The 57671-nt window shown below is 47.7% G+C and carries 48 protein-coding genes (1 of these 48 running past the window's edge); 7 read left to right on the top strand and 41 right to left on the bottom strand.

The window, feature by feature from the left end; translation table 11 throughout:
* From B5E84_RS04495 to B5E84_RS04455, 9 genes are all read right to left on the bottom strand, one after another.
* Positions 1-4602, bottom strand: partial view of a SpaA isopeptide-forming pilin-related protein gene (locus B5E84_RS04495; protein WP_242963292.1) — the beginning only. Its footprint begins 6546 nt before the window's first position; only the first 4602 of its 11148 coding nucleotides appear in the window; the start codon lies at positions 4600-4602; the stop codon falls past the left edge of the window.
* A gap of 359 nt (positions 4603-4961) precedes the next feature.
* Complete coding sequence (locus B5E84_RS04490) at positions 4962-5861, bottom strand: transglutaminase domain-containing protein (RefSeq protein WP_087219816.1); 900 nt, start codon at positions 5859-5861, stop codon at positions 4962-4964.
* 86 nt (positions 5862-5947) lie between these two features.
* Positions 5948-6211: a Txe/YoeB family addiction module toxin gene (locus tag B5E84_RS04485; RefSeq protein ID WP_087219813.1), complete on the bottom strand. Its 264-nt coding sequence runs from the start codon at positions 6209-6211 to the stop codon at positions 5948-5950.
* Positions 6204-6470 carry a type II toxin-antitoxin system Phd/YefM family antitoxin gene (locus tag B5E84_RS04480; protein ID WP_087219810.1) on the bottom strand — a complete coding sequence of 89 codons (267 nt, stop codon included), beginning with the start codon at positions 6468-6470 and terminating at the stop codon, positions 6204-6206. The genes B5E84_RS04485 and B5E84_RS04480 overlap by 8 nt, the downstream gene beginning before the upstream one ends.
* Before the next feature lie 122 nt (positions 6471-6592).
* Positions 6593-9916 (bottom strand): Ig-like domain-containing protein, encoded by a 3324-nt coding sequence (locus B5E84_RS04475; protein WP_242963290.1) that lies wholly within the window; start codon positions 9914-9916, stop codon positions 6593-6595.
* Positions 9917-10134: 218 nt separating this feature from the next.
* Positions 10135-11376 (bottom strand): DUF6273 domain-containing protein, encoded by a 1242-nt coding sequence (locus tag B5E84_RS04470; protein ID WP_087219802.1) that lies wholly within the window; start codon positions 11374-11376, stop codon positions 10135-10137.
* The gene (locus tag B5E84_RS04465; RefSeq protein WP_015544342.1) at positions 11373-11603 is read right to left on the bottom strand and encodes a cold-shock protein; all 231 of its coding nucleotides are present in this window, start codon (positions 11601-11603) and stop codon (positions 11373-11375) included. Before B5E84_RS04465 ends, B5E84_RS04470 begins: the two co-directional genes overlap by 4 nt.
* A 36-nt stretch (positions 11604-11639) precedes the next feature.
* Positions 11640-12611, bottom strand: coding sequence for a S1 RNA-binding domain-containing protein (locus B5E84_RS04460; protein ID WP_087219799.1), 972 nt, complete (start codon positions 12609-12611; stop codon positions 11640-11642).
* 251 nt (positions 12612-12862) lie between these two features.
* Positions 12863-13837: an AraC family transcriptional regulator gene (locus tag B5E84_RS04455; protein WP_087219796.1), complete on the bottom strand. Its 975-nt coding sequence runs from the start codon at positions 13835-13837 to the stop codon at positions 12863-12865.
* 283 nt (positions 13838-14120) lie between these two features.
* Between B5E84_RS04455 and B5E84_RS04450 the strand changes: the two genes are divergently transcribed.
* Positions 14121-15461 (top strand): MATE family efflux transporter, encoded by a 1341-nt coding sequence (locus tag B5E84_RS04450; protein WP_087219793.1) that lies wholly within the window; start codon positions 14121-14123, stop codon positions 15459-15461.
* 71 nt (positions 15462-15532) lie between these two features.
* Here B5E84_RS04450 and B5E84_RS04445 read toward each other — a convergent pair whose 3' ends face one another.
* The 10 genes from B5E84_RS04445 to B5E84_RS04400 form a co-directional block, all read right to left on the bottom strand.
* Positions 15533-17263 carry an ABC transporter ATP-binding protein gene (locus B5E84_RS04445; protein WP_087219790.1) on the bottom strand — a complete coding sequence of 577 codons (1731 nt, stop codon included), beginning with the start codon at positions 17261-17263 and terminating at the stop codon, positions 15533-15535.
* 5 nt (positions 17264-17268) lie between these two features.
* The gene (locus tag B5E84_RS04440) at positions 17269-19029 is read right to left on the bottom strand and encodes an ABC transporter ATP-binding protein (protein ID WP_087219789.1); all 1761 of its coding nucleotides are present in this window, start codon (positions 19027-19029) and stop codon (positions 17269-17271) included.
* 189 nt (positions 19030-19218) lie between these two features.
* Positions 19219-19833: a TetR/AcrR family transcriptional regulator gene (locus B5E84_RS04435; protein WP_087219786.1), complete on the bottom strand. Its 615-nt coding sequence runs from the start codon at positions 19831-19833 to the stop codon at positions 19219-19221.
* Positions 19834-20008: 175 nt separating this feature from the next.
* Positions 20009-20524 carry a hypothetical protein gene (locus B5E84_RS04430; RefSeq protein ID WP_087219782.1) on the bottom strand — a complete coding sequence of 172 codons (516 nt, stop codon included), beginning with the start codon at positions 20522-20524 and terminating at the stop codon, positions 20009-20011.
* A 41-nt stretch (positions 20525-20565) separates the two neighbouring features.
* Complete coding sequence (locus B5E84_RS04425; RefSeq protein ID WP_242963287.1) at positions 20566-21552, bottom strand: ABC transporter substrate-binding protein; 987 nt, start codon at positions 21550-21552, stop codon at positions 20566-20568.
* Positions 21553-21804: 252 nt separating this feature from the next.
* A complete protein-coding gene (locus B5E84_RS04420; RefSeq protein ID WP_087219776.1) occupies positions 21805-22752 on the bottom strand; it encodes an aldo/keto reductase in 948 nt (315 codons plus the stop codon).
* Positions 22749-23570: an ABC transporter ATP-binding protein gene (locus B5E84_RS04415; RefSeq protein WP_087219774.1), complete on the bottom strand. Its 822-nt coding sequence runs from the start codon at positions 23568-23570 to the stop codon at positions 22749-22751. Before B5E84_RS04415 ends, B5E84_RS04420 begins: the two co-directional genes overlap by 4 nt.
* Positions 23567-24592 (bottom strand): FecCD family ABC transporter permease, encoded by a 1026-nt coding sequence (locus tag B5E84_RS04410; RefSeq protein ID WP_087219771.1) that lies wholly within the window; start codon positions 24590-24592, stop codon positions 23567-23569. The genes B5E84_RS04415 and B5E84_RS04410 overlap by 4 nt, the downstream gene beginning before the upstream one ends.
* A 146-nt stretch (positions 24593-24738) precedes the next feature.
* Positions 24739-25647, bottom strand: a complete 909-nt coding sequence (locus B5E84_RS04405) for a LysR family transcriptional regulator (RefSeq protein ID WP_242963286.1) — start codon at positions 25645-25647, stop codon at positions 24739-24741.
* A gap of 121 nt (positions 25648-25768) precedes the next feature.
* Positions 25769-26770, bottom strand: a complete 1002-nt coding sequence (locus tag B5E84_RS04400) for a M14 family metallopeptidase (RefSeq protein ID WP_242963284.1) — start codon at positions 26768-26770, stop codon at positions 25769-25771.
* Between the two features lie 229 nt (positions 26771-26999).
* Here B5E84_RS04400 and B5E84_RS04395 point away from each other — a divergent pair, with 229 nt between their 5' ends.
* The 3 genes from B5E84_RS04395 to B5E84_RS20570 all read left to right on the top strand — a co-directional run bounded on the left by B5E84_RS04395 (position 27000) and on the right by B5E84_RS20570 (position 27991).
* Positions 27000-27245, top strand: coding sequence for a type II toxin-antitoxin system Phd/YefM family antitoxin (locus tag B5E84_RS04395; RefSeq protein ID WP_015544348.1), 246 nt, complete (start codon positions 27000-27002; stop codon positions 27243-27245).
* Positions 27229-27636: a type II toxin-antitoxin system VapC family toxin gene (locus B5E84_RS04390; protein ID WP_015544349.1), complete on the top strand. Its 408-nt coding sequence runs from the start codon at positions 27229-27231 to the stop codon at positions 27634-27636. The genes B5E84_RS04395 and B5E84_RS04390 overlap by 17 nt, the downstream gene beginning before the upstream one ends.
* A gap of 208 nt (positions 27637-27844) precedes the next feature.
* Positions 27845-27991, top strand: coding sequence for a hypothetical protein (locus B5E84_RS20570; protein ID WP_015544350.1), 147 nt, complete (start codon positions 27845-27847; stop codon positions 27989-27991).
* Between the two features lie 79 nt (positions 27992-28070).
* Here B5E84_RS20570 and B5E84_RS04385 read toward each other — a convergent pair whose 3' ends face one another.
* From B5E84_RS04385 to B5E84_RS04365, 5 genes are all read right to left on the bottom strand, one after another.
* Positions 28071-28328: an RpnC/YadD family protein gene (locus B5E84_RS04385; protein WP_087219761.1), complete on the bottom strand. Its 258-nt coding sequence runs from the start codon at positions 28326-28328 to the stop codon at positions 28071-28073.
* Between the two features lie 186 nt (positions 28329-28514).
* The gene (locus tag B5E84_RS04380; RefSeq protein ID WP_087219759.1) at positions 28515-30152 is read right to left on the bottom strand and encodes an FAD-dependent oxidoreductase; all 1638 of its coding nucleotides are present in this window, start codon (positions 30150-30152) and stop codon (positions 28515-28517) included.
* 11 nt (positions 30153-30163) lie between these two features.
* On the bottom strand, positions 30164-30727 hold the full coding sequence (gene ahpC / locus B5E84_RS04375) for an alkyl hydroperoxide reductase subunit C (protein WP_087219755.1): 564 nt from the start codon (positions 30725-30727) through the stop codon (positions 30164-30166).
* Between the two features lie 116 nt (positions 30728-30843).
* Complete coding sequence (locus B5E84_RS04370) at positions 30844-31101, bottom strand: helix-turn-helix domain-containing protein (protein WP_015544351.1); 258 nt, start codon at positions 31099-31101, stop codon at positions 30844-30846.
* Entirely contained in the window at positions 31091-31522 is a 432-nt protein-coding gene (locus B5E84_RS04365; protein WP_087219753.1) for an RNA polymerase sigma factor sigma-70 region 4 domain-containing protein, read from the bottom strand. The genes B5E84_RS04370 and B5E84_RS04365 overlap by 11 nt, the downstream gene beginning before the upstream one ends.
* Before the next feature lie 299 nt (positions 31523-31821).
* Here B5E84_RS04365 and B5E84_RS04360 point away from each other — a divergent pair, with 299 nt between their 5' ends.
* On the top strand, positions 31822-32145 hold the full coding sequence (locus B5E84_RS04360; RefSeq protein ID WP_015544353.1) for a helix-turn-helix domain-containing protein: 324 nt from the start codon (positions 31822-31824) through the stop codon (positions 32143-32145).
* Between the two features lie 74 nt (positions 32146-32219).
* On the opposite strand, the gene B5E84_RS21210 is transcribed toward B5E84_RS04360, so the two are convergent.
* The 17 genes from B5E84_RS21210 to B5E84_RS04275 form a co-directional block, all read right to left on the bottom strand.
* A complete protein-coding gene (locus tag B5E84_RS21210) occupies positions 32220-32579 on the bottom strand; it encodes a metal-dependent transcriptional regulator (RefSeq protein ID WP_087219750.1) in 360 nt (119 codons plus the stop codon).
* An 18-nt stretch (positions 32580-32597) separates the two neighbouring features.
* Positions 32598-33494, bottom strand: a complete 897-nt coding sequence (locus B5E84_RS04350) for a hypothetical protein (RefSeq protein ID WP_143469171.1) — start codon at positions 33492-33494, stop codon at positions 32598-32600.
* 337 nt (positions 33495-33831) lie between these two features.
* Positions 33832-35499, bottom strand: a complete 1668-nt coding sequence (locus B5E84_RS04345) for an amino acid ABC transporter ATP-binding/permease protein (protein WP_087219745.1) — start codon at positions 35497-35499, stop codon at positions 33832-33834.
* Positions 35492-37240, bottom strand: coding sequence for an ABC transporter ATP-binding protein/permease (locus B5E84_RS04340; RefSeq protein WP_087219743.1), 1749 nt, complete (start codon positions 37238-37240; stop codon positions 35492-35494). Before B5E84_RS04340 ends, B5E84_RS04345 begins: the two co-directional genes overlap by 8 nt.
* A 9-nt stretch (positions 37241-37249) precedes the next feature.
* On the bottom strand, positions 37250-37660 hold the full coding sequence (locus tag B5E84_RS04335) for a YbaN family protein (RefSeq protein ID WP_087219740.1): 411 nt from the start codon (positions 37658-37660) through the stop codon (positions 37250-37252).
* 175 nt (positions 37661-37835) lie between these two features.
* Entirely contained in the window at positions 37836-43274 is a 5439-nt protein-coding gene (locus B5E84_RS04330) for an NEAT domain-containing protein (RefSeq protein WP_143469170.1), read from the bottom strand.
* Between the two features lie 119 nt (positions 43275-43393).
* Positions 43394-44524: a hypothetical protein gene (locus tag B5E84_RS04325; RefSeq protein ID WP_087219734.1), complete on the bottom strand. Its 1131-nt coding sequence runs from the start codon at positions 44522-44524 to the stop codon at positions 43394-43396.
* 238 nt (positions 44525-44762) lie between these two features.
* Complete coding sequence (locus B5E84_RS04320) at positions 44763-45215, bottom strand: hypothetical protein (RefSeq protein ID WP_087219731.1); 453 nt, start codon at positions 45213-45215, stop codon at positions 44763-44765.
* A 283-nt stretch (positions 45216-45498) separates the two neighbouring features.
* Positions 45499-45990 (bottom strand): hypothetical protein, encoded by a 492-nt coding sequence (locus B5E84_RS04315; RefSeq protein ID WP_087219728.1) that lies wholly within the window; start codon positions 45988-45990, stop codon positions 45499-45501.
* A 20-nt stretch (positions 45991-46010) separates the two neighbouring features.
* Entirely contained in the window at positions 46011-46799 is a 789-nt protein-coding gene (locus tag B5E84_RS04310; RefSeq protein WP_087219725.1) for an ABC transporter ATP-binding protein, read from the bottom strand.
* Positions 46789-47787, bottom strand: coding sequence for a FecCD family ABC transporter permease (locus B5E84_RS04305; protein ID WP_087220040.1), 999 nt, complete (start codon positions 47785-47787; stop codon positions 46789-46791). Before B5E84_RS04305 ends, B5E84_RS04310 begins: the two co-directional genes overlap by 11 nt.
* A 46-nt stretch (positions 47788-47833) precedes the next feature.
* The gene (isdE, locus tag B5E84_RS04300; RefSeq protein WP_087219722.1) at positions 47834-48721 is read right to left on the bottom strand and encodes a heme ABC transporter substrate-binding protein IsdE; all 888 of its coding nucleotides are present in this window, start codon (positions 48719-48721) and stop codon (positions 47834-47836) included.
* Complete coding sequence (locus B5E84_RS04295) at positions 48718-49857, bottom strand: heme-binding Shp domain-containing protein (RefSeq protein WP_087219719.1); 1140 nt, start codon at positions 49855-49857, stop codon at positions 48718-48720. Before B5E84_RS04295 ends, isdE begins: the two co-directional genes overlap by 4 nt.
* A gap of 14 nt (positions 49858-49871) precedes the next feature.
* Positions 49872-50663, bottom strand: coding sequence for a class B sortase (locus tag B5E84_RS04290; protein ID WP_015545076.1), 792 nt, complete (start codon positions 50661-50663; stop codon positions 49872-49874).
* Between the two features lie 370 nt (positions 50664-51033).
* Positions 51034-51912, bottom strand: coding sequence for a helix-turn-helix domain-containing protein (locus B5E84_RS04285; RefSeq protein ID WP_087219716.1), 879 nt, complete (start codon positions 51910-51912; stop codon positions 51034-51036).
* Entirely contained in the window at positions 51909-52775 is an 867-nt protein-coding gene (locus B5E84_RS04280; protein ID WP_087219713.1) for a helix-turn-helix domain-containing protein, read from the bottom strand. The genes B5E84_RS04285 and B5E84_RS04280 overlap by 4 nt, the downstream gene beginning before the upstream one ends.
* Before the next feature lie 289 nt (positions 52776-53064).
* Positions 53065-54033, bottom strand: a complete 969-nt coding sequence (locus tag B5E84_RS04275; protein WP_015545078.1) for an AraC family transcriptional regulator — start codon at positions 54031-54033, stop codon at positions 53065-53067.
* Positions 54034-54218: 185 nt separating this feature from the next.
* Here B5E84_RS04275 and B5E84_RS04270 point away from each other — a divergent pair, with 185 nt between their 5' ends.
* Together B5E84_RS04270 and B5E84_RS04265 are read left to right on the top strand one after the other, a co-directional pair.
* Positions 54219-56027 (top strand): ABC transporter ATP-binding protein, encoded by a 1809-nt coding sequence (locus tag B5E84_RS04270; RefSeq protein WP_087219711.1) that lies wholly within the window; start codon positions 54219-54221, stop codon positions 56025-56027.
* Positions 56020-57671: ABC transporter ATP-binding protein (locus B5E84_RS04265; RefSeq protein WP_087219708.1), on the top strand; the 1652-nt coding region annotated here is incomplete at its 3' end. The genes B5E84_RS04270 and B5E84_RS04265, both read left to right, overlap by 8 nt.

Here is a 57671-nt window from a genome sequence, read left to right as displayed (position 1 = left end):
GATAAAATTGAAACTTCCATCCTCTTCCAGGCCCGGTTCCCGATTTCCAATATCTCCGTCATCATTAATGACCTTGCCATAGCGGGGATCCAGTACACTCCAGGGAATCAGGGCTTTGGCAAACTTTCGGTCAATGGCAGTGGATTTGCCTGTCATGGTTGCCACATTATCTAGGGTAACCCCATAGTCGGAAATCGTTCCGTCCCGGTCATAATAGGTTTCATAGTACACATCGTCCATGGTTCCTGCATTTTCGCTGATAGAACCATAGTGGTAATAGGCCGCTACTGCGTCATTTTGGCAGTCTTTTGCGCTGTCCGGTTCCAGACCGTACTTGAATACCTCAAAATCCCCGTCATCGTTATGGGCCTGGATCACATGGTTTTCCTCGTTAAACCGGATCAGGTAGCGCTCCGCCAGTTCTTCCGGCGTCAGTTCGGAATCGTAAAGGTATTCGGGTGACGGAATCTTATCGTGAACCGTTCCATCCTCATCCACCTGGGGGATAAAGGGCAGTTCCACTTCTTTTGGAGAATCAATCTGGTAATGCTTCTGAGGAATCTCCGTAGGCTGCTGCTCCACCAGCACATAGGTACCATAAGGCAGCATCCGACTCTCACCCCAGTAATCGTCCCTGCCGCCGCCCTGGTTCGCATGAACAGTCGTCATATCCCCGTCCGCATCATGCTCTGCCGTGTCCCACTCCAGAGCCAGGGTTGCTGCATACTCCAGATTTTCTTTAAAGAAACTCTCATAGTCGTAGCTGCCGTCCTCTTTTGTCTCCAGCTTCCCGGTTGCAATCAGGTCTGAGCGCAGATATAGCTTAAAGAAGAAGCCCGGAAGGGTCTTTGTTTCTTCCTTTCCATTATATCCGCCAAACAGGACTGTAAAGGGGTCGCGGTGAATCTCATAGGAGTTATACTCATAGGAATCTAGCGCAATGTCCTTTGTCACCTTGATAGCCTGTTTGATGACCCGTTCTTCCACAATCACCGGTTCCAGCCTGGTCCCGTCATCCTGATAGACGGCATACTGGCCGGGATACAAAAGCAGGGCGTATTTCACATAGGAACCCTCCTCCAGTTCAGGTTTCTGTGTTGTCACGCTCACGGCGGCGTCCCGCTGCTCTTCGATTTGTCCGGAGATGACAACCCGGAATCTGCGGGTATGGGTTGCTTCATCGGAAAAATCCTCATCGGAAGTGTCAACGGAAACTAAAATTCTTCCATTTTCTTCTGCTGAATCCATAAGGGTCAGCGTCTCTTTTGTCTCCATTACTTCCCGTTCTTCGTAGATCGGAATGGTTTCCATCTCCGGGATGGGATTCCCTTCCCCGTCCAGTAAAAGCTCCCCAGCAGTATAGGTTTCATAAACCGGCTTGTAGGACGGCTTCAGACGTAGCTTTCCCTGAGCAAGAGCTCCCGTATCCAGTTCCTGTTCTTTTACAGTGAAGGAATAGCCACTCTGTTCATACTCTCCGTCTTCATAGATCACATAATAGTAGCCAGCCTCATAGGTTTTGCGCACCACCAATCGGCCGCTTCCGCGCTCATAGACAGCCGGCACCTCGCCCAGCGCCTTGTAGGCATAGCGGATTTTGGCATACCAGCTTCCATCGGATTCATAGACCTCTTCCACATCGTAGGCATCCCAAAAGCTGTCGGATGCGCAGTACTCCAGGATTTCCTCGATCATCTCTCCGTTGGTATCGCCGGAGAGCGGCAGGATGGCCCAGGGCGCATCCGTCAGTCCATTTTTGTAGCCGGACATAGCCAGTGCGGAGTATGCCTCCCACAAGATGTAATCCGGGTCGATATCCGTGGATTCCTCCAGGTCCGGGTCAGAAGGCTCCTCCCGCTCAATGGAAGACACATAAACATTCAGCCGGTTCACAGCCGTTACGGTCTGCTCAGCTTGAATGTCGGAATAAACAATCTCTCCCTGCTCATCCTGCTTTAGAATCTTATTGCCGTCCGCATCCAGCTTATATTCTCCGCCCTCCGCCGTCTGATAGACGGGATTTCCCTGGCTGTCTTTCTTCTCGACCCGTTCGGTCCCGACCACCACCGGTTCGGTTGTCGTGGTGTCCTCCATTGCTACCTCATAGACCTTTGCGTTTGACGGTAAACCAGAGAGATGGATTTCAAATCCGTCCGTATCATAATAGTCCACATCAAAGTCGTAAGAAGAACCGTCCCACTCATTGATCTCATGATAAAATCCGTCCGTGGAAGCACTGCCCGCTGCAGCCAGCACCACCGGTGTTCCGGTACGGTTGCTTTCCGAGAGATTTTTTCCGGTTCGGGAAAGCTCGTAGCCCTCAGAGCGGGAAATCTCCTCGACATAGTAACTTCCAAGGATTAACGGCCGCCCAATCCAGCCGTTTCCGTTGTTGGCTGCATTATCCTCATAGAGATTGGGGACATTTTTCGAAGTTGCGGATTCCTCTGTAATGACCAGGAAAGAGGCATCTCCGTTTTTATCTGTTGTGGCAATGGCGACCAGTTCTCCCGCGGAAAAGACTTTTCCCGTCTTCCCATCCGGGTGGATGATATCCTCGGCTGCGTAAAGTCCGTAAACGGCCCCTTCCAGCGTTGCATCACCCTGGCTCTTGCCGTAACTGTCTTCCGCATCCTGTTCATAAAGTTCCATGTCCCGCTTATTGATGTGCAGCTCTCCTTCTGTCCGATGGTCCCGGACAACAAAGGTGTGGCCGGTGGGGTCAGAATCGTAGGAATCCTGGTCAATCGGCTCCACTTCACTCTCCTCCTGTACGCCGTCCCAGGTCCAGTCTCCATCCCCCTCCTCATCATCCTTTGAAAGCAGGGAGGGCACAGAAAGAGAAAAGGTCTGTGCATTGGACGGAGTTGCCAGCTCTTCTGCCTCGGAAGGCGTTGCCTCTGCAGGATCCGCTTCTTTCTTTGAAGGCTCTTCTTCGCTGTAGGTTGGGGTGCTCTCTTTTGTGGGCTCATCCTCTGCTTTTTCCTGCTTTGCCTCCCCATCTGAATCTGCCTCTGCATTGGATGGGGTTGCTGCTGCCTGCACCATCGGAACCTCATTGGAAGAAATACTGGCCTCGGAAGCGGTTGCCGTCTGAACCTGCAGCAATGTATTTCCTTCCTGCTGATTCCCAGGATAGCTTCCGATCACGGTGCTGTCTCCGCCGGCCTGGGAAGAAGTAAATTCCACAATTTCCACAGGAATATCATCGTTATGAAGGTCATGGAGAATATAGCCAACCCTGGCTTTGATTTCCCGCACGGTGTAGATGCGTTTCAGATGGATAAAGGTATCCCAGGCCTCGTCCCGGTCCGCTTCCATGGCGTCTCTTGCAATTCCTTCGTCAATGGAATGGAAATCACAGTTTTCCTCACACCAGTCCACACAGGCCTGCCAGGCGGCCCATGCTTCTTCTTCCAGGCGGGCATTTTCTTCCTCTGCTGCTGCGCTTTCCTCTTCGGATGCATCATCGGAAGTTTCCACGTAGTGGATGATGGGCTCCGGATGGCCGCCGCAATAGGTTTTCTCATAATCATAGGTCTTCCGGTCGGAATGTTCAAAGTGTCCGTTTTCATCGGTTGTAATGGAATCCTGGCAGATGCTTAAATCTTCAAACTTTCCCTCAGAAGTGGAAGTATTTTCCCGGAATTGTTCTTCTTCCAGGTTCGTCCCATTTAACTGGGAAAAGTCAAACTGCTCCAGGATTTCAAACTCCGCTCCCTCCAGAGTCTTACCGGTTTCATCACACAGCTTTTCCAGCTCAATCTTATAATCACGGTTGAATGTTTCTTCATGCAGATACTGGGTATATGGGATTTCGTAGCCTCCTTTATCCGTCTCAAAATGCGTACCGCCTTTTCCGAACGCAAGCCAGACTTCCCATTCCACCTGTTCTCCGGCCATCGTAATCATGGCCTGCTGGCCGGCTGAATCACTGCTTTCGTCCCAGCCATCGGGAAACCAGATTTTAAATGTATTTGGTTTTACCCAATATTTTGCAGCCGTCGAACCTTCAGGAAAATGTCCGCGAATCAACCCTACATCCGGATTTCCCGTGCTGCAAGTAAAGGTTACTCCGCCGTCAACTTTTGTTGCTGTCCATCCTTCCGGAACATCATAAATCAGCTCCGACTGCCGCCAGTCATACCCTTCACTGTATTCCAGGGTAATGCTATATGTGCCGTCCTCATTTTTCTGCATTTGATGTACCGGGGCGGTACTCTGGTATTTGGATGCAAAGGGCGGCACCGCGTTCTCCTCCACAGCACCATTCGTCTGGTTAAAGAACTGTTCCAAAGCCGCTCTGGTTTGATTAGCAAGCGTCTGACTTTTTAAATTTGCCAGTAGAACCTCCATTTGTTCCCGAAAATCTTCCAGTCCTGCCCAACGCCCTGACATGATGGCCCAGGTGGCCGCCTGACCTAAGATATAATGGCCCTGCCCCATCTTTCCGACCTCATCCTGATATCCTTCAAAATTTCCCGAGGAAGAGAGGGCATACCAAAGAATTTCTGCTTCCTCTCTGGATATTCCAAGAGGCAGGTTATCTCCTTCCGTATCCAGATCGTAGCTGACAATGGTGCCCTGCGTCCCAGTACGCATGGACTTATTAGGCTCCAAACAAAAACCGGCTGCCGGTTCTCCGTCTTCTACATTGGTAATTCCATAGGGCCATAAACCTACACGGTTATGGTCCTTCCCATAAAAGGGAAAACTGGCTCCTGGCCTTAAGAGATTACTGGAATCATAATAAGCAAACGTGGAGCCTCTCCCTTCTATTGCCGCCTGAACAGGTATGATTCCCAATCCGGAACTAAAAAAAGACTGAAACACAAAAATCATCGCCATTAGAAAGGCAATCTTGCGTTTCAGTCGGATATAAATGCGATTGCATTGCATAGTATCCTCCCTGCAAAAGGTAAGGCACACCCGAACGGATGTGCCTCAATCAAATCTTGTATTTAGTTATCGTATAACCGGAAACCAGGGTTCTCTAATTGCTCCTTACACCCTGCGCAAGGATGAGCTGTTTCCCGTACATGAAATATATTTAAATATCCGCAGTATGGGCATTCGATTCTTGTCAAATCCAGATAACTTTCTGCATAGGAACCGAATGCGGAGGCATCAATGGGTTTCCACTCATTATTCACGTATACGCGATTCCATTGATGCCCGTTTCCTCTCATAATTGCACAGCGTACACCTACTGCATTGGCCAATAGCTTATACGCTCCGGAAAAACCGACGCAGTTACCTTCTCCGTTTATCAAAACGCCATATGTAGAATTGCGTCCGTCACTGCCATTAGAAAGTGAATATGTCGCAATACTCTGAAGATACTCAAAAATCATTTTCGCTTTGTCGTATTCACTTGTCTCGTAAGGAAAACCCACCAGATATTCATTTACTTTTTGATAAAGCTGCAGTTGCTGACTGTCCAGTAACTCTACCGGGTAAATTCCACGAATTGCTGCAAGAATATAACTATTGGTTCCCCACAGTTCATCTGTTTCCTCATCGAAAATATATGCCATGGTGTCCTCACGGTATCGATAAGGCTGATTATCATAGGGGGTTCGCACATATCCACCCAATGCCTGCGTATCCTGTACCCAGCTTCCATCTCCTGCTACCAGATAGCCATCCGGCGTTGTGGTATTCGACCACATGGTTCCGTCTGCTCCCAGGTAATAATAATTTCCCTGGTCCATTACCCACTGAGAAACTGCATAGGTTCCATCCTCATTTCGATAGCGGTAATCCTCTCCTTGTTTCTCCCATCCGGCAAAAGCAGAAAATGCTCCCGCAAAACACAGCAATCCAGATAAAATGCAAGTCACTACATACTTTCTCTTCATCGTATCACTCCCCTCTCTTCCAGCTTATCAAATAAATGGTTCCTATGTCTAGGGGAGCATAAAAATTTCATAAGGTACCGGCTTCCCTATTTATCTGCATAATGATATCTGCAGGCCAGGATATAAACGCAGTCCTCATCAATTTTATAAATCAGTCGGTCCTTATCGTTGATCCTCCTGCTCCAATATCCAGACAGGTTTCCGACCAGAGGCTCTGGCTTTCCAATCCCTGTATTTCCGTTCCTGCAGATATCTTCAATCAGCTGATTGATCTTTTTTAAAGTTTTTCGATCCTCTGTCTGCCAGTATATATAATCCTGCCATCCATTATCTGTAAATAGCTTATTCATTGGATTCTGCCTCAATCAGCGGGTGTGCGGATACCTTACCTGTTTCCAACTGCTGCTTCGATTCCATCAGCCATTCATAATTGGCCTGGCTCTCCCGGACATAAAGGTTTTCCATCAGATTATTATAAGCCTCTTCAGACATCATGACAACGTTGCGTCTGTCCTTTCTTGTAACAATCAATGTCTCGCAGTCATCGTTGACGCAATCCATGTAATGTTTCATATTATCACGAAGATTTGTGTAATTCACAGCTAACATACAATCCACTCCTTTCCAAAATATACCTTATATCTATAGTATAACGTACAGTTTTCTGTACTTCAAGTATTATTTTTAGTGTATGCACAAATCTTCTATTTTATCTGTCCTACTATGTGCAGTTATGGAATCCAAATCCCATTTGCATCCACTGTATACCCATCCGGCGTCTGACCATTCACAAAAAGCGCACCGCGAGTTCCATCGGATACTGGGTTAAAGTAATACCATTTTCCTTCAATCTGATTCCACCCCGTATACATCCGCCCTCTGGTTCCATCTCCTATCGGATGCAGATAGTAAACATGTCCATCCACGTCGGTAAACCATCCGGTCTGCATGTAACCGCGCTCATCAAAGTGGTACCATTCCGTTGTGCCGTTATAGGAAAGCTGCTGCCAGCAGGACTTCGGGTAGGTCCTGTCGCTGTACTGATACCACCAGCCCACTTCATCCATAATCCAATTTCCAGATGCACCGGGGCCGCTGCTGCTTCCTGCAGAAGACCTGGAGGAGCTGCCGCCGGAAGAACTTCCGCCCCCGCCGCCTCCGGAGGAACCTCCACTGGAGCTGCTGGTGGTATTGTTGGTGGTCTTAAAGGAAACTGTCACCTTGCACTGGGCCTGCTTTCCGCCATCTGCCGTTGTGACCGTAACCAATGCTGTTTTCTCTCCAGCCGCGCCATAAAGATTGGCAGCCTCCAAATCCTTAATCCACTGCCCGTCTGTTCTCGCTGTCACCATACCAGACTCTGATACTGTGAGCACGTCCCCATCATCCACGCTCCAGGCAACTATACGGTTCTCCGCTTCCGCTGGATATACCGCTGCATTCAGCTGGACCGGTGACGTGACTTTATATTCCACCGTAGGATTGCTCCTGCGCCCGGTCATGACCTTTTCAATGTTAAAGGTAAGTTCCTGCTGGTCCAGAGATACGGATTCCACATGGGCAACCGTATTGTCAACAGTCCGGAACGAGACATTCACCGCGCATACCGCCTGTTTGCCGCCGTCTGTTGTAGTTACCGTCACGTAGGAGGACCGGTTTCCGGCAGCTTCAGATTTGGCATAAGGAGAATTGCTGTTTGCCGTCTTTTCTGCCTGGATCAGGTCTGCAATCCAACGGGCATCTTCCCGCACGCTTACCATGCCTTCGCCATCCACCCGGATTATGTCCGAATCGCCGACGGACCAGGTCACTTCTTTATTATCTGCATATTCTGGAGAAATGGTTTCATACAGACGCTTCGCCGGCGTCACCGAATAGGTTTCTGTCGGATTCAGTCGGCCGCCTTCCAGCGTACGCACTACTTCAAAAGCAAGTTCTGCCTGATCCAGTTCCACGCCGGATACCGGAACTACCGTCTGGTCCGTAATCTTAAAGTTAACGGTTACAAAGGCGCTGGCCCGTTTCTGACCAGCTTCTGTGGTCACTGTGACGGTCGCATAATCGGTTGCTTCCGTCGTAATCGGCTTGGCCGGGTAGAGCTCCTGATTGGCTACCGCTGCCCGGATTAAATCCGTAATCCATTTGGCGGAGGTATTCACGGTCACTTCCCCGTCATCGGATACGGTAAAGACATCCGTGGAGGCCCCGTCTGTGTCTTTGGCGCTCCAGTAGACAGTTTTATTGGCAGCAGAATCCGGAATGACTGTGGCCGTCAGTTTCTGCGGATCGGTCACCTTCCAGCCAATCTGGGGATTCCACCGGGAACCGCTTCGAATCTGCTCTACCTCAAAAGTCAGTTCCGTCCGGTCCAGCACCACGCCATTGGTCATGGCCCGGTAGGTGGCGGATAAGGTGATATTGGAATCCGGCATGGTGAATGCTGTTTCCACGCCTCCGGTCTGGATGACCTCCTGCTCCTCCAAATCATCGGATATCCAAAACAGGGAATCCGGCTCCAGTTCATAATATACAGGCGGTTCGGAAGCAGTCTCATTCACCGGACTGGTGTAGACTAAAACTTTCGTCCCTGCCGCGATGGCTCCGGGGTTGGCCCAGTCAATCTCTTTTGCATAGTTATTCTGAGATTCCATGGCAGACAGGGTTCCGTGGTCAATGGCCGGAATCGACACCAGATATCCTCTCACCGGGTCCCCCGTCTTGCTTGGAGCATAGTGATGGACATTTTCCTCTCCGATGGAAAGAACGCCGTCCTCCAGCTCTTCATAGAAATATCTGTTGGTCTGCTTCGTAAATTCGTCCATTTGATAAAGGCTGAAATCCCGCTGATTGGAGTAATAAGCCCCGATATGATGCTCTAGCCGAATCTGCGGAGTCAGTTTGTTACCGAACGGATTTAAGGAGTATTTATCCTCGCTGTCCGTAAAGAGATAGGCCAGGTCATCCCCTAATTCAATGGTCCCACCTTCAATATAGCCGACAAAGAGTCCCGCTGTCTTTAGGGTACTGGAAGTGGAAGCGCCAATGGTTCCGGCAAAACGTCCATTTTTTACCTGACCGCTCTGCATCCGGCCAATCAGGCCGCCGATATAATCGGCAGAAGTGCTTCCTACTTTTCCTTCCACGTAAGAATTGTAAACTTCCGTCTCATAAATATTTCCGGCAATTCCGCCCACATAGCCCTCTGAGTACAAGGCGCTGTAGCTATCCGTAGTATCACTGGTACAGTCACTGATGAAAGAAGTGTGGGCCGACCCGCAGACTCCTCCGGCAAAAGCCTCCTCCTCTGCTCCCGCATCGGTTCCTCCCAGAACCCCTGCCGTGTTGGTACACTCCAAAATGACGCTGTCATAGGCCTCGCCGGCAATACCGCCAATGGCTCCCACTCCCCGTACCTGACCTAAGCTAGTGCATTTTTCAATTATACTGTCATTGATCTCACCCGCCAAGATGGCTGCTTTGCTGTTAGCATTTACCTGGCCGTCTACGGTCAGATTTTTGATGGTAGCTCCATGCAGACTGCCAAACAGGCCGGCATAGTCCTGTGTGGTATCGCTGATTTTCAGGTTATAAATCCGGTACCCCTGTCCATCAAAGTTTCCCTTAAAAGGCATTGGCTCCGAATCGCCGGTTTCCGCAAAATAGCCGATGGGAAGCCAGGAGGCCGTATCACTCAGAGAAATGTCCCTGGTCAGGACAAAATAGCAGCCGGCATAACCGTCCACCTCTTCGTTTGCTACATTGTAGGCCAGAAGACGCAGGTCATTGGCCGAGTTAATCTCATAGGGCTCTTCCTCCGTCCCTTCTCCGTCCAGGTGGTCGCTCATCTCCATCCCGCCCCAGAGGCTGGAATTCGCAAGCAGCATAATGGCGTTGGAAGGCGTTGCCACAGTTTCAGAACCTATGGTCTGAATGGCGTCTCCCAGCAAATTCAGTTCTTCCTCTTCTGTGCCGGAAACTTCATCTGGTACCTGATCCAACTGTGTCTTCTCATCACTCCCCTTTTCTGCTTCTGACGGGGTTGCCAGTTCAGTCATGCTCTCCGCATACGGTTCCTGTTTTTCTGACTCTTCTGTTTCCTCTGTATCATCTGTCTGCAATTCTTTTGCATACACAACAGCACTTGCAGAAGGGTACGCAACAGATAAAACGGGGGTCAGTCCCATTGCCGTAATTAAAGACCAGGCAGATAATACCGCCCGGCCCTTCTTTAAATTTTTCTTCATACGTTCTCCTTTACATCAATTATAACTTCCTACTCCTGCACTGCGACAAAAGCAGGCCGGATTCCAATTCGATCATTATCCACTTCCTGCGGCGATACCAGCCCATCATAAGTAACCGCATAGGCCAGATGATCTCCCCTAGCGGCCGGCGTACGAAGCCAATATCCCATGGCATGGCTTCCTGCAAGGGTAAAATTATCAGTAGCGGCGCCATCTAACTTCCATAAATAATTTGCATAGCGCAGCGCCTCATCCAAAGAAAGGCAGAACAGCTGGTCTTCGATTTTCTGTCCCTGTCGATTTCTTTTTGTGAATTTTTTCTCTGAAATCTGATAGTTGCTGCTTTTCCCTGCATAAGTACTGTTAATGGTAGTCTCTGCCAGTACCATGCCTTCGGTATTCTCAACCTCTTCATTCAGCCAGGTTCGCAGATCCGCCGCTTCCCAGGCGTTTAAGCTTTCATCAAACTGGCATACATCACCACCGATAATGGAATCACACAAAAATAATGCGCCAACCCGGTTGCTCCCGGAATCGCAGTAATTGGGGTCGATACAGCGAAACACATAGGTTTTTCCGTCTATTGTCCGCTCCTGGGTGTCTCCCTCATACCAGATACGGCCCTGACCGGTGTCCGGCGCCTCATGGCCGATGACAAAAGCCGGCCGGATTCCCGCTTCTGTCAAGGATACCCGGCTGGATGCGACCTGGCCGTTATACTGCACCAGATATGCCTGATTGGAAGTGTTCTCTCTGGCTGTCCGGGTCCAGTAATATCGCATTCCCCGCTGGGGCGTCCATTTCTTTCTGGTCCATTCTTTGTAAGCCGCATGTTTTACTTCGTCTTCAGACAGACAAAAAACCCTATCAGAAACAGAATCATCCGTTTCCTCCAGCTTGATTGGTAAAAGCTCATCTGCCACAGAGAGGGTATCTGCATAATACTGGTTCAGCCAGGTTCTGACATCCGATGTCCCATAAGCGTTATCGGAAGCCGCGTAGCGGGTACTGAGTGAATAGGGAATCACATCCTCTGCGATAAACAGATATCCCCCTCGGTAATCCGTATCCAGACAGATAAAGTTCATGGTGGAAAACCCATCCGAAAGACCGGTTTCGACGGCCAGAGATTCCCCCTCCTGAAACCGCTCCCAGGAATCCTGCTCCGCTGCCTGAACACTAAACCCCAAAAGAAAACTGAATACAGAGCAGGCCACCACGATTGCCGCTGCAGCGTGTGAACGCTTCACATAAATTCCTCTTCTTCTCATAATTCCTCCACAGGTGCCTGCTCTTCCGGTATGACCTCAAGAGCCACACTTCTTCCCTTCTCATCTTCTCCTATCTCAAAAGTCACACTCTGACCTTCTCCCAGCCTTTTAAAGCCCTCCATCTGGATCTGGGAATAATGGACGAAATGTTCCAGCCCGTCTTCATCGCAGACAAATCCAAATCCTCTGCGGGCATTAAACCATTTTACCGTTCCTTTTACTCTCATTGTCTTTTCCTCCTGATTCTGTTCTTAAAATATGTCTTATATGCTGCTTCGGCGTTTGATGATCCTCGTAATGATTCCTTCCGCCACCTCCCGTTCTTCGTTCACGCGAGTTACTAAAAATCCCACCTCATCCCCCTGTCCCGGCAGACTTGCCGTATTGCAGGAGTGGGCTACTGCATTGACTTTACAGTCAAGACAAAGGAAATAGGTTCCCCGATAGACATCGGTAACGGTGCCAACGTATTTTCCCTGACGCCTTAACTGCATCAAGTTCGTCTTATTGGAATTGGGGACAGCCTCCTTTGCACTGACTTCAACCCGCAGGTCTTCCGCTGTATCACCAGTTACTTTCTTTACCAGCACATTTACCACATCTCCGATGGCAAAGTGTTCATTGGCATCTCGCATCCACTCCCAGGACATATCTCTGGCTTTTAAAGAGCACTCCACACCAAACACCTCCAGCCGAACTGCCTTTTGTGCTACAGCAATGACACGTGCCTCCACAATTCGCCCTGGAGTAATCATGGGCAGTTCATCTCCTGTATGCTCCAGATAAAACTGTGCCCGTTTACGGAGCATCGCCTCTTTTCTGGAGGCCGCAATACTCCCGGACTCCGGGTCCAAATCCCGGATGATAAAGTCCAGTTCTGCCCCAAGCATGTTGTTGGCCAGACGGGTCTGGCGATTCAAACGGTCTGAATTTTCTCTGCCGTCTCCCTCCAGATTAATCATCATTTCTTCCATAGGAATCAGGATTCGGTATCCCTTATAATAGATAACGGCTACTACCCATCCTCCGTCCAAGCGCTCAATTCCGCTGAGATTTCCGCATAATATTTTTCGGGTCCTCTGCGCATTGGTTAATTCATGCCACACTAAGTCCTCCTGCTTTTGGACCTGAGCAGCAGATGCATCGACCGTAAGGATTCCTCTGGGAGGACCTACTCTCACGGCAGGCTTTGCCACCTGTTCTTCCGAAACAAGGGACTTCGATTCATTTGCCATCTGCCATACCACCTCTCCTTTTCACTATTTTTCATGATTTTGCAGGCAACAAAAAAAGCAACCAGTTTCCCAGCTGCTTTTCCTGCTCAGACCTTTCAAAAATCTGATGTTACCATTATAAAAGATGGTAAATTGCAAGTCAATTCATGAACAGTCTTAAATCGGTTCAATTGTGTCTCATTATGATTTTCCATATTTGTGTCTATTCTATAACATACCTAATGAAAACTATAAAGGGACCGTTTCGGTCATTACTTGATCCCTTGCATTCTTCTATATTCTCTGGGGCCAAGTCCATATGCGTTTTTAAACAATTTTGCAAAATATCCAGAGGTATGATATCCAACCTTTGCAGCTATCTCCGTAATACTATAATCGGAGTTCTTCAGAAGAAATAATGCCTGATTAAGGCGCAGCTCTTTCAAGTATTCATAAGGTGTTGTTCCATAATGTTTTTTAAAGGCCAGTTGATAACGGGTAGGACTCATTCCAGCAATTTGAGCCAGTTTTTCGCCGGATGGATATGCAGCAAGGTCATTTCGCATAAGGGTTACTGTCTTTTTTAAATTGCGGATGTCTTTGTAATCCAGTTTCACCGGGATATGTCTTTGCGGCTGTGACATTCCTTTTATAATGAGAGACAGCATTTCCAGCACCTTGCCCTCTAAATACATCCGCAAAATTTGACTATCTGCCTGGCAGTCACGGATCTGCTGAAATACGAAATTTAATTCTGGCTGATTGGGATGTCTTAAAATATAATCCTGCGTGGAAATTGATTCTTGATAATTCCTTCCGTAATGGGACTGAAAATATGTATCAAAATACGTTCTCGTCAGAAAAACCTTTGTGAATCGTACGGGCTGTCCTTTTTCACAGTAAACATACGTGGTTTTTTGTGTATTGACATAACAAAAAATCCCCTTGTGGACCTGTTGGAGTTTTTTTCCGCCTACTTTAAAAGAACTGCTGTCCGTTTCGAACTGACTGATTTCTATATACTCCTCTGAAACTTCCGCGACCTTCTCAAAGGTACAGTTTGGCGTGTAATCTGCGGTTAATATTAAAAGCTGATTATTTTCAAAACGTATCATTTTGAAATAGCCTGTTCCATAGTCAGTCAGCATACGGTAGATGAACATATTGACAGTAGATAATTCCGGAACCTTAATAAAATGAAGCATTTCAGGCAGAGCTAATAAGTAATCTACAACGGACAGTCCCATACAGTCATTCCTCCCTTATGGTTTCAGTATATCATAAAAGGATTGTCTGTCATCATCAAAAAATAGTTAGGATTTCATTTTTTTTCGTTAGGATTTTACAAAATTTATTTTCATAAATGTCTTTAAAACCCAGCAAATACTTTATCTTTTGTGCTATCACAAAATGTATGATTAAAAAAACGTATCTATTGTTTTTTCCGGCAGGATTTGTAGAATAAATCTCAGGTTAGTTAGAAGCCTCTAACCCATCCGGAATCAAATCTATCGTGAGAGGAGTACAGACATGAAAACAAATCGTATGCAGCTAATGAGCGAAGGAGATGTTTCTAAATCTCTCTTCAAACTGGGAATCCCAATGGTTGTCAGTATGCTTGTTACCGCACTTTATAATGTGGTGGACACTTATTTCGTATCCGGTCTCGGTACACAGCAGGTAGCCGCGGTATCCGTAGCCTTCCCAATTTCATTCATTTTTTCAGGAATCGGGCTGACTTTTGGTGTGGGGGCCGGTTCGTATATTTCGCGTCTTTTAGGAAAACAGGACATGGAAAAAGCTCATCAGGTCGCTTCTACTGCTATGTTTAGCAGCGTTCTTACATCCATCATCGCTGCCGGCATTATTTATGCCATGTTGACGCCGGTATTAACCTTCATGGGTGCCACTGAAACGATTATGCCCTTTGCGAAAAAGTACGCTGTTATTTTTATCATCAGCACCGTGTTCAGCGCGGTCAATGTAACTTCCGGCAATTTGGCCGTCTCTCAGGGAGCTTCCAACATTTCTCTCACTGCCATGTTGACAGGAGCAATTTTAAATATGGTTCTTGATCCCATTTTAATCTATCCCTTTCATCTGGGAGTTGAGGGGGCGGCGATTGCAACCTTGATTTCGCAAATTGTTACTTTGGGAATCTATATCCGATTTTTCGCTGCCGGCAAGACGGCTATAAAAATTGGAATGTCATATTTTAAGCCAAGCAGAGAAACCTATTCTGAAATGATAAAGATTGGAATTTCAACTTTGCTGTTGCAGCTTTTTCAATCTTTATCGATGAGTTTAATCTCAAATACTGCCAGTCATTATGGTGATGAAGCCGTCGCTGCCATGGGAATTGTTCTGCGGATCGTAACCATAGGGGCAAATGTTGTATTTGGTTATATGAAAGGTTTTCAGCCAATGGCTGGTTTTAACTACGGCGCGAAAAACTACCCGCGCTTATTAACTGCCATCAAAAGCTGCATAAAATGGACAACTGGATTTTGCATTATATTCACAATGATCATTTTCCTATTCGCATCCCCGCTCTTGTCACTATTCAGCAATGATGTGCGGGTGCTTGAAATTGCTGTTCCTGCTCTTAGAGCGAATACCATTATGTTTTTTACGTTTGGCCTGCAGTTTACTTATTCCACATTGTATTTAGCGATGGGGAAAGCTCTGGTCGGCGGTATATTAAATGTATGCCGTCAGGGTATTTTGTTTATTCCCGTCATTATGGTCTTGCCAACGATATGGGGAATGAATGGCGTCATATATTCTCAGGCGGTGGCAGATTTATTGACAACATTTGTTACCATCTATTTTGCTTTTAAAATACATAATCAACTAAAGCAGGCAATATAAAGCGCAAAATATTCTGCCCCTGCCAGACCAAGAAAGAAAAAGTACTGGCAGAGGCAGATAGTTTCACTCTTTTATCGATTCAGCGTCCATCCCGCCGCTGTTTCCCGCTGCTTCCAGAACGTCTGGTAAATGCCGTCTTCCTGTATCAATTCCTCGTGAGTTCCTTTCTGGCTGACCCGGCCATGGTCAATCACCAGAATCTGATCGGCATTTCTTACAGTAGTCAGTCGATGGGCAATGGAAATCAAGGTTTTTCCTCTGGTCAGTTCCCCGATGGCTGCCAAAAGTTCTCTCTCGTTTTCTGGATCCACGCTGCTGGTGGCTTCATCTAAAATGACAATAGGCGCATTCTTTAAAATTGCTCTGGCAATGGAAATCCTCTGTTTTTCTCCTCCCGACAAAGTGGAGCCACCCTCTCCCACCATTGTCCGATATCCATCCGGAAGGGCACAGATGAACTCATGACACTGAGCCCGTTTTGCCGCTTCTATCACTTCCTCTTCCGTGGCGGATGGATTGCCGAAACGAATATTATTTTCAATGGTGTCATGGAACAAAAATACATTCTGAAATACCATGCTGATATAAGACATCAGGCTGTCCGCCGTAAATTCCTTTACATCTTGTCCACCCAGCAAAACCTTTCCTTCCTGTACATCCCAAAATCTGGCAATCAGGTTGCACAGAGTGGTCTTTCCGGAACCGGATGGCCCCACAATAGCGCAGGAAGTTCCTTCCGGAACCGTCAGGGAGACATGTTCAATCACAGTTCGGCTGCCATATCCAAAGGAAATATCACGCAGCTCAATGTCAAAGCATTCCGGCTCCAACTTCCACTCACTGGTATCCATCCGGGGCATATCTGTTACTGCTTCCAGGCGGTTTAATTCTGTTGTGATTTTTCTTGCCATAAATGCTCCGTCTCCCATTTGTTCCATTTCTGAATAAACGATGAAAGAGCTGATGATAAACAGCAGGCAGTAGGAAAGGGAAATAGAACCTGCTACATACAAAGCGGCCGCAGCAAACATCATCACACAGCCGGTCAGCTTATAGACCGCTGAATAGATTTTTAGCAGTGGAAGGGAAGCATACTCCTGATCCAAATCCGCCTGCCGTTTCCGGTCAAAAGCGGCGTAGACTGCGCCTTCACTCCCGTCTGCCTGAGAAAATGCCCGAAGCACAGAAATTCCACGAATGTATTCCAACGCCTGAATGGTCATATTCTCCTGCGCAGCCAACACATTGGGCGTGTGTTTCACCGCTTCCCATTGAATGATATGAAGTATCAGCATCCCCAGGCCCAGGCCAACCAGAGTGATCAGCGCAAACAGCGGCTGAACGATCAGAAAAAATGCCGTCACTGCCAGAGCCATCAGCACGCCGCCGGTGAGATCCATAATGGCCATCATGGAATACTGCTCCAACTCCGTGACGGTGGAAGTGAGGACCGTCTGAATGCTACCCAGCTTTTGCTCAGAAAAGTAGCCCATGGGAGCAGCTCTCATCCGATCTCCGATGGTCAGCCGGTAATCCCGGAACATATCAAATCCCCTGGCACTCATGGTAATATCCATCAGCCACTGAAAGAGGATTCGCAGCAATATACTGACAATCACAATTCCAAGGGCAGACCAGACTGTATTCATAGTAAGATGGTTCAGATTTTCCGCAACTACATAGACAGCTATCAGAATCAGAGACATGGAAATAGTCTTCATCAGATTAAAGAAGATTCCCAGTTTAATTTTCCCGCTGTACGCTCCGGAAATCTTTAAAATTCTTTTGATCATCATCAGCATAGGGCTCACTCCTCCTTTCGATTCCTTCCCTGACTCTGCGCTCCCAGATGATTTTCCCACATTCTGCGATAAAGAGGGCAGCTGTCTAATAGTTCTTTCTGTGTTCCGGAAGCAGCGATATATCCCTTATCCACCACCAGGATCTGATCCGCGTTCTGAATGGTGGATAGACGGTGAGCCACTACAATCAAGGTTTTTCCCTGCACCAGCCTTCCTACCGCTTCCTGTATCTGGGCCTCGCTCTGTGGATCCGCGTAGGCGGTGGCCTCATCCAGAATCACCGCACGGGAAGGTTTTAACATTGCTCTGGCAATGGTGATCCGCTGCCGCTCACCTCCGGATAATCGGTCTCCCGCCTCTCCTGCCGGTGTATCGTAACCATTGGGAAGCTGCATAATAAATTCATGACAGTTCGCCGCTTTCGCCGCCTCTTCCACTTCATGGTCTGTTGCTTCCGGACGCCCCATGCGGATATTTTCCCGGATGGAGCGGTCAAAGAGGAAATTATCCTGGGCCACATAGCTGATTTCGCCCATGAGCTGATCAAAGGGAATCTGTTTCAAATCAACGCCTCCATACCGGACAATTCCCTTCCCTGCATCCCAAAAGCCGGCCATCAGTTTGGCAATGGTGGATTTTCCGGAGCCTGAAGGTCCTACAATGGCAGTCATCTTTCCGGGTTCTGCGGAAAAACTCACATTGTGAAGGACTTCCCGGGAGTGGTTATAGGAGAAGCTGACGTTTTCAAAAGAAAATCCGCTGGATTTTAGAAGAACCGGCTGGGTGGGCCGCACCTGTTCCGGAATAGCGAGGAATTCCCGGATTGGCCTTAAATTGGCGGCAATTACCGTCAACTGCTCACTGCCAAAGGCCAGTTTCATCAATGGAGCCATAAATCCAAAGGGAATCACTATGCAGGCGATCAGAATCGGCAGGGAGATTTCGCCATTCATATAGAGCCAGGTTCCCACCGGCAGGCTTCCCACCATGGTAGATGGAATGATTGCCTTTACTGCTGCCATCCAAAACCAGCACTGACGCCACCAGGCAAGGGTACTGTCATGGAAAAATTTCACCGCGTTGGAATATTTTCCAAAAGAAACTCCCGTCTGTCCAAAGGCCTTAATGACCTGAATGCCATTTACATATTCCACCAGGGCGGCGTTCATCTCATTTCCGGCCTTTAAGTAGGTTGCCATCTTCTCCCCGTACCCCCGCATCATGCCGATGATGAATGGAACAGAGAGAGGAATGGTCACCAGAGAAGCAAGGCCCATCCTCCAGTCCAGAAGAAAGATCAAAACCAGGCAGGCAGCAGGCGCTCCTAATTGCGAGGGCGCTTCTGGAATTACATGGGCGATGGAATCCTCCAGTTTTCCCACATTGTCTACGATTAACGTTTTATATACTCCGGACGGTGTCTCCAACATCACGCCTAAGGGAACGCGCCGCATATGGTCGGCAATGGCCCGCCGGATGTTCCTTAAAATGGTAAAAGCTATCTTATGACTTCTGGCTGAGGAAATCGTACAAAAAAGTGTTCGCAGCAGAACTCCCGCAGCTGCCAGGCCAGCCCATTGACCGGCACTTATGATGGTCGCCCTTCCTGCATATGCTTCATTCGCCAGCATTGCCGCCGCCAGAAAGGGGAGCATCCCACAGAGTTCGCCCAAAAGCGCCAGTGCAATGGAGAGAGGCATTTTCCCCTTTTGGTCTCCGGCAAAACGGAACAAAACCTTGATCGGATGCTCGGTTCTTTCATTCATATTCCAATCGCTCCTTTCCAGTTTGGGTATGGTTCATCACACATAGGGTTAGTTTTTGCTAACTTATGGTGTAAAAGAATTGCCTGGGTCATACCAGACGTGTTTTTTATTTGTGAATATTGTTAGCTAACATTGTTTACAAGATAGGCTAACAAAAACGGATGTTGCATCCGTTTCTGCTCTCTGTCTTTAAAATCCCAGTACGGTTCTCCATGCCGGATAAAAGAATTCATGGAATGTCCGAAGATAATGCCTTGCGTCCTCCAGTGGAAAATCATGCACCACCACTTCAAACAAAGCGGTAACATAGGCGCTCATCAGCAGGTGCATCTCCTCTGGCCGAATCTCCTTTACGGAAATTCCTCTTTTTTTGGCTTCCTCCATAAAATTCAGCGTTTCCTTCTGCTCCATTTCCACCAGCTCATGAATAAAATGGGCATAGCGGGTACCTTCCGCCTTGCAGATAATCAATTTAAATAAATCAAAGTTGGGATACACAACCTGCAGGATCATCTCCACATCCGCCCCGCTGTTCCACACTTCATCAAGACGTTCTTCGCGTAGAAAACCATAATCGACTTCCCGGTATCGATTATACCAGGACATCAGTGCATCTATGGCAGGCTGTACCACCCGGGCAAATAATTCTTCTTTGTCTTTAAAATGGCGATAGATTCCAGCCGCACTAATATCGGCTCTGGAAGCAATTTCCCTCATGGAGGCCTGCTCAAAGCCCTTCTCCAAAAACTCTTCCTTTGCTGCCGGCAGAATTTTCTCATAGGTCTCCGTTCCGTCTCTGGGCACAAACACTCCTCCTTTCCATCGTTCATATGTAAACACTGTTTGCTAACATCGTTTATATATTACTATAAAGAACGGCCATTGTCAAACGTTGAAAGCGTCAAAAAAGCAACCAGTTTCCCAGTTGCTTTCGTTAATTAGATTTTTTAATAAGAGATATAACGCTACGGAAGACTTTTTAGCCAGCAATTACCGCATCATAAACTTCTTCCGGCCCGGCTTTTAAAAGCCGATCCGCCATATCCCGCTTCATCCGTGCCAGGATTTCCTCTTCTGCCTCTGTCCGATTTTCTTTCCTTGCCATGTCAATAAAATCCTGACGCACGAAACCAGGGCGGATTGTGACAACTACTGTTTTCCCTCTGTAACTGAAACGGAAATAATATCTTCCGTGAGGACTCTCCAGAACCTCTTTGGCTTCCGGCATGTCCTTGTCTACATGAATCCGGCCATCGGAAACGCAGCGTGTCACGAGTTCAAAAGCATCTCTCCCTCCGGGTCCAGGAAACGCAGTTACCAGTTCGATTTCCCTGCGCTCCAAAAGTTTTCCGTCATCCAAAAGCGGAAAAGCTCTTCTCATTACCTGAAAGGCATGCGCCACGCCGCCCGGATAACCAACTCCGTGATAATTCAGCATATCCTCAAAACTGAAAGAAAATTCTTTTCCCTTTTCAAGTACCTTAATTGTTTCCATTGTCTTACTTCTCCTTTCTGCTGATTCCAAATCATTTTATACTACTGTTGTCTGTTGTCCAAAATTTCCGAAACCTGTTCATCCGTCAACTCATATTGATAAACAATTTCAAAGAAATCCTTGACCTCCTGCTCCATATCCATATCCGCGAAAATCTCCGGGTACTGGATTTTCGCAGCCCACTTGACCATAAGAGGCGTCTCCACTCCGGCCGGATCCCAACGGTAAGCGCCAATGGGGATTTTGTAGACCTGCTTATTCGCCACCGCGCTGACAACAGACCAGTCCCTGCCTTCCTGTTTATTTTCCAGGAGGTCGGAAGGCATCAGATCGGAATGGTTGCCAATATAAATAATCTCCGGGTTCCAGAGAAGGATCTGCTCCATGTCTACCTCGGTCTTCTTTCCCGTCAGCCCCGAAGCAGGGTTATGCGCTCCGCTTGGAACCATCCAGTGGTCATATTGGCTGACTGAAACATTCATATCGCTGTAAAATTCAATGACCGAGGGCTTGTCCTCCTCAGCAACGCCGTCCAGGCGGGATGTCACTTCCGCTATCTGCTCATCAATCAGCCGTACCAGTTCTTCCCCCCTCTCTTCTTCTTGGCAAACCGCAGCCATAATCTGCAGATTTTCCTTTACACTGTCCAGTTCCGCGCTCCGCAGGGCCACTACTTTAAGCCCGGCACTCTCCATCTTCTCAATCTCCTGTTCATCGGTAGAATAGATAAACACCACATCCGGCTGAAGCTTCAGGAGCTCTTCAAGATTTACCGTGGAATCCGTATTGCACCAGTCTGTAGCAGCATTTTCCAGCTGCGGGTACATAAAGCGCAGGACGCTCTCCTCATAAGCCTTAATGGAAGACGGATTGCACCCGACAATATTGTCTGTCGCCCCTTCAATGGCATAATAGATGGACGGAAGTGGCTTTTCCACCGTAACTACCCGTTGGGGCTCCGCATCAAATGTGATTTTCTCTCCCCTCACATCTGTGACCGTATAGCTTCCAGCTGTGTCCCCGACCACAGAGACCTCCTGTGTTTCTGCTGCAGATGCCTCCTGCGTTTCTGCTGCAGATGCCTCCTGCGTTTCTGCTGCAGATGCCTCCTGCGTTTCTGCCGTTTCTTGAGTTCCCGCGCCTCCGGCGCACGCTGTCAGGGACACAGCCGCAATTCCTGCAAACATTAAATTCCTTATCTTTCGCAAGTTTCTATTCCTCCTACGTATATAAATTTATTTTGATGCCATAATCATCTGCTTACGCACAGCTTATGCAGCTTAAACACTCAGCGGATAGACCTCCATCAGGGCTGCTACCTCCTCTCTTAAAATATACGGCCGCTGCCGCAATGCCTTTCCGGTTTCAATCCGTTCCCTTAACGGGCAGCTCCGTATCCGCTCCTTTAAGCATCTGTCGGCCCTCTCCAACTCTTCGCTGCAGTAAGGCGTCTCATCAAGGACAGCCACCGCCTCATCAATCTGCTCCTCTGAATTAAAGGTTCCAAGGGCGGAATGTACCCACGGCACTGAAAGCACATAGGCGTAAGCTGCCTGCGCCAGGCTTTGCTTATCCCGGATGCGGATTGCATCGAAAATATGCGCATATTTCAAGATGTCCCCTGTTGCCAGGGGATTCATAGCTATGGTTCCCGCGCCGCTTTCCCAAGCGGTGCGCAGGCCGTCTATGCGATAAGCGCTGTTGACTGCGTTGAATCCCTGCACATTGTAGTCAAATGGGTAATCTTCCATAACCGCCTTAAGCTCCCGGTTTCTCATATGGGTGGAGATAGCAATATGCCTGATCAGTCCCTCCTCCCTGGCTTTCTCCATCTCTTTGATAGCCCCGTAGGCCTTTGCCCCATCCCATTCTCCGCTGCTTTTCACTCCCCAAAGGCAGGTGAAGGCATCGATACATTCCACCCCCAGCCGTTTTAAGGAATTTTCCAGATCCCTGCGAAAAGTCTCATGATCTCCCGCATGGGTCTTCGACATGATAAAAAAAGGCAGCGTTCCCTTTTTCATCTCTTTTATGGCCTCGCCCAGTATCAGTTCCGAATACCCGTCTCCATAAGTAACAGAGGTTTCAAAAAAATTGATCCCTTTCTTGTAGGCATACAAAAAATGCTTCACATGCCTGTCAATGTCCGACGGACTATCCAAATGATGGGTGCCCATGGAGATTCTGGACACCATAATGCCCGAACGGCCTAAAACAACATATTTCATCTTGCTTCCTCCTCGTGTATTTTTTCCGGCGCGGCCGCTATCCTGTAAGGCGCAATGATCCGGTACGTTTTCCCTTCAGCAGCAAAATCGACAATTTTTGCCCTTGTGCGGAAAAACTCCTCTACATTCTCCTCTGTAATAATTTCCTTCGTAGAGCCAAATTTTTGCTTAAAGCCCCGTCCCAGAAGCAGCGTCTGATCGGACAGCCTCAGCGCATGGCTGGGGAAATGCGTATTAATCACACATGCGGTATTTTTTTCTTTGCTGGCATATTCAATCGCATCCAGAATCCGCAATTGATTTCTCATATCCAGATTCGATTCCGGCTCATCTAAAATCAAAAGCTCCGGCCCTGAAACCATAGCTCTTGCCAGCATCACCATCTGCAGCTCTCCGCCTGACAGTTCGTTACAATATCGGTCTGCAAGCCTGCCGATCCCTAATTCCTTCAGCATTTCACCGGCTCTTTCAAATTGTTCCTTTTTAGGGGAATAAAAGAAGCCGTTTTCCTTGTCCAGTCCCATAACGACCATTTCCAGCACGCCGTAGGAAAATACGCTCTGTTTCGCCTGGGGCACGTAGCTGATCTTGCTCCAGAGTTCCTTATCGGAATACTCCGTCAATCTCTTTCCTGAAATCAAGGTTCCGCCTCTGTTCCACCGGAGAAAGCCCATAATACATTTAAGAAGGGTCGTCTTTCCCACCCCATTCGGCCCCAGGATCGTCATAATTTTCCTTTCCTCCAAATGGAAGGAGATATCTTTGAGCACCTCTCTGCTCCCATAGGAAAAGCTTCCGTTTTTTACCTCCAATATCATGCTCTTCCTCCCAGTGTTTTTCTAAGGAGCGCCGCAAAAAACGGGGCGCCGATCATCGCAGTCAATATAGACAATGGGATCTCGTTTGCTGTGACTGCACGGGCCACCGTATCGATCAACAGCAGGTAAATCGCTCCCATGAGAGCGCTGGCCGGGATCAGTGTCCGGTGGTCGTTTCCTATAAAAAGCCTGGCGATATGTGGAATTACCAAGCCAATCCAACCGATGATCCCGCAGACTGATACGGTGACCGCTGTCATAAGCGTGGATAGCAGGATCGCCGCCAGACGAAGCTTCTTTACATTAATACCCAAAGATCTGGCTTCTTCCTGATCCAGCGATAAAAGATTCATCTTCCAGCGGAGTACCATTGCAATAATCAGACAAGGTAGCACGATGACCGAACAGAGCGCCACATCCCGGTAGGAGACATTGGCCAGGCTTCCCATAAGCCACATAGTAATGGCAGGCAGCTTATCCTCCGGATCAGCTATGTACTTGATAAAAGAAACCATCGCGTCAAACATAGATTTTACAATGACGCCCGACAGTACCAGCACAAATAATTCACTGTGTTTTTTAATCCGCGACAGGTTCAGTACAACTGCCACAGCCAGAAGCCCAAACAAAAGGGCGGTTCCCTGGGTCGCCGCCATGCCTGCAGACAGCAAAAGGGCCAGGGCCGCGCCAAAACCGGCCCCTGATGAAACCCCAAGAATGTCCGGGCTTACAAGCGGATTTCCAAAGATCGCCTGGTAAACCGCGCCAGAAACAGAAAGTCCTGCACCAACCAAAATCCCCATGAGAATCCGCGGAAGGCGTATGCTCAATATGACGCTGGATTCATAAATATCCATTCCTTCCTGGTTCCCAAGCAACGCATTCCCTATAATCTCAAATGCTCGTAACGGACTGATCGGATAACGCCCGACGCAGATCAGCACAAAAAATAAAACGATCAAAAGAACCGCCATAGCTGCCACAGCCAGTCTTTTCTCATGCTCTATGATTCCTCGGTTCATGCTCTCTCCTCTTTCCTGCTTTTCATCAAGTTAACCATGACTAACTTTAAACTATTTTCGCTGATTTGTAAAATCAATTAAATTTTCCATTCATAAATAAAAATAATGGAACATTTTAGATTGTCCACATCGAAAAAGGCAGTCCGTCACTGGGCCGCCTCATAAAACTTTACGATTCCTTTTATAAATTGCTGCACATGTTCCTGCTTCCATGCATCTTTTGTCCAAACTGCGCAAATTGGGATGGGTTTGTCGCCTTCCAGCAGTTTACCTACAATTCCATCATATTGGCGGATTCCATCTGCCGGAAAATAGCCGGTCGCCAGATTGAAGGCTACCATTTTCATAGCCGTACTCTGCTGATCAAACTGCCAGATAACCTGCGGCCCCGCTTCACAGCCATATTGTAAAAACAACTGCTTCAGCGCCTCTGTCTTGCAGTCGTCATGCTTTGTGGAGACCATCTTCTCATTCGCAATCATCGGCACTGTAAGCCGATTTGCCCGTGCCAGAGGATGGATGGCTGAAACGCAGTAGAGCATTTCTGTTGTCCTTAGCTCGGCCCATTCAAAATTATCGATGGAAACATTTCCATGGTTTAAAATCAGGGCCGCATCCAATTTTCTTTCCCAGAGACCTTCCAAAAGCTCCGATGTAGAACCCACTGTCAGCTTAAACTCCATATCCGAATACTCCTCCGATCTGCCCGAAAGATACTCCATGTACACCGAGGAACCGGCTGATTTTGTGAGGCCGAGCCGCAGGCTCCTGGAATGGCTCACCATGTCCTGCACCTGATCATCAAATTCCTGCGCGTGCGTTAACATCTGGGACGCATATTCATAAAATCTATCTCCGGCTCTGGTAATCCGGATATACTTCCCGTCCTTATCAATGAGGCGCACCGCGTATTCTTTTTCCAATTCCCGGATAGCCGCAGTGACGGCCGGCTGTGTCACAAAGTTTTTTCTGGCCGCTTTTGTGATGCTGCGGCACTCATAAACCGCACAATAATACTTAAGCTGCTGTAGTGTCATCTTTCTGTCTCCTCCCAAGCTGTTTTATGAAATGATAAAATGGAATCTTCGCAAAAAGTTAGTCATTGCTAACCAGTGTTTTCAATTATATCACCCTTCAACCATTTACGATATATCTTAAGCAAAACTTCTTCTGTTATTATATCCGGCCATATGCTACCAAAAGTTCTCCCCTCTGTATTCCTAAAGCGGTGTTGTGATACAGGACAATCCCGTCAAAATCGGCTATTACCTTCTGAATGATTTTACCAGAGGAATTCTCCATTCTCCCCAAAAGCTGACCCTTCGAAATCCGATCATCCGGATGAATCTCTGGATACCAAAAACCAGTATGCTGCGCTTCCTGATAAACCACTGCGGTCACCTCCTGCTGTTTCTCATTTTCCTGAGGTATATCATTTCGGTCTTCTAGAATATTCAAAAAACGCATCAATGCATAAACATCTGCTTCACAGTCCCGCACCTCTGCTTCTGACCATAACCCCATACCTCCCCGCTCAATGAGTACAGCAGGAATCCCCTGCTGTACCGCCCAGCTGTAAAGGCCATTTTTCGCAGAGGACCGAACCCGGTAGGGTACTGTCAATACCTTTGCTGCAGACAGTGACTGCTGATTTACCTTTTCTTCTCCTGCTACAGGAAAGAATACCAGCGGGCGCAGCGCTTCGTCCCCGTCTCCGCTGTGAAGATCTGCCAGAAAGTCTGCTGCCGGATACAAGGCATGTTCAATAACCCAGGCAATCCGAGAAGAAAGGCTTCCCTCCTTTCTTCCCGGGAAAGCCCGGTTCAGATTGATCTTGTCCTCCGGCACCACGCGTTTCGCTGCTTCAAAAAAGCCACTGGGATTGGCAATCGGAAGCAGCACGACATTGCCGGTAAGTTTCTTTGGCTCCAACGTATTGGAAAGGCGCTTGAGCGTTTCGACTCCTACATATTCACAGCCATGAACGCCAGAGGTTAGAACCAATGTTTTCCCCGGGCGTTCCCCACAGCAGCAGATTACTTCCAAAGAAATATCATTCGACACAGGAAGTATAACTGTTTTCCGTTCTCCTCGTTTGATTTCATGACCATATAAATGCATTTCTCTTTCACCTGTCGTTTCTGGGATTAATCTGATTTTATATTTGAAGTTAATCAAAACTAACTATCTATATTATACCAAACAATTTCCACGGATTCCAGATGCTTTCATCGGATTTTTACACAATCTTTTGTCATTTGCCGTGCAATTTAAAGTTCAATAACCTGGTAAGTAGTACTATCATTATACGATAGGATATGAACGCATATTTTTTTACTTTCGTGTTGCCCTTGCCTAAATAGCTAAAATATGATACTATTGAATTAGCTAAAGGAGGCATTTTATCATGAGCATTATTACAACTGCAACCGCCACAGAAATGCAGAATAATTTTGGCCGCTATTTAAACCTTGTCCTTTCCGGTCAGGAGATTATTGTGACAAAAAACGGAAAGGAAGTCGGCCGGTTTATTCCAAAGGATTCAGCGATTTCCTATCTCACGGATTCCCTGACCGGTATTTTAAAGGGAGATTATGACCTTGACAAAGAAAAAGCGGAAAGGCTGAAAGAAAAATATGAGATTACTGATTGACGCAAATGTGATTCTGGATGTCCTGCAGAACCGTGAGCCTCACGTAAAGGATTCATCCATCATCTGGAAGCTGTGTGAAACCCGCCAAGCTGAAGGATTTATTTCCGCTCTGACCTTCGCCAATCTTGTCTATGTTATGCGCAAAGAACTAAATCCAGAGCAGATTGAGGAAGTCTTACAAAAACTCTCCCTCATTTTCACCTTTACGGAATTATCTCCTTCTGATCTTACCTCAGCTGCACATCTGAAGTGGGATGATTTTGAAGATGCCCTGCAAAGCGTGACGGCAGAACGGATTCATGTGGATTATATCGTAACGCGGAATATACGGGATTTTCTGAAAAGCAAGGTTGTTGCCTTTACTCCGTCTGAGTTATTTGGACGGATGTAGATTTTTCATTCAATCAATGAAATGACTGGATTTATACAGGTAGACAGTATCCATATGAAAAACAGGGCAGGTATCCTTCCAAAAGGGAGAGGCCGCCCATCTGGAATTTCCGGATGAATCCTTTGATGCGTTGTCAGTAACTTTGTGTTCCACGAGGTGCGCTCCGAAAAGGACAAACGCCGCGTGGTACAGGAAGCTCTACAGCAATATGGAAGAATTTGCCGATGAACTGCGCCGGGAAGGCTTTCAGGAAGTCCACTACATCCCTTTTATAGAGCGGGAACGCTGGATTCCCAAGTATGTCCAGGCTCCCTGGATGCTTTACGGGGTAGGGCTGCTTTATGGGAAAAAGTAGGGATTCCCGTCCCACTAAAAACGCTGCGTGAGCATTGGTAGAGCGCTCCGCAGCGTTTTTCTTTCCTATTTTTTCCTTCCTATTTTGCCAAATCCGTCTTCCCCATCAGCCATTCCTGAACCAACTGGACGCTGACTTTGGCTGCCTCCGCGATTTTCTCCGCCGACAGCCCCATACCCGCAAGGGACATCGCCATATTTTTTTTGGCAGTCATCTCGCCTTCTATTCGCCCCTCTACTCGTCCCTCTGCTCTTCCTTCCGCTCTTCCTTCTGCTCTTCCTTCTTTCCTTCCCTGTACCGCACCTTCCTGGTAGATCTGGTCCATCTCCTTGCACATATGCTCCACTCCTTCCTGGGTTTCCTTCAATTCCCGGACTCTCTTAGCTAAAACGTCATTGCGGATATCTGCCGCCGACTTACAATGGAATTTGGCCCTATTCTAGCACGAAAAAAGCCGGACTGCAAGGCGGCAATACCTCCTAAACAATCCGGCTCGTAGCCGTCCGCATCTGTTTTCCTATTCCTACGAAGAATACCCGGAAAGTAGCTCCAAGAGCTGCCCAATCTGCTTCTTTCCAAAGGCAACCGTCTCTCCGTCATTCACCACCAGACACGGGACGCTCATCACATGATATCGATCCTTCAAGTCCGGGAAATGATTCAGGTCGTAAACCTCCGCCGTTACATTTGGATTTTCCGCCGCGATCCGCTGGGCGGCCGTCACCAGGTCCGGGCACATGGTGCAGGACAGGGAAACCAGGATCTTCATATACACAGGGCGTGTAATCCGACCGATGGCCAGGCGCGTTTCTTCCTCCAGGGACTGCCCAGGCCCGGATGCATTGTACAGGCCTAAAATGAAGGAAGTAAACTCATGGCCGCCCGGCACCCCGTGGAAAGCCAGGCCCGTCCAGCTGCCGTCCTCCCGGCAAACCTTCACGCAGGGCCGATGATCCCCCGGTTTCTTCTCCTTCTTAACCGTCAGCTTATCCGTCAGGGCGCACAGCCCCTCCATGTAAGCTTTTAGCTCAGAAGAGAGGGCGCCGCCGTCCAGGTCAAGGGTCAGCACGAGAGGCGATTCCATCCTAGAAAATACGGCCCGCAGCTGGGCAAGCATATCTTCCGTAAAGAGTCCCTGCTCTGCTTCCTTTTTTGGGGCGTTTCCGCTATCCGAAGCGGGGACGGAGGGCTTCGCCTGGGGCTGTTTCGGGAACAGCCCGGTCTTTTTCTGCATGGCAGCGGCGTAGCGCTCCAGCTCTGTTGCCGCCAGGGCTCCGTCTCCCACCGCCGTCACCACCTGGCGCAGCGGCTTGATGCACACGTCTCCGGCGGCATACAGCCCCTCGCAGGTCGTCTTCTGGCTCCGATCCGTCACCACATAGCCCTGTTCGCTGCACTCTGCCAGCCCTTTTACCAGCCCGGTCGCCGGTTCATACCCGGCGAAGACAAACACGCCGAAGGTTTCCCCTTCCGGCGGCCGGTACTCCGTCACCTCCCCCGTCTGCGTATCGCGGTAGGTCAGACTGCGCAGCCGGTCGTCCCCGGCAACTTCTAAAACCTCCTTGTGGGTCAGCACCGTAATCTTCTCATGGTTCAGGGCTGGCTCCGCGCTGGCCGGGGCGCAGGTAAAGCCGTCCCCTCGGATGAGGATGGTCACATGGCTGGCATATTTGGTCAGAAATACGCTTTCTTCCGCCGCCGCGAACCCGCCTCCGACCACAAAAACCTCTCTCCCGGTAAAAAATTCGCCGTCGCAGGTGGCGCAGTAGGCCACGCCTCTCCCCTTAAACGCATCCTCCCCGGCGAAGCCAACCCTGCGGGGGTGCGCCCCTGTGGCTAAAAGAACGCCAAAGCAAGCGCGCTCGCCCCGGCTCGTCTTTACCACCTTCACATCGCCGCTCATATCCAGGCTCGTAACCTCAGCAAGCAGGAATTCCGCCCCGAAACTCTCCGCCTGCCGGCGCATGGTTTCTGTCAGCGCCTCCCCTGAGGTACGCTCTACCCCAGGGAAATTGACCACCTCATGGGTAATGGTGATCTGCCCGCCGAACCGTTCCTTTTCCACCACAAGTACACGGTATCTGGCGCGCGCCAGGTAGAGGGCGGCCGTAAGGCCTGCCGGGCCGCCCCCAATGATTACGACATCATAGAGTTCTTTCATCGTCCCATTCCTCACAGCTGTCCCACCAAATCCAGGCTGGGCTTTAAGGTCTCCGCCCCGGGCTGCCACTTGGCCGGGCACACCTCGTCCCCATGTTCATGGACAAACTGGCAGGCCAGAAGCTTGCGCAGAAGCTCATCCGCGTTTCTTCCCACATTTCCGGCATTCACCTCGTAGGCCACGATCTGTCCCTCTGGGTTTACGATAAAGGTTCCCCGCTCCGCGACGCCGTCCGCCTCGATGTAAACTTCAAAATCCTTCGCCAAGGCGTGGGTGGGGTCTGCCAGCATGGGGTATCCGATTTTCTTAATACGCTCGGAGGCGTCATGCCAGGCTTTGTGGACGTAATGGGTATCGCAGGAAACGGAATAAACCTCGCAGCCCGCAGCCTTAAACTCCGCGTATTTATTTGCCAGATCCTCCAGCTCCGTAGGGCAAACAAAGGTAAAGTCCGCCGGGTAGAAGAAAAAGACAGCCCACTTGCCCAGCACATCCGCTTTTGAAACGGTATGGAAGGCCCCTTCGTGGTACGCCTGAACCGTAAAATCACTGATTTCCTTATTGATGAGAGACATGAATCTTCCTCCTTTTTATTTTTTAGTTAGTTTATCCTAACTTAATAAGCAGTATAGCAACTTTTCAAATGAACTGTCAAGCGTCTTGTTGAAAATTTTTCCCTTTCCATATGCATTTAAAAGCTCTCCATTCCTTTATTCTTACTCTTCTTTTGCCGGTTTTCGTTGTCTTTTATTAAACGGAGCGCCTTTTCAATTTTAAAAGAATCTATGCAAAATAAAAAGGTCAGAGACAATTCCTGGTATAGATCCTCGGAAAATCTCCCGGAAATCATCGCCTGATGAATTAAAAGCGGCCGGAACATCTCATACAACTGCTCTTTCGCCTCTGGATCCTTATTCTTTGCTCTTTTAAGCAACTGTTCAAAATTCATTTTCAATCCCCTTTCTTAGTTTTTTTCTAGCATATGTATATGAGGAAGCCGTCTTTTGCCAATCTTCACCGAGTTTCTCCCCGATTTCTGCAAAAGTGAGCTTTTCAAATACTTTTAAGTACACAATCACCACCTCACGATCATTTAGACGCTGGAAAGCATGGGCCAAATTCCATTGGGTCTGGCCGCAAATCCAAGAGCGAATCTGGGAAGCCTCAGTCCCAACCGGCAAACGCTGTATATCTGCTTCCTCTTCCAGAAAACGGTAAAAATCATAGGGCAATTCTTCCTCTGGCAATGCAATTTCGTATTTCCCCTGTCTTTCCATCTGTTTTACAAATCTATCTTTTGTCCGGTTTAAAGCAGTATCTAAATATTTGATAAAAATATTTTTTAATGGATCATTTGCTGTCTCATTCATAAATCATTCCTCCTGAGTATCATTTGCTTCTTGATATTCAGAAAGAATGGCGGCCCTCGAATCTTTAGCCCATTTATTCCCATATAAAAAGGGGTGTATAGCGAATATAGAACGTAAAAAGAGGAACAGTTAAAAACCATTCCTCTCAATAAAATCCGTATGCCACACGTTTTTATAGCTGGATCCATTAGAGAATCCAACTTGGATCTATATTCGCTATACACCCTAATAATATGGTGTTTATAACCTATGTATTAAATTTGAGTTTCCATTTAAACTAACAAAGAGGTGAACGAGAAATGAAAAGCCCAGACCATGAATTAGGATACCGATTAAAAGCGGCTCGTGAAAATCGTCATCTAACTCAGGAGCGATTAGCAGAAATGGTAGGCATTGCCGCCAGTTATCTGTCAGAAATAGAGAACAAACGTACAGTCCCCAGTTTTAACGTATTATCTTCTCTGTGCCAGACCCTAAATGTTTCCTTAGATGATTTGATTTTTCACACAGAATCTGATCAAATTGAATCTATCACACGGCTTCTGTCTCAGTGCAATGACAAGCAGCTGCTGATCATAAAGGCTGTAATCGAAACGCTGCTGCAATTTAACAATGAACTATAAGCCTGTTTTTAGGCGCAAAAAGGCAGCCCTCCCTCATCCTCCAGGATTTTGGGATAAGGCTGCCCGTTTTCTTTTTACCGTCCCAATTTGTTTTTCATTTTCACATACGTATCATAGCTGATGCTGTGTTCAATTTCACAGGCTTCCCTTTTCGCCGTATCCAAATCCACGCCGCAGTTTTTCAACAGTTCAACCAGGAAATCATATTTATCCAGCAGACAGATCGAAGCCTGCGTCCCTTTTTCTGTCAAATGAAGTACCCCGTCCCTGGAATTAACCAATCCCTGCTTCATAAGTTTGTCCACCGCATTGGAAATACTCGGTCTGGAATATCCCATATAGTCTGCCAGATCCGACCGTCTGAATTCTCCCCGCGTATTCTGTAGGATAAAAATTGCCTTTAAGTAATTCTCTCCGCTTTCATTATGAAACACCCAATCACCCCTGTCCGATCAACTCTCCGGCCATGCCAGGCTGCCGTCCGCCTGGACATTTCTCCCATCCGGAGCCTTTCCTTCCACAAGCATTCTTCCATCTTCCGCCACATAAAACGTCTGATCTCCCCACGAGATATACGCGTTCACGCACATATATCCTGCCCGGTCAAAAAAATACCAGGCGCCGTCAATGCTGCTCCAGCTGTTTTGAGGATAGGAACCATCTGTTTCCCGATACCAGAATCTGCCGTCCCCGCCATCCTGCCAGCCGGTATTTTCATAGCCCACAATCTGGACTGGCCCTGTCTGCTCCGTCTCCTCTGCCAAAATCGGAATGACCTCATATGCCGTCTGATACTGCCTGGCCAGCTCATCGCTGATGGAAATACGCTCCGATTCCACCCAGTCCCCCTTCGTTCCATCTACGGAAACCGTTCGGATCTGATAGTGGTACTCGCCTGCCTTCTGCATGAGGGGCTGGAAATCATAAGACGGGCCGCCTGTCTCTTTTATTCCGCCCACTGGTTTTCCATCCAGATACAGCCGCAGGTGATATGCTTTCGGATTGCCGCTGCAGTTCCATAAAGCCCGTCCAGGTTCCTGCCATCTCGCTTCGGAAAGCTCCCCTGGCAGATAGTCCAGTTCTGCGAACCGGACAAACAAAACCAGGGTATGTTTGTCATTGATCCGCTCTGCCCGCACACATTCCGCTCCCAGCCCGGATACCTGAATCCGATCCAGTGAGGAAGAAAAGTAATATTCTTCTTCAGCATCAATGATCACCGCGTAGACCACCTGGGAATAATCCTGCAGTACTTGATACGTTTCATTATAAGCCAGCAGATCGCTGTTATCCTTCCGGTCATTCTCTTCTTCGTCTTCTTCCTCATCAATATCTTCCCACTGGGACATATATTCTTCCAGGGTTGTCACTTCACTCAGACTGTATTTATTGCTGTTTGTTTCTCCCTCTATTTCCGGAAGCCCGTTTTCATATGTGTTTCCGGCCTCGGAAAACTCCACCTTTACCGTACCGATCAGATCTGATGCCCAAACCGGTTCTGCCGGAACAGAAATTGCCAGTAATACGGCAGCGAATGCTCCTATTTTTTTCCGGCTTACTGTTTTAAAATATCGGGAGAAATTCTTATCGGAACGCTCACCTCTTTTGGAGGAACTGCCCGTTTTGTATTTTCCTCTTTCGATTCTACCTGTAGATTTCCAGCCTTTCATGTGTACCCCCCCCCCTTTACGACACACGGATTTCATCCATTTCATAAACCTGATCCGCGATATTCATGGTGGACTGACGATGCGATACTAAAAGCACGGTTCTCTCTTCCTTTTCTTCTTTTAAGGCCTTTAAAATGATTCCCTCATTTAAGCTGTCCAGATTGCTGGTGGGCTCATCTAAAAGAAGGAAAGGACCGTCATGAAGAAATGCTCTGGCAATGCCGATGCGCTGCTTCTCCCCTCCGGACAGGCTGTCCCCCAGTTCTTCCACCAGCGTGTCATAACCTTTGGGCAGTGTCTGAATAAAGTCGTGAATGGATGCTTTCTTAGCGGCACGGATCACTTCTTTCCTGGTTGCCCCGGGTTTTCCCACCGCTATATTGGCCTCGATGGAATCGTGAAAAATGACCGTTTCCTGGGTGACAAAGCTTTCCATCTGGCGAAGATTGGAAGTATTGATGTTTCTCACATCCCGCCTGGAAATTTGGACACTTCCGGCCTGTACATCCCAAAAACGCATGAACAGTTTCAGCAGCGTGGATTTCCCGGAACCACTGCGGCCATGAATCCCGAGAATACAGCCCTTTGGGATATCCAGGCCGACCTGATTTAGGATTTTTTCTTCTCCATAGGAAAACTCCACATCCTGACAGCCCGCCCCGGAAAAAATCACCGGTTCCATTCCCTGGATTTCCTCGATCTGAGGAGTTTCCTCCAGAATAGAAAGGACCCGTTCTCCGCAGGCCAGCGTCTGATTCAGGTTGTTGGATAAATTAGACAGGGCCGTAACCGGTCCGAAGGAACTCATCATGGATACTGTAACCAGGACAATACCGGAAAAATTTAAGCTGCCGCGGGTATTCAGCCATAAACTGAGAAAAAGCATGGCAAAGGAAAACAGGGAAATGCAGGCGCCGCAGGCTGCAGCTGAATCTCCTTCATGACGTTTCAGCTGCGCATTTTCTTTTGCAAGGGTCCCTGACTCCCGCTTCAGTTCCTCCAGCCGTTCCTTCTGACGCCCATACTGGAGAATCTCCTGAAGACCTCTGAGGCTGTCCAGGATAAAACTGTTCATCCGGCCAAACTGCTGGCGATACGCCATGCCCGCTGCCGCTCCACGCTTTCCATTCCATAGGGGAAGAAGAATCCCCACCGTGCTGTAACCTGCCAAAGCCAGTACCCCGCACAAAGGATGGAAGCTTCCGATCCAGCAGACCATAATCAGACTGGTCAGAAAGGCAATGGCAATGGGAGAAACGGTGTGGGCATAGAAGACCTCCAGCAGCTCGATGTCACTGGTAATCAATGAAATCAGATTTCCCCGGTCTTTTCCCTCCAGCTTTGCCGGACAGAGCCGGCGCAGAGCCGCAAATACCTGATGCCGGATGATGGCCAGAAGCTTAAACGCGATATAATGATTGCATTCCTGCTCAAAGTAGTGGAGAACTCCCCGAAGAACTCCCAGGCAGACTAACAGCAGGAAGATACCGCGAAATGTGTGCGGAAAAATGGCCGGCAAAGGCTGTCCCAATGCCATCAACGCCCCGGCGGCGCCCGCTATAGTAAGGAACGACGCACACAGATACCCTGCCGTTCCCATCATCACGGCAATCACCATAAAAAAGACCAGCGGCCGGATTAATCCGATTAGCTTTCCCATAATGACGATTCCCGGCCTACGCATATGCTTCCACCTTCTTTCCGCTTCCATAGGATTCCAGTATATTCTGCTCCGAATAAAGGGCTGCATAGATTCCCTTTTTCCCCATCAGTTCGTTATGGGTTCCCTCCTCCGTGAGCCGACCACCGGAAAGCACGTAAATGTTCCGGGAGTCCACCACATTCGCCAGACGGTGGGAAATAAGGAGAACACAGTGGTTTTGGGACAACTCCCGAATCACTTCCATAATTTGTTCTTCACTTTCTGCATCAATATTGGAAGTAGCCTCATCAAAAATGTATATGGGCGTATCGTGCAGCAGAGCTCTGGCCAGAGCCAGCCGCTGACACTGGCCGCCAGAAAAGTTGCTGCCCCGCTCCATCAGTTCGGTATCCAGACCTCGCTGGCTTTTCAGAAATTCGTACAGGTTTACTTTTTTCAGTACGGTCTCCATCTCTATTTCGGTCGCCATGGGAGCTGCCATCAGAAGATTTTCTCGGACCGTTCCCTTAAACAAATAACTATTGTGAGATATCATTGTCACGTGGGACAGCAGGCTGTCCTCCCGAATCCGTGACAATTCCTTTCCTCCAATCCAAACCGTTCCGCGATAGTCCCGATTTCGGCCGGTGAGCAGACCGGCAATGGTACTCTTTCCGCAGCCGGAGGTTCCCACCAGGGAAATGAGTCCATTCTCCGGAAGCTGAAAAGACACCTGATCCAGAATCTGCCTCTCCCCGTCGTAGGAAAAGCATACATCACGGAATATGACAGACGCAGGGCCATTCCCAAGACATTCCTCCCCTGCCTGTCCCTCCTCTAAATCAAGGATAGCAAAGAGGCGGTCGGATGCCGCCATGCCATTCATGGCAATATGGAAAAAAGAGCCCAACAGCCGCATGGGGATAAAGAATTCCGCGGAAAGCAAAATCATGGTAACGGTGCCGCCTAAAGAAACCGTGCCGGAGGCAAATTCGCGCAAAACCGCGATCATACCCAGAGCCGCTCCGCCGTAAGCCACCACATCCATCACAATGATGGAGTTTAACTGCATCATCAGAACCTTCATGGTGATTTTTCGGAAATGCTCCGCCTCCTGATCCATTTCCTTTGCCTTTTTCCCATCCGCCTGATAGATTTTTAATGTAGTCAGCCCCTGAAGATTTTCCAGGAAACTGTCTCCCAGCTCTGTATAGATTCCCCAGTACCGGCCCAAAAGCCGCTTTGCCAGTTTCTGTACTCCCATGATGGTCAGAGGAATCAGCGGGACACAGATGAGAAGAACAAGGCTGGCTTTCAGGCTGACGAATGCGAGAACGACAAATAAGGTAATGGGCGCCAGAATACTGTAAAACAGCTGAGGAATATATTTTCCAAAATATACTTCCAGCTGCTCTACTCCTTCTACAGCCACCTGGACCGCCTCGGCCGTGGGAACCTTTTCGTGATAGGAAGAACCTAAACGAGTCAGCTTTTCATAAAGGCGCTGGCGAAGTTCCTGTTTTACATCGTTTCCCGCATTGGCAGAAGCTGCCGATGCCCGGCGGGAACAGTAAGCCCGCAGGCCGATGCAAAGAACGATGACAATGGCCGCTGGCAGGCAATCAGACAAGGATATGAAGCCGTCCCAAACGGTTTGAAAGAGCCAACCTGCCGTCCCCATGGTTATGATGGAGGACAAAAGCCCCAGCCATTGCCAGAAAATATTTTGAATGATATATGTTTTTGATTCCGCCATAAGCGCGAGCAGTCGTTTTTTTATCATAGCAGAACCTCATTCGACCCGGATTTCCCGGTTCTTTACCTTATCTGCCTTTTCATCAATGGTCTTAATTCCAAAGAGAAAATAGGCATAGTGAAACAGCAGCACAGCTGCCAGGATGACCTTTGCAAAAACCGGAGAGAACCAGAATCCAATGGCAATCAGCACGGTCACAAAGGCCAGAATCCGAATCTTTGTCCGTTTCGTCATGGAACGGGTGGCCACAAAGTCGGCCAGATATTTCTGATAGAGACCGGTGGATAAAAACCAACGGTGAAACCGTTTGGAACCTTTTGCAAACAAAACGACTGCAAGCAGAAACAGCGGTGTCGTTGGCAGAATCGGAAGGACAATACCGATGCAGCCCAGTCCAATGCAGATAAACGCCAGCACAACACAAACTCCATTGATTATTCGTTTCATAAATATCATTTCTCCTCTCTCATCTTGCTCGTTCGTTCTGAGGCTCCGGCAACAACTGCATTTGGGGCAACATTCCTGTCTTATGCGGTTTTTGCCGGAATACCAGAAGGATTCCGGGACGGGATCTGCTGCCCTCTTATAGAGGGCAGCGTCCGTCAACCTTGTAATTCCGTTCTTATTCTTCCTGCTGCTTTCTGGATTCCAGCTTCCTTCTAAGATCCGGAAGCACCGTTCCCAGACATATCACAGCTGCCAGGAATCCAACTCCGGCTAACTCTTTCACCGGCATGGGATCGCCCGTATAGGGAATCTCCCGCCCAGCAGCTACATGATTTCCAGACGTGTCTGAGCTGTTGCTCTGTACAGAACTGGTTCTGCTGCTTGTCCGTGAAGAAGTCGTTCTGGTACGGCTGGAACTGCCGCCGCTGCTGCTTCCGCTTGAAGAGGAATCATTTCCCGATGAAGCAGCGGTCTCTGTTACCTGATTGCTCTCCGCCAATGCGTAAAGGCTGAAGTGATCCACGGTCGCCTCATAGTAGCTTCCATTCACTTTTCCACTTATGGTCGTATAGCTTCCATCCTCTCCGATCCGGTAAAGCACCAGCTTGCTGGTATCATAACCGGTAGGAATAGGGATTTGCATGGTTACAGAGCTTGTGGGTTGCACATAACCAGTTCCGGATTTTAATTTGACATCATAAAGGACAAATTGATTAACAAGGGAACTGATAGAACCGTGGGTCATATCATATTCTGCGCCATTTTCCTTTTTGACAACCTCCAGAACGATTCCGGGACCTCCCACATTTCCATAGATGCGGATTCCAGTTTCACCGCTTTGAAGAGTGGGGTTACTGGAGGTACTGGAGGTAGTTGAAGACGTTGTATCATCATCGTCGTCATCTACATCTCCCTCCAGGTCATCCCAGTCGTCTTCATCCACCTCATCCAAAGAATCCCAGTCCACTTTCAATCTGGCTTTTACCGGATCATCGCCCATTACGTCTACTCTGGGGTCCACTTTGCACTTATAATATTTGTCGTTATCATTTGGCAACGGGAATTCGAAAATCCATTTACTATTCTCAGATGAGATTAACTCAGCTTCCTCATAGTCCCCATCTTCATAATAATAGAAATCATACAGGTGGGTGGTAATACCGCTGGTGGTCATTTTTTTGGTAACTAACCGCATAGTGATATCGCCGTCTTCGTCGATATGGACATATGCAGTTTTGTTGACTGCGGGGTCTCCCATGGATGCTTTGTTCAATGTTGCATGCCAGAGGTCCACATCCACCTCATAATAGCCTTCATCTTCATTGCTGCCGGAATCATCCGTATCGTCATCTTCTGCATCAGACGTGTCGTCTACAGTGCTTGTTCCTGAAGCAGCTACCAGCGAATTAATGGCCGAACGGAGATTTTCCTTCTGTTCGTCCACATCTTCCTGTGTAACGTCTTCATCGTCCAGCATAACGAGTGCCAGATCATACTCTGTCTGCAGATTTCTCAGTGAAGCCTCCGTATAGGAACTGGTCATAGAAAGCAGTGTTTTAGCTCTTGAAATCAATGAATTCAAATATTTGAAATTCACCAGATTTTCATTCGAGTTTCCGCCTCCGGAAGTTAATACCAATTCCGAACGGGCATCTTTCAAAAGCTGTACCTGGTCATCAACCTCATCCTGAGTTGCCTGTCCGTCTTTGGCTGACTCCAGCACCTCTTTCGCACTTTCCAATGCCGTCTGCAGATTTTTCCAGCTGGAGGCCGTATATTGGCTGCTGTCATACCCTTCCAGAAGCTGAATCAAGCTCTGGAGAGTGGTATAACGAACAGATGAGCTGTCATCCGGGTCATTTGAATCCTCTCCGCTTCCCGTTCCGCTTCTTGACAGGGCCTCTTCCAACTCCCGGATTGCAGTCTCAATCATAGGAGCCGTTACATCATCGGCATTTTCCAGTGCTTCTGCTGCTTCTCTTGCTCTTCCTATTTCCAGGAGGGCATTGCTGCTGTAATCGGCCTCGTCAATGATATAAGCTTCCAGCAATGCATCGCTTAACTTCAGCTTGTCGCTGCTTCCAGCTACCGGAACCAGTGCATCGATCGCTGCTTCCAATGCCTCCGCTCTTGTGTCAATCATTGCCTGGGTTGCCCATTCATTTCGGATCATCTGTTCAGCAGCATTCAGGCTGTCCTCTACTACCTGCCAGGACCAGCTTGTATAGTCCGCTTCCTTCAGGCGCTCCGCTTCATCCATCGCGTCTTCAATCTTGCTCAAATCCATGGAAGAATTGATGTCCGTAGAGCCGTTGATATAATCCAGGCTGTCCCAGTCTACAATCAGGCGGGCTACCTGAATCGGGCCGGCCGTCATGAGAGGCACATTGACCTCAACGGGAATATATTCTTCGCTTTGGCTTGTGGTAAATCCGAGAACCGATGGATAATCTTCAATGATTTCCGGATATTCCGCATCCCTGGTGTCATAATCTAAGCCATCACTGGTCTGCTTAATATTTACCATCCGCTTCATTTCCTTCAGCTCACCCACGATTCCATCATACTGGAGCTGATTGAAATGAATATATAAGGTCCAGGTTCCATCGTCCAGGATCATCCGTCCCAACTGGTCGCCATAGTCAAGAGCTGCATTTCCCATGGACAGGCTGTCGTCATCCCACTTCCACAGGTCATAATCCACATAATAGGTTCCATCCTCGTAATCGCTGGAACGGCTCGCTGCGGCAGTTACCCGGTATGTAATATGCGGGGATATGGTGGCTACGGTCAGAGCCTGCGACGATTCATCGGACTTGTCTGCTTTTTCTTCCTTCTCTGTTACCTCCTCTTCTTCACTGCTATTATCCTCTTCATCCGAATCGGATGCGGAAACATCTTCGGACTCTTCGGCGCTGTCAAGGCTGTCTTCTGAAATATTTTCTTCCTCCTGAGCGGGTTCTTTCTCTTCCCGATTCTCTTCCGGGGACGGCGCAGAATCTTCCTTATCTGGGGACGCCGTCTCCTCATCGGCACTGGAATCCGCTTCCGTTTCACCGGTACTCTCTTCTGCAGAACCGGAAGTCTCCTTCTCCGCGTCGGAACTTTCTTCCGCTGCACTGGTACTCTCTTCAGCTGTGCTGGAACTCTCTTCTACTGCCTCGGTGCTCTCTTCTGTTGCGCTGGAGCTCTCTTCAGCCGCATCAGTGCTCTCCTCCGCACTAGTGCTTTCTTCGGCAGCTGTAGTACTTTCCTCCGCCGCCCCGGTACTCTCTTCGGCTGCACTGGAGCTTTCTTCTGTCACGCTGGAACTCTCAGATTCTTCTGCCGCGCTTTCTTTTTCAGCGTCAAGCTCCTCCGGAACTTCTTCCGCTTCCACCAGTTCCTCATCTAAGATGACTTCCGGAATATAGTTCTCAAGCAGCATAATGGAATTAGCAGCTTCCTCTTCTATATTATCTTCTTCCAGCAGGGCATCGTAATGGAATGTTACGGAATCCTTCAATGCCAATATCTGGTTTTCAGATAAATAGAAGTTTCTTGCAACGCCATAATCTGCCGCGGCTATCGCGGAAACCAGAGAATCATAGCCAATGTAGCCCGGGAATCCCTGACTTTCCACATCCGCTTCCACTTCATCCAGATAAGCGGCCAGTTCTTCAATCTGGTCTTCATAATTCGTCTGATAGATTAATCCATTTCTGGCTTCCAGAATTTTATCAATTTCTTCCTGTATTTCTGTCTCTGTCAGCTCGTTTTGGGAAAGAGCCTCCGCCGCATCCAGTACTTCTGAAAACGCAGCCCAACTGTCAGCTGTAAAGTCAGACTCATCCAGCCAGGAACGGTAATCCTCCACCAGAGAAAGCACTTGATTATCGGAACTATGGTCCGGATCATCATCCGGGTCGTCGGTCGCTTCCTCCAGTGCTGCCATTGCGGCTTCAATGGAGAGAACATATTGTTCGTAGTCTTCCGTACTGATATTGTCCGTATCAGCGGTAGACTCGGTCAGCTCATCGTAGAATTCTTTTAGTTCGGCGCGGCTGGCGGAAGTATACGTTTCATCGTTAATAGCGGCAGCGATTTCACGCTTTAACTGGCTTAACTCTGTCAGCTGGTCGTCAGATGCCTTTTCTTTGAGGCCGTCTATGGATTGTCTCAATAAATTGACTTGAGAATCCACCGCTACTTGTTCAGCATCTAAATCAGTTAACAAAGTTTCTGCTTTTCGAATTTCTATTTCTAAAGTTTCAACTGTATTAACCGTATACTTATCTTTATTTTCGAGTTTTTCATTGGCTTCCTCCAGCAAATTTTTCAGCGCAGACATATCTGCACTGAGAAGTACAGCATTTTCAAAGTCCATTGCCATATCACAAATTTCTTCGCCAAGTATCAAAACTAAAGACCGTTCTGTATACGGGAAAGTAAATGTGACCGTTGTTTCATCATCGGAATATATCACATCACTATATGGTTCTCCATACTCTAAGCAATATTTTATTTCAGGCAATCTACTGCTATCTGTTCTTCTTAAAGATATTGTCATCATGCCGTCTTCTATTACTGCTACCGCATTTTCGAAATCCTTTAAATCTGACTCTTCCAAAAATGGTATTTGATAGCGTCCTTCATTTAGCGCTATAGAATTCATCGCGGTTTGAAGAGAATGGCAAACATTTAAAATTTCGTCTTCTTCTACATCATCTTCCCACTTTGTAATTTCCTCTTCTGCTTGCTTAATTGCATTATTAACATATAATGATTTTTCTTCTGACAATTTCTCCGTTTTTTGATAATATATTGCATTGTCAAGTGATACTTTAGCCACAGAACGATCATATGTATTTAAAGGATTAACTCCATCGGAAGCAGGTTCTATATCACTTACTCGTAAATATGCCGGTTGCGCACCAGTGCCGCTTCCGGGTGTACCACCTGTCATACCATCCATAATAGGGACATAAAACCCGACTTGATAAGCATAAGGATAATTGGAATCCTCCGGCAAGGGATTTGTCAATTCTACACAAACACGCTTAATATTATGTGCAGAATAAGTCTGTAAATCAGTTTCCCAAATAGGCTCTCCATTTTCCGTTTGATAAGCTAAGTAAGTTACTTCCTGCTTGTCATCCTGGTCAATATTTCCAGTAAACATATTGCTTACGTAACCGAACTGACCGCCTAAATTTACCCCTCCCACCTCGGCGTATAAAGAAATTTTTCCATTTTCTCCAATTTCAAGATATGCTGGCGTTGAAGAAAATGCTTCATTAGCCATGGATGTCTGTAATGGATCTGATTTATTGGCAATTGTTACCTTACATTGATAAATTCCCTTCTGTAGTTTTGATAAATCTTCTGCTTCACCAGCGTCATATAGCAACAAGCTTCCATTTAAAGTATTTTTCGATACTGATGATAATGTAAAGGTTCTGTTTTCTCTATCTAGTCGGTCTCCTGGCCTTGCAGGTGCAATATTAACTCCATCTGTGGTAATAGCATATACTCGGTCTAAATTCCACTCCTCTGGGATTGGTACTTCTATATTAACTAACTGAGATGCATCTTTTTCTTCTCCATTTTCATCCAAAACAGAGAATGCATACACTCTATAATCTTTTGCAAATGTCGTGTAACTTTTGAACTGTGTATCTCTAAAATCTCGATTTACTTCATCAGCAGTAAATTGACTTCCCTCTGGGAAATCGTTGTCCCAGTATGTAAATTTTACATCTCCATCTGTAACTGTAATTTGTTGATTTTCATTTTTTTAGGTGTAATATACAGGGATGAAAACCAATATTCTTGTGATGCTTCATCCATTCCGATATTTGCCTCTTCTGTTTCTGCTGTTGTGACTCTTAAAGCAATTCCCATAGCCATATCTTCAAAAGAAGTATATGTTAATGTTATACTTCCATTTTGAATAGGCACTTCTTCATATTCTGCCCAATAATCATTCAAAATGTCTCCAAAATCAAGAAATAAAGTATCATCTTTTGATTCAGTAGGATGTTTTTTATCAATTTCGATTTTTTGAATTTTATTGTTTCCTTCTAAAGTATTAACTTTAATATTTACCTGTATAGAACCATCCGCAGTTCTTTTTACAGTCACATCTTTATCAAAACCTATATCAAATAGATTACTTCCATTGGTCACCGTCCCGTTTCTACTTGCTAATTCTGCATTCACTGTTGGAGTATTTCCTGTATATCCCATCCATAGTGCATTAAAAGAATCTTCTGTTTCCGTTATTTCATTAAATTGGAAAATATCATTTTCAGATATTTGCAGGACTTGATTAATTGCAAAATAATCACCTTCCGCTGAATATGTACGCAATATCAGGGGTGTATTCAAATCCGGTATATGAAAGCTTATTAAGCCTGTATCTTTCTCGTGATTATATGATTCGATGGTTACTTCTTCTTCCGGTAAATAATATTCGTTTACAGTCTCGTCAAATGTTAAAATATCTTCGAATTCTTCTTTTTTATTATATGAACCTAATGGAAATTTATTTAATCCAATGTCTAATACTTCGTTAGATTTTTCGGGTTTTATAATTTGTATTAAATCCAAACAGCTATAAGTTCCAATTTTTATTGAGATACGATAGCCATCATCTTCCTCTTGCAGTTTAGCCATCTCACCAATTTGGTTACGGTAGTGAGAATACGCACTAAACCCTACATTATCCAATTTTCCATTACTTATTTTTATTGGAACATATGATTCCAGACTTGTCTCTGATGTATTTTGAATATTATTCGCATTTTTTGTTGTTGCAAATGAATACATAGGGACCAACAACAGTACCACAAAAATAAAGATAAACCATTGCTTGTTTTTCATATCACACCCTACCAATCAAGTAAACTTTTTATAATTTAACGCTTATTCTTCCAAAATGATAGCAAACTTAATTTTTAACAAGGCGATTCTAAACATACATAATTAGTTAAAAATTTTGTGCCAATAAATGCAATTCAAAAAAATATTTGAAGTACTATACAATATTCAGGAATGGGCTGATAGTCTTTCAGCCCATTCCCCTAAAATCAATCACACGAACGCTTTAGGTAAAATGCAATTACTGCATCGGCACATAAACGCTCTGCGGATTATGCTCATAAACCGGCGCATCTTCACTATCAACGATAGTTACAACAATGCAGAAATTAGCATACTCCTCATCCTCAACTGTTGTTTTAAGCTGATTCTGATTGTAAACAATTGCATTTGAGGTTTCATTATAAAGGACCGTTTCCCCCTCATCATAAACCATATCATTATCAGCATCCACAAACGCATTTGTGATTCTCCCTGCATATGGACCATACTGAGCATCCTGAAGGTTCATGGTAACCCTGCTGCCTCTTACGGTTACGCTTTCTACACAATCCTGTCCCATTCTTGCCGGCCCAAAAACGCCATTTTCATAAACATAAAAATAATTCGTTTCTGCTGCCATAGAGGTCATCGCTCCACCAACCATCATAGCTCCTGCCATTGCCACTGCTGCGAATCTCTTTAAAGTTTTCATAAAGAACTCCTTTCCTCCCCATTCCAAGGGGAATAAAAAATTGTCTTGCTATCCGCTTTCAGGATGCTGCCATGTTCTTTCGCATAGCGTTTTTTTACGCCGCCGGCCTCCATGTCTCCGCAGCTTTATTCAGTTGTAAAGTTTCATCAAAACACTGCTTTGCACCACCCTTTTCTGTATTCGCGACTACAGATTTACGGCAATGCTGCCGCCATTGGTGAAGCAGCTGGATTAGAATCCCTGTTTTATCAGGGACATTCCCTCTTTTGAAAAAGGCGTCTTGTCATAATTCCAGCTTTTTCCGAATCTCCTCTGCAATACATCTCACATTCTCCTCCTGAAAATGAAGCTGATCTGTTAACGGAACCCCTCTCTTTCCCCAAAACTCCTCCAGAAGTTCCTTATCCTCCGGCGTCAGCTGCTCAATCCGGTATCCTCCCATGACAAACCAGCTCCCATCCGCTTCCCGTCCCATGGGCTCCTGGATAATCTTTAAAAATGCGGGAAGCGCCTGTTTCGCCAGTCCCACGCCCACAACGCCAATAAATTTATCCTTTAACTCTTCCTGATGTGCCTTCAGATAAGGCTTCAGCACCTGGGCCGTATCGTAGGCCAAGAAACCGAATACCAGAAACAGGTTCGTCACATCATCCAGGCCTTCCGGCGCCTCCGCTGCCGGAAGACACCGTGCATCCGGCAGGGAGTCCCTGAGAATCTTCGCCGTTTTCTCAGAATGCCCGTATTTCCCTTCATATAAAATCAGAGTCTTTTCCATATTCTGCCCTTTCTGACCGCTTATACGGTTATCACAAATTTGCGTCCATCAATCTCCGCCACCGGGAGCCGGATTCCATACAGTTCCTGCAGGATCTTTGCGCTTACCACTTCCTTTGGATCTCCTTCCACCACAATCCGGCCATCCTTCATCCCGACGAAAATGTCTCCATATTCCATGGCCTGATTGATATCGTGGAGAACCATGACAATGGTGATGCCGTATTCCCGGTTTAGATCACGCACCAGCTTCAGAATCTCAATCTGATACCGGATATCCAGATAAGTCGTGGGCTCATCCAAAAACAGCACATCCGTCATCTGGGCCAGGGCCATGGCAATCCAAACCCGCTGCCGCTGGCCTCCGGACAATTCCGCCACACTTTTATTCCGGTGCTTTTTTACATCGGTGATTTCCATCGCCCATTCGACCGCTTCTTCGTCCTCCTGACCGCCGGCCGTTTGGAAGGCCCCCAGATACGGCGTCCGTCCGTATCCTACAAGGCGTTCTACCGTAAGATCCGGCGGAGCCGTGTTATTCTGATGGACGATAGCCACCTTTTTGGCAAAGTCTTTCAGACGCATTTCATCAATGTCTTCCCCTTCCAGAATGATGGAGCCTTCATCGGGGTAGAGATTTTTGGTCATTAATTTAAATAAGGTAGATTTACCGCAGCCGTTGGCTCCCATTAAAACGGTAACCTTCCCTGCCAGAATGGCAAAATCCAGGTTTTCAAGGATATTCTGTTCGCCGTCATAGGAGAATGTCAGGCCTCTGGTCTCCATTACCGTATCTTCGCTATACTCCATAAGTCTTCTCACTCCTTCGAATCAGAATAATCAGCATGGGGCCTCCTACGATTGAAAGCAGAATGGAGGCGGAAATCTCATAGGGCGCTGCAATGGTCCGTCCCAGGGTGTCCGCCAACAGCATAAGGAACGCTCCTCCAATCATAGAAAAGGGGATTAGAATCTTATGGCTGGAGCCGACCAGAATTCTTGCAATATGGGGTACAATCAGTCCGATGAAGGACACTACCCCCAGTTCCGCTGTGGAAATGCTGGCCAGCACCACCGCAATCAGCGATACGCCGATGCGCGTCATCGTTACATTGACTCCCAGACCCCGGGCCGTCTGATCGCTCAAAGAGAGAAGGTCACATTGATAAAAACTCATCCAGGCCAGCACCAGTCCCAGTACCGCATATCCGGTGATGATATAGACATCGTCCCAGGTCTTCTGCGAGATGTTGGCATTGGCAATGGAAGCCACGCCGCTTAAACTCCCGCCAGTCATAGAGTTAAACGCCTGGGTTAATCCGGTGAACACCGCGTTTACCGCCACTCCCACCAGGATCACCCGCAAGGGGTTCAATCCGCCTTTAAAAGCCAGCAGATAGACCAGACCACAGGCCAGAATTCCTCCCGCAAAGGATAAAAGGGGTGTAAAGAAATAGAGGGAAGGGAACAATCCTGCGATCAGCACGGCCACAAAGCTGGCGCCGGCGCTGACTCCGATAATTCCCGGGTCTGCAATGGGGTTTTTCATGCAGGCCTGGAACAGCACGCCCGATACGGAAAGAGCGGCCCCGCCCAGGGAGGCGATGAAGATTCTGGGAAACCGGAGATCCCACACGGTAGCCACATCCGGATCATATGCCACAAACAATCCCCGGAAAAGCTGGCTCATGGATACATTCAGGCTTCCCGTATTGACCGCTATGTAAATCATGAGCAAAAACAACAGGATTATCACCAGGAACCACAGACCGGTATGTCTTTGCTTTTTCTTTGTCATACGGCTCTCCGCCGTCGCTGTCTCTGTCATTGTCTCTGTCATCTTATTACTCTCCATATAACATCGGCTGCAGGGTGTCCAGGGCTTCCGGGAAATTGAATTTGGCGCTCATCCCAAATTGGTCGTAGGGAAGGTCATAGACGCAGCCATCCTCCACTGCCCGGAAATGTCTCCAGATATCATTGGTTTCAAATTCTTCCTTAAACATGTTTACCACATCTTCCGGCATGGCATGAGCCGCCCGGAGAATAATGTCCGGGGCTTTCGTCTGCATGTCTTCCGTATTGGCGATGATAAAATCTGTTTCCTCATCCTCATACACATTGGTTCCTCCCGCCAGACGCACCAGGCTGCCCACGTAGGATTTTCCCGTAGCCACCACATAGGAACCTGGCAGGCCCATAAGTACAAGCACCGTGGGACTTCCCTTGTCCACGTTCACCTGGCTGTATTCGTAGTAGAAGGCGGAAAACTCGTCAATCATCTCCTGCGCCTCCTCCTGCCGTCCAAAGAGCTCGCCCAGCTGCTCCACGCTCTTATACAGTCCTTCCACGCTTTCCAGGTTTAAAAAGATTCCGTTGAGTCCGGCCGCTTCCAGTTTTGGCTCCATATCCGTCTGCAGGGAGGCGGGGCCGATCACCCAGTCCGGATTTAACGTCTTAATCACTTCCATATCCGGCCCCATGGCCGTCCCTGTCCGGGTAGCATCATCATAGCGGGCTGGTATTTCCGATAAAGTAGAATTTGGGACTCCTACCAGGTCAATATCCAATCTCGCCATAATATCCACCACGGCAGGGCTGGTCGCCACAATCCGAAGTTCGTCCGCTTCCCCCGCCGCCGCTGTATGAGCATTCTGGTTCACACATCCGGATAAAAGCAGGGCCGCCGCGCTGAATGCGGCCATCCATACAGTCCTCTGTTTCCTTCTCATTTCTCTGTCTCTCCATTCCGGTCATCTGCCTTTTTTGCGGCAGCCGCTGCCTGCCTTCTGCTTTGAACCACAGCAGCATACGTAAATCGAAGGAGCAGGATACCGGATATCCCCAACAGAACCACCATAATCATCTGGTTCGTACTCCAGGTTACGCTATCATCCGAAGTAAGATCTTCTAAATCCGTATCACCGGTCAATCCGGTGATGCCCACCGCTTCCTCCAGCATGGGTGCGGTCAGAAGCCGCGCTTCCCGAAGGGAAACCGAGGCCAAATCGTAGGAGGTTTCCAGATGATACTCCTCATCATCCGCAGTGGATGCAGAAAGTCCTTCCTCTGTCCCGGCCGCCGTCATCCCGCTGCCTGCCGTTGGCTTTTCTGGTATTCCCGTCACAGGGTCATCCACATTTCCGCTGCCATTGACGGAATGTACAGCAGAGCGGCTTTCCTCCAGCTCTTCTTCTGGAGCGTACGCTTCTTCCTCGTAGATTGGTTCCTCTTCCAAAAGCTCCTCCTGAGCCTCTGTCTGCGGGGCCACAGTTTCATTTTCCAGCTCAAAGGTCTGAAGGCTTGTGATGAAGTCTCCGCTTCCCGCTACCGGGTTTGAGGCCTGGAAGTAATAGATGACACTCCGGCCCATGGGGTCCACATAGGCTCCCCCGCGGAAGGTAGAAGTAATATCCGTAATCTGCATCCGATAATCGGTAAAACCGTATTTATCATGAATATCCGTTGCGGAAGAATTGCCGCTCTGACTCTGCATTTCCGTGTAGGATAAATTGGACCAGGAACTGGAACCGCTTGTCCGTTCCTCAAACGTCACATCCCCGATAAACTGATCCAGATAGTACCGGACAGTCAGATATGCAGTTCCATTTTCATCTACTTCCAAAAGTCCGGTGGAGCCGCACAAGTTTTCTGTCATTCCCTGTCCGATGGCCTCATTGTTTCCCGGATCTTCAATATCTCCGGTCACTGGGTCGCGGTAAGAAGGGGTTACCGTGACAGTGTAAGTTCCGGGAGACTGTGCCGCAAACGCGTTCCGAGCCGGCAGTGCGGACAGAATCAGGGCTGCAATCAGCGCACCTGCATAGCAAAGGATTTTCCGTCTGATTTTTCTGACTGTTCTCTCCATCCTTTCGCTCCTCTCTACTGAATCCGCTTTGCCATAACCACCAGCCGGCCATCGTCCACGCTGTAGTCGCAGGTAGCCAGGGTCAGGAAATCGTCCCCATAGGCCATATCCACGCCCGTGTCATACAAGGAAGCACTTTCCATATTTTCAATCACATCCTCCGCCCCATCGTCTCTGGCTGTTGTAAATTCAAAAGGAAGTTCCTCTACATCGTTGGACTTTACCACTGCGGCAATTTCATACACCCTCGACTCGGTCAGCGTATCAAACTGAATCGTTTTATGAGAATCCCAGTAGCTTTCCGATTCATAATTCAGCAAATCCGCAAACATGGAACCGTTTTTCATGTTGTGGCCGTAGATAATTACGTTTCCGCCGAATTCATCCACGCTGGAAAGCTCATCCATAAACAGCAGACCATTATTGCTGTCCTCTTTGTCAAACCCTCTGTGGCTGTAATACTCCGGATCTTCCGGCGTCCACATCACCGGATAATCAATACTGGTGCCGTCGATAGTCAGCCAGCCGATTAAATCCGGATTCTGCATGAACAGCTCCTGGTATTGCGCCAAAATCTGCTGGTCTCCCAATACCATATCCGGATTACTATCTTCCTCTGAAGCCTCATTCCGAATCTGACGCAATACTTCAATCGCCTGCTCATCCTGTCTTGCCTGCATAAAATAGGCGATCAGCACCACCGCGCAGACTGCCCCCACGCCCACACAGCCTTTCTGTACCTGTGATTTATATTTTCCCTGTCTCCACTTTTTTTGAAATTGACGAAATGCTTTTTCAAAATTCATAGTTTGGCCCTTCCCTTTATACTCTTTGGTTAGCTTTAGCTAACTTTTGTCCTTAAAAATAAGAATACTGGTAACGGTTCTGTCGCACGAACAGTTGCGAATATTCTTTAATTCATCCTGGTTATCCTTGGCTAACTCTTTTTTTAACACATTTGAGCCCTTGCGTCAACGCGTTTTTTCCAGTTGTCGCAAGGGCTGAAACATATTTCCGATTTACCAATTCGTGTCAAAACAGTCTTTTTTTGTGTTCACAAAAACTTCACATTCTTGTATTTACGGGGTTTTCAATGTCGCAGGGCTGCGACAAATATATTAGTTATACTTATTTATATATTAGAATTTTAAATGAAACTTTTGCCGTTTTACATTTCTATGTCAATCCCCTGCGGATGCGAATCTGCATCAGAGCTTCACGCTCTCCCATTGCTTCCATTCCGGAGGAACAGGAAAAGCGGATGCTGGTCATTCCACGGATCAGTTTAAAATCTTCCCCTTCGTAGGACAGCCAGAATGCAGACATGGGCAGCAATGCGGTTCCCTCTGTCAAGGGAGCTTCCATCCACTCCCCGTCCATTTTATATCGGACGCTTCCCGCTTCTCCCCGGAACCACTTCCCGGAGGCAGACTGCTGCTCCATCATGCGGAGGGTCAAATGGATGGTTCCTTCCCCATCGCGGATTTCCAGCACGGCCGGATGCAAAAAGCCCCGATGGGCCATGGACAATTCCAAAAGTTCCTGGTCATTGTCTTTTAAAAGCGTGAAGGGAATGGCATACCGCCCATCCGGCATATGCAGTCCCAGTTTTTCTTTGAAGTTTTCGCCGTTTACACTGTACCAGTTGCAGGCAGCCGAGCTGGGATGAAACTTGCAGCCCCGGCAGGTCAGAACTGAATTGCTCAGAGACGTGATCAAATCATCCGTGCAGTTTTCCATGATCATATTGACATTATAGGCGATGCTGTTCTTATTAATCTTACAATGTTCCAGCCATTTTTCCAGACGAAGTTTTTTTATCTTCCAGTTCTGAAGCCAGTCATAGCCGTATTCCGTCAGACGGTAGTCCGAATCGAGGATGCCGGCTTTGATATACCGCTCCGTAAAACGATATACAGTTGACCGGTGGACTCCCATCTGCTCCGCCACTTCCTGGATGGATGGGCGCCCATCCTGCTTTTTTGACGCATTCTGCTCCAGAGCGATCAGATAATCCATTGCCTGATTTTCCTGTATTTTCCCTGTTGTATTCATCCTTCCTCCTGCTCCTCCTTCTCATACTCACAAGAGTGCTGTGCAATCATCGGCAGCTCCAGCAGCGCTTTATATTCCTTTTGCTGTTTTTTTCCGTCTGCCTCCGGCTCCAAAACAAGAAGCTTAAGTTCCAGCCTTCCTTCCAGCATTTTATATTTCGGCACCCGGATAAAGGTAAAGGCATCAATGGGAAGCTGCAGCGTATTTTCTTGCGGCTTTCTTACGCGTTCTTTTCCATACACATCAAAATATACTTCCAAAAGCACTGCCTCTTCACTATGCCAGTGAAGTACAAGACAGCTTTTTTTCAGTTCAATCATCAGTTCCGCTTCAGGATGAAACCATCTGCCGGCCGGAGAGAGCCCGCGGAAGTATCCGCCGTTCTCCTCCAGGTCCCAAAGGCAGATACCTTCCTTATACATTCCGCTTTTAATCTGACCAAAAAAATCCGTGTGGTCGATAATCTCCATCTCGGCCTGGTTGTGTCCCCGCATCTGCTCCATGGAATATCTTCCCTGGATATGTTCCAACAGCTGGTTGGAAGCGGTAAAAAACAGCTGGTCAGCCAGATTGACCGCCTCCTCGCCGGTTATCCCCCAGGTGCCTACAAACCAGTAAACACCCTGCCACCACCGAAGATGCTTGCGAAAGATCCTCCTTCCTTTCTCTGTAATCTGATAGGTTCTGGGAAGTAAATATCCCTCTTCCACAAGACTGCCCAGATATCGCCGGACATTCCGCTCCTTGTCTCCGGTCCGTTCCGCTAAATCGGCTGCCGTATATTTCTCATCCTCCTGCAGCCCGTCAAGCAATCGCAGATACCGGAATTGTTCTTCTGTCAGTTCCATGGCGACTTTCTCCATCCTGTTCACTCTCCTTTTGGCACAAATGAAAGTTCATATGGTTAGGCAACGCTAACCATATGGCAAAAAAAGAACTGTCTTTGATTTTTCTATTTAAAACAGCCTTTCATGTGTTGCATTATACACATGCTTTTTATGAAATTCAAGAAAAAAGTACAGAACAGGCCCTTGCATTTCGATTTCAAATGGTGAGCCGGTTGTAATGCTGCAAATATCTATCTTTAAAATCATAGGAACCATATCAGTAAATCAAACCCGTAAAGCGTCGGAAACAATTCTGGCGCTTATTCTATTTTCGCTTTGCTGTTTTTCTATACTCAAGTGGTAATAAACCTGTACTCTTTCGGAACAATTCGGCAAACCGGCTTGATGTAGAATACCCTATTGTTTGAGCGACTTGTCCTACCGTTAGCTCTGTATATGCCAGCAGATACTCTGCCTGGCTCATTCGCCGCTGCTGGATGTACTCGGTGATTGTGCAATCATAGTATTTCTTAAAACAGGTCTTCAGCTTCGTTGTTCCCATACAAGCAATCTGCGTCAATCGTTCCAGGGAAATATTCGAAGCGTAATGGTCACTTAAATACGAGGCAACCGTCTGAATACTCTCTATATCCTGCTGCGAGAGCTTGTGAGCCGTTTTTTCAGGATGTTTCTTTTGATACTCAACCACCATGGAAACGGCCTCTGCTACTTTGCCCTCGTAAAAAAGTTTTGCGGCAACCCCTTCCCCACGATAGTCTTTGATTTCTGTGAGCAACCGCGACATTTCTGGAAAGTCAGAAGTCTGGTCGATTTTCCGAAAAGCGTCAACTGGATTGATTTGCGCCTCCGGGTACAGCTTCTTCAGGTAATCTTCATAATACGCCGGTGCAATCTCAATCCCAATCGAACGGATCGGAATATTCTTATGGATCAATACTTTATAGGGTGTGTAGCCTCCAATAAAGGTTTTGATACAACCAGCAGACAATCTGCGGTATGGAGATAGTTCTTCACCGGAAATCGAGTCATAGCGTGTAATACTCAAACATTCCGGCAAAGAAAATTCCAACATAAAATCCTCATGGAATGAAAAGTTGTGTATCTTAATGTCATAAAGGTCTTTCTGTCCATAAGTCCAGTAAGTGCCTTCTCCAACTTCGGGAGAAAGTTTCCAGCATATCCCCAAATCACCATACTGCTGATTGTCTGGATCGCGGATAAATCCATGACTAATCAGAAGAGGTGTATACAGCTTGTCGATAATTTCGGACATAAAAATAGACCGCCTCCTTTTTGCAACGATTGGACGAACTTTTGAAAGGAACGGACGAACATCGCTGGAACCTATTGCATGTTGTTCGATACGAGCGTACTGTATTAAATGACGGTTAGCAGCTTCTAACCAGAGGATATCACAAACCACTTGTCGAGTCAAGACAACGAAAGGAGAGGTGATCTATGAAACAGAAAAAAGAAAACAGAGTAGCTTTGCTGCTCCATTGGGCCGGTGAGCAAAAAATCTGGCTGTTCCTGGCGATTTTTCTATCGGCGGTCAGCGGCCTTTGCATTATCGTCCCTTACATTGGAATTTACCGGCTGATGGACGCAACATTCAATCATGCCTGCACGCAGGAATTGGTTGTGCAGACCGTGGCAATGATTGCGGCGGCGGTAACTTTGCGATTTGCCCTCTTTGGCTGTTCCGGCGTAGCAGCCCACAAAGGGGCCTACGGCGCTCTTTTCAAAGTGCGCTGCATGGTTGCAGAACACATGGCCAGAGCGCCTTTGGGGGCCTTGAATGAACGGCGCACCGGGGACATAAAAACAGTTCTGAATGAAGATATTGAAAAGCTGGAGCTGTTCCTGGCCCATAATCTTCCTGACCTTGTGTGCTATCTGGTGGGGCCGGTAGTCATTTTTCTTTATCTGATGACCGTTAATATTCCTCTGGCATTGATTTCCCTGATTCCGCTAATCCTTGCTGTTGTTGTAATGGGAATGATGTTCCGCAACACGGATGACCTGATGGAACGGGCCAATCGCTCCATTACCACACTGAACTCGGTTATGATTGAGTACATCAGCGGCATGAAACTGATTAAAGCCTATAACATGGGAAGCAAATCGTTTCAAAAGTTTTCAGACGCTATTCAGGAAGAAAACGCCATGTGGAATGAAACTTCCCGGCGCATGGGGCCGCCTTATGCAGCTTTCGTAGTTATCATCGAATGCGGGATGCTTTTGATGGTTCCAATCGGCGGAATGTTTTTCCTGAAAGGCTCGCTGGCGGCCAGCTCCTTTTTGCTGTTCGTCTATGTAGGTTCCATGTATCTGACAGAAATCCGCCCCCTGCAGGAACTGGGGACTAATTTTGCCAATGTGCTGAACGCTGTGACCAAGACCAAAGAAATCCTGGATATTCCGATTTACAAGGGTGGAACGGACTTTCCCCAAAATCACGAGATTGAACTTCGGAATGTCTGGTTTTCCTACAAGGTGAATGGCTCCGAAGGAGACAGAGAAAGCGGCCTGGGCCGTGACGGCAGGACCGATGTACTGCAAGGCGTCAATCTTAAAATTAAAGATGGTGAACGTATGGCCCTTGTAGGGCAGTCTGGTGCCGGCAAAAGTACCGTGATTGAGCTGATCTCCCGGTTCTATGATGTGCAGCAAGGCGAAGTGCTGATTGGTGGGAAAAATGTAAAGGAACTCAATTATGATACTATCCTGAAAAATATCGCCATTGTGTTCCAAAAGACCTTCCTGACCCGTGACAGCGTTTTAGAAAATATCCGCATGGGCAGTAACGCCACTCTGGAAGAAGTGCGGGCCGCCGCAAAAGAGGCGCAGATTGATGATTTCATCATGTCTTTGCCAAATGGATATGACACAAAGGTGGGCAGTTTCGGCTCCCGCTTCTCTGGCGGTGAAAAACAGCGGATTGCCATTGCCCGCGCTATCCTGAAGAACGCCCCCATTTTGATTTTAGACGAAGCCACAAGCGCCTCTGACCCGGAAAATCAGATGGAGATTGACAAAGCCATTCAAAATCTCTGCAAGGGAAAGACCGTTATTGTGGTGGCCCATCGTTTGAGCGCGTTGAAGATGTGCGAGCGTGTAGCAGTAGTTGAAAATCACACAATTACCTGTGTCGGAACCCATGAAGAAGTCCGAAAGAACAATGCTTACTATCGGAAGGCGTGGGAGGACTACGAAACAGCTCGGAATATAACTTATCGGTTGGAGGGAGGCGAGCAGAATGAGTGAGCACAAGGTGAATGGCTCTGAAGGAGCCAGAGAGGGTGGCCTGGGCCATGATGTATTGAAAAAGAACTGCAATTTTTATATTGGCGTTGGCGGGACTGTTCTGGAAGGGCTTCTTTCCGGCAGCTTGTTCATGCTTCTTTACTCTGTCATGCAGCTTCTGTGGTCAGGGCAGTTTGATATGAACCGGGCATTGATATTGACTGGTGTAATTGCGGTCATTTTCCTGCTCCGTATTCTGATTTACAGCTATGGTTATACCAAAGCGCAGATTGGCGGCGCAGAGGTCAGCAAAAACATCCGGCTTTTTATGGGCGACCATTTGAAGCGTATCCCGCTGTCCCGGTTTACCCAGGGACAGACCGGCGATTATATCAATACCATCACAAGTGATGTAAACAACTATGAAAAAATCCTGACCCATAAGATCGGCGATCTGGCAAAGAATTTTGCGCTTTCGCTCATGCTGATTATTTTTGTGATGACCATTTATGTGCCTGCCGGAATGATCCTGCTGATTGCCGACCTGCTTTTGATCCCTGGACTGTGGCTTTCTTTCCGTATGGTTCGGAAGTATGGTAAAGAAAAGAATGATATTTGTGCGGAGAATGTCAGCAGCATTGTAGAGTATGTGTCTGGTATTCAAACTTTCCGGGCCTATGGCGTAGGTGGTTTGAAGAATAAAACCGTTATAGGCGCCATGCGGGAGTTCTGCCGGATCAGCTTTGTGTATGAAGCGAAAGTCCTTCCTATCGGCGCTGGATTTGGCATTTTAAGCTGGCTGTCCTGCCCGCTTGTTATCTGGACAGCTTATGCGCCCTGGGCTGCCGGAACACTGGATACAGTATCTTATCTTCTGATCTGTATGCTGCCTTTGTTCTGTGCAAAGCTGGCAAACTCTATTTTTGTAGACCTGACAAGTTATAAGAACCTGATGATTTCCAAAAACAAAATCCTGGGTGTGATGAACGAACCAGAGGAAACTGGCAGTATGGAGCCGCTTCAAACGGCCACCCATGAAATCACCTTCGACAGTGTGGACTTCTCGTATGTACCCGGAGAGCCGGTTCTGAAACACGCCACCTTTACGGTGCCAGACCAGAAGCTCACGGCCATTGTCGGGGACTCTGGTTCCGGCAAATCTACCATTCTGAACCTGATTGCAAAATACTACGAGGCGGATGGAGGAACCATTTCAATCGGCGGCAAACCAATCAACCATGTGGCCGCAGAGCGTGTACTGGAACAAATCTCTATGGTAGACCAGGATGTATTTCTCTTTGACGATACCATCCGGGACAATATCCGGCACGCCCGCCCCAATGCCACGGACGAGGAAATCGAGGCCGCCTGCCGGGAGGCTAATTGTGACGGCTTCATCCGCAAGATGGAAAAGGGCTATGATACGCCGACCGGTGAGAATGGAAACCTTCTCTCTGGCGGTGAGCGTCAGCGAATTTCCATCGCCCGCGCTATCCTGAAAAACAGCCCGATCCTGCTTTTGGATGAAGCAACAGCGTCCCTTGATATCGAGAACGAGCTGGCAGTAAAGCAGGCCATCGCCAATCTGCTGAAAGAGAAAAAGACTGTGGTAATGATTGCTCATACCCTTTCCATCGTCAAAAATGCAGATCAAATCCTTGTGGT

The sequence above is a fragment of the Lachnoclostridium sp. An14 genome (genome assembly GCF_002160755.1).
Taxonomy (GTDB): Bacteria; Bacillota; Clostridia; order Lachnospirales; family Lachnospiraceae; genus Lachnoclostridium_A.
This window is presented reverse-complemented; position numbering and strand designations above follow the sequence as displayed.

What these genes read in the sequence shown, in the direction of transcription:
- B5E84_RS04490 (WP_087219816.1), bottom strand. Translation starts at nt 5,861, where the DNA reads ATGAAGAGAAAGTATGTAGTGACTTGCATTTTATCTGGATTGCTGTGT.
- B5E84_RS04485 (WP_087219813.1), bottom strand. Translation starts at nt 6,211, where the DNA reads ATGAATAAGCTATTTACAGATAATGGATGGCAGGATTATATATACTGG.
- B5E84_RS04480 (WP_087219810.1), bottom strand. Translation starts at nt 6,470, where the DNA reads ATGTTAGCTGTGAATTACACAAATCTTCGTGATAATATGAAACATTAC.
- B5E84_RS04475 (WP_242963290.1), bottom strand. Translation starts at nt 9,916, where the DNA reads ATGACTGAACTGGCAACCCCGTCAGAAGCAGAAAAGGGGAGTGATGAG.
- B5E84_RS04470 (WP_087219802.1), bottom strand. Translation starts at nt 11,376, where the DNA reads ATGAGAAGAAGAGGAATTTATGTGAAGCGTTCACACGCTGCAGCGGCA.
- B5E84_RS04465 (WP_015544342.1), bottom strand. Translation starts at nt 11,603, where the DNA reads ATGAGAGTAAAAGGAACGGTAAAATGGTTTAATGCCCGCAGAGGATTT.
- B5E84_RS04460 (WP_087219799.1), bottom strand. Translation starts at nt 12,611, where the DNA reads ATGGCAAATGAATCGAAGTCCCTTGTTTCGGAAGAACAGGTGGCAAAG.
- B5E84_RS04455 (WP_087219796.1), bottom strand. Translation starts at nt 13,837, where the DNA reads ATGGGACTGTCCGTTGTAGATTACTTATTAGCTCTGCCTGAAATGCTT.
- B5E84_RS04450 (WP_087219793.1), top strand. Translation starts at nt 14,121, where the DNA reads ATGAAAACAAATCGTATGCAGCTAATGAGCGAAGGAGATGTTTCTAAA.
- B5E84_RS04445 (WP_087219790.1), bottom strand. Translation starts at nt 17,263, where the DNA reads ATGCTGATGATGATCAAAAGAATTTTAAAGATTTCCGGAGCGTACAGC.
- B5E84_RS04440 (WP_087219789.1), bottom strand. Translation starts at nt 19,029, where the DNA reads ATGAATGAAAGAACCGAGCATCCGATCAAGGTTTTGTTCCGTTTTGCC.
- B5E84_RS04430 (WP_087219782.1), bottom strand. Translation starts at nt 20,524, where the DNA reads ATGGAAACAATTAAGGTACTTGAAAAGGGAAAAGAATTTTCTTTCAGT.
- B5E84_RS04420 (WP_087219776.1), bottom strand. Translation starts at nt 22,752, where the DNA reads ATGAAATATGTTGTTTTAGGCCGTTCGGGCATTATGGTGTCCAGAATC.
- B5E84_RS04415 (WP_087219774.1), bottom strand. Translation starts at nt 23,570, where the DNA reads ATGATATTGGAGGTAAAAAACGGAAGCTTTTCCTATGGGAGCAGAGAG.
- B5E84_RS04410 (WP_087219771.1), bottom strand. Translation starts at nt 24,592, where the DNA reads ATGAACCGAGGAATCATAGAGCATGAGAAAAGACTGGCTGTGGCAGCT.
- B5E84_RS04395 (WP_015544348.1), top strand. Translation starts at nt 27,000, where the DNA reads ATGAGCATTATTACAACTGCAACCGCCACAGAAATGCAGAATAATTTT.
- B5E84_RS04390 (WP_015544349.1), top strand. Translation starts at nt 27,229, where the DNA reads ATGAGATTACTGATTGACGCAAATGTGATTCTGGATGTCCTGCAGAAC.
- B5E84_RS20570 (WP_015544350.1), top strand. Translation starts at nt 27,845, where the DNA reads ATGGAAGAATTTGCCGATGAACTGCGCCGGGAAGGCTTTCAGGAAGTC.
- B5E84_RS04385 (WP_087219761.1), bottom strand. Translation starts at nt 28,328, where the DNA reads ATGTGCAAGGAGATGGACCAGATCTACCAGGAAGGTGCGGTACAGGGA.
- B5E84_RS04380 (WP_087219759.1), bottom strand. Translation starts at nt 30,152, where the DNA reads ATGAAAGAACTCTATGATGTCGTAATCATTGGGGGCGGCCCGGCAGGC.
- ahpC (WP_087219755.1), bottom strand. Translation starts at nt 30,727, where the DNA reads ATGTCTCTCATCAATAAGGAAATCAGTGATTTTACGGTTCAGGCGTAC.
- B5E84_RS04370 (WP_015544351.1), bottom strand. Translation starts at nt 31,101, where the DNA reads ATGAATTTTGAACAGTTGCTTAAAAGAGCAAAGAATAAGGATCCAGAG.
- B5E84_RS04365 (WP_087219753.1), bottom strand. Translation starts at nt 31,522, where the DNA reads ATGAATGAGACAGCAAATGATCCATTAAAAAATATTTTTATCAAATAT.
- B5E84_RS04360 (WP_015544353.1), top strand. Translation starts at nt 31,822, where the DNA reads ATGAAAAGCCCAGACCATGAATTAGGATACCGATTAAAAGCGGCTCGT.
- B5E84_RS04350 (WP_143469171.1), bottom strand. Translation starts at nt 33,494, where the DNA reads ATGTCCCAGTGGGAAGATATTGATGAGGAAGAAGACGAAGAAGAGAAT.
- B5E84_RS04345 (WP_087219745.1), bottom strand. Translation starts at nt 35,499, where the DNA reads ATGCGTAGGCCGGGAATCGTCATTATGGGAAAGCTAATCGGATTAATC.
- B5E84_RS04340 (WP_087219743.1), bottom strand. Translation starts at nt 37,240, where the DNA reads ATGATAAAAAAACGACTGCTCGCGCTTATGGCGGAATCAAAAACATAT.
- B5E84_RS04335 (WP_087219740.1), bottom strand. Translation starts at nt 37,660, where the DNA reads ATGAAACGAATAATCAATGGAGTTTGTGTTGTGCTGGCGTTTATCTGC.
- B5E84_RS04325 (WP_087219734.1), bottom strand. Translation starts at nt 44,524, where the DNA reads ATGAAAAACAAGCAATGGTTTATCTTTATTTTTGTGGTACTGTTGTTG.
- B5E84_RS04320 (WP_087219731.1), bottom strand. Translation starts at nt 45,215, where the DNA reads ATGAAAACTTTAAAGAGATTCGCAGCAGTGGCAATGGCAGGAGCTATG.
- B5E84_RS04315 (WP_087219728.1), bottom strand. Translation starts at nt 45,990, where the DNA reads ATGGAAAAGACTCTGATTTTATATGAAGGGAAATACGGGCATTCTGAG.
- B5E84_RS04310 (WP_087219725.1), bottom strand. Translation starts at nt 46,799, where the DNA reads ATGGAGTATAGCGAAGATACGGTAATGGAGACCAGAGGCCTGACATTC.
- B5E84_RS04305 (WP_087220040.1), bottom strand. Translation starts at nt 47,787, where the DNA reads ATGACAAAGAAAAAGCAAAGACATACCGGTCTGTGGTTCCTGGTGATA.
- isdE (WP_087219722.1), bottom strand. Translation starts at nt 48,721, where the DNA reads ATGAGAAGGAAACAGAGGACTGTATGGATGGCCGCATTCAGCGCGGCG.
- B5E84_RS04295 (WP_087219719.1), bottom strand. Translation starts at nt 49,857, where the DNA reads ATGGAGAGAACAGTCAGAAAAATCAGACGGAAAATCCTTTGCTATGCA.
- B5E84_RS04290 (WP_015545076.1), bottom strand. Translation starts at nt 50,663, where the DNA reads ATGAATTTTGAAAAAGCATTTCGTCAATTTCAAAAAAAGTGGAGACAG.
- B5E84_RS04285 (WP_087219716.1), bottom strand. Translation starts at nt 51,912, where the DNA reads ATGAATACAACAGGGAAAATACAGGAAAATCAGGCAATGGATTATCTG.
- B5E84_RS04280 (WP_087219713.1), bottom strand. Translation starts at nt 52,775, where the DNA reads ATGGAGAAAGTCGCCATGGAACTGACAGAAGAACAATTCCGGTATCTG.
- B5E84_RS04275 (WP_015545078.1), bottom strand. Translation starts at nt 54,033, where the DNA reads ATGTCCGAAATTATCGACAAGCTGTATACACCTCTTCTGATTAGTCAT.
- B5E84_RS04270 (WP_087219711.1), top strand. Translation starts at nt 54,219, where the DNA reads ATGAAACAGAAAAAAGAAAACAGAGTAGCTTTGCTGCTCCATTGGGCC.